At 58.4% G+C, this 57,085-nt stretch carries 51 protein-coding genes (2 of these 51 only partly in view); 30 read left to right on the plus strand and 21 right to left on the minus strand.

What is annotated here, in order from left to right; genetic code table 11:
* From M9Q49_RS08425 to M9Q49_RS08440, 4 genes are all read right to left on the minus strand, one after another.
* Positions 1 to 244, minus strand: the 5' portion of a protein-coding gene (locus M9Q49_RS08425; RefSeq protein ID WP_254508276.1) for a PAAR domain-containing protein. 47 nt of this gene lie to the left of the window's left edge; the window shows 244 of its 291 coding nt (coding positions 1–244); its start codon is at positions 242 to 244; the stop codon falls past the left edge of the window.
* 81 nt (positions 245 to 325) lie between these two features.
* On the minus strand, positions 326 to 1,447 hold the full coding sequence (locus M9Q49_RS08430) for an FHA domain-containing protein (RefSeq protein WP_254508277.1): 1,122 nt from the start codon (positions 1,445 to 1,447) through the stop codon (positions 326 to 328).
* 256 nt (positions 1,448 to 1,703) lie between these two features.
* A complete protein-coding gene (locus tag M9Q49_RS08435) occupies positions 1,704 to 2,213 on the minus strand; it encodes a hypothetical protein (protein ID WP_254508278.1) in 510 nt (169 codons plus the stop codon).
* Between the two features lie 390 nt (positions 2,214 to 2,603).
* Positions 2,604 to 2,768 (minus strand): hypothetical protein, encoded by a 165-nt coding sequence (locus M9Q49_RS08440; RefSeq protein WP_254508279.1) that lies wholly within the window; start codon positions 2,766 to 2,768, stop codon positions 2,604 to 2,606.
* Positions 2,769 to 2,906: 138 nt separating this feature from the next.
* Between M9Q49_RS08440 and M9Q49_RS08445 the strand changes: the two genes are divergently transcribed.
* From M9Q49_RS08445 to M9Q49_RS08465, 5 genes are all read left to right on the plus strand, one after another.
* On the plus strand, positions 2,907 to 3,650 hold the full coding sequence (locus M9Q49_RS08445; protein ID WP_254508280.1) for a glucosamine-6-phosphate deaminase: 744 nt from the start codon (positions 2,907 to 2,909) through the stop codon (positions 3,648 to 3,650).
* A gap of 63 nt (positions 3,651 to 3,713) precedes the next feature.
* Complete coding sequence (locus tag M9Q49_RS08450) at positions 3,714 to 4,739, plus strand: sugar phosphate isomerase/epimerase family protein (RefSeq protein WP_254508281.1); 1,026 nt, start codon at positions 3,714 to 3,716, stop codon at positions 4,737 to 4,739.
* Positions 4,740 to 5,335: 596 nt separating this feature from the next.
* Entirely contained in the window at positions 5,336 to 6,091 is a 756-nt protein-coding gene (locus M9Q49_RS08455; RefSeq protein ID WP_254508282.1) for a hypothetical protein, read from the plus strand.
* A 191-nt stretch (positions 6,092 to 6,282) separates the two neighbouring features.
* Complete coding sequence (locus M9Q49_RS08460) at positions 6,283 to 7,620, plus strand: SBBP repeat-containing protein (protein WP_254508283.1); 1,338 nt, start codon at positions 6,283 to 6,285, stop codon at positions 7,618 to 7,620.
* Positions 7,621 to 7,663: 43 nt separating this feature from the next.
* Entirely contained in the window at positions 7,664 to 11,653 is a 3,990-nt protein-coding gene (locus M9Q49_RS08465; protein ID WP_254511828.1) for an SdrD B-like domain-containing protein, read from the plus strand.
* A 23-nt stretch (positions 11,654 to 11,676) separates the two neighbouring features.
* Here the strand turns inward: M9Q49_RS08465 and M9Q49_RS08470 are convergent, their stop codons facing one another.
* The 3 genes from M9Q49_RS08470 to M9Q49_RS08480 all read right to left on the minus strand — a co-directional run bounded on the left by M9Q49_RS08470 (position 11,677) and on the right by M9Q49_RS08480 (position 14,650).
* Complete coding sequence (locus M9Q49_RS08470; RefSeq protein WP_254508284.1) at positions 11,677 to 12,183, minus strand: hypothetical protein; 507 nt, start codon at positions 12,181 to 12,183, stop codon at positions 11,677 to 11,679.
* 31 nt (positions 12,184 to 12,214) lie between these two features.
* Entirely contained in the window at positions 12,215 to 13,780 is a 1,566-nt protein-coding gene (locus M9Q49_RS08475; RefSeq protein ID WP_254508285.1) for an FAD-dependent oxidoreductase, read from the minus strand.
* An 87-nt stretch (positions 13,781 to 13,867) separates the two neighbouring features.
* Positions 13,868 to 14,650 carry an SDR family oxidoreductase gene (locus tag M9Q49_RS08480; RefSeq protein ID WP_254508286.1) on the minus strand — a complete coding sequence of 261 codons (783 nt, stop codon included), beginning with the start codon at positions 14,648 to 14,650 and terminating at the stop codon, positions 13,868 to 13,870.
* A 147-nt stretch (positions 14,651 to 14,797) separates the two neighbouring features.
* On the opposite strand from M9Q49_RS08480, the gene M9Q49_RS08485 reads away from it, so the two are divergent.
* Positions 14,798 to 15,856 (plus strand): M42 family metallopeptidase, encoded by a 1,059-nt coding sequence (locus tag M9Q49_RS08485; protein ID WP_254508287.1) that lies wholly within the window; start codon positions 14,798 to 14,800, stop codon positions 15,854 to 15,856.
* Here the strand turns inward: M9Q49_RS08485 and M9Q49_RS08490 are convergent.
* Both M9Q49_RS08490 and M9Q49_RS08495 read right to left on the minus strand, forming a co-directional pair.
* A complete protein-coding gene (locus M9Q49_RS08490; protein WP_254508288.1) occupies positions 15,846 to 17,063 on the minus strand; it encodes an MFS transporter in 1,218 nt (405 codons plus the stop codon). The genes M9Q49_RS08485 and M9Q49_RS08490 overlap by 11 nt on opposite strands.
* Positions 17,064 to 17,070: 7 nt before the next feature.
* Positions 17,071 to 18,048, minus strand: a complete 978-nt coding sequence (locus tag M9Q49_RS08495) for a hypothetical protein (protein ID WP_254508289.1) — start codon at positions 18,046 to 18,048, stop codon at positions 17,071 to 17,073.
* Positions 18,049 to 18,323: 275 nt separating this feature from the next.
* On the opposite strand from M9Q49_RS08495, the gene M9Q49_RS08500 reads away from it, so the two are divergent.
* The 6 genes from M9Q49_RS08500 (at position 18,324) to M9Q49_RS08525 (ending at position 23,531) form a co-directional block, all read left to right on the plus strand.
* Positions 18,324 to 19,028 (plus strand): TylF/MycF/NovP-related O-methyltransferase, encoded by a 705-nt coding sequence (locus M9Q49_RS08500; protein ID WP_254508290.1) that lies wholly within the window; start codon positions 18,324 to 18,326, stop codon positions 19,026 to 19,028.
* A 116-nt stretch (positions 19,029 to 19,144) separates the two neighbouring features.
* Positions 19,145 to 19,729, plus strand: a complete 585-nt coding sequence (locus M9Q49_RS08505; RefSeq protein ID WP_254507121.1) for a helix-turn-helix domain-containing protein — start codon at positions 19,145 to 19,147, stop codon at positions 19,727 to 19,729.
* 19 nt (positions 19,730 to 19,748) lie between these two features.
* A complete protein-coding gene (locus tag M9Q49_RS08510) occupies positions 19,749 to 20,357 on the plus strand; it encodes a hypothetical protein (RefSeq protein ID WP_254507120.1) in 609 nt (202 codons plus the stop codon).
* Between the two features lie 354 nt (positions 20,358 to 20,711).
* Entirely contained in the window at positions 20,712 to 21,752 is a 1,041-nt protein-coding gene (locus M9Q49_RS08515; protein ID WP_254508291.1) for a DUF1559 domain-containing protein, read from the plus strand.
* Positions 21,745 to 22,176, plus strand: a complete 432-nt coding sequence (locus M9Q49_RS08520) for a hypothetical protein (protein WP_254508292.1) — start codon at positions 21,745 to 21,747, stop codon at positions 22,174 to 22,176. The genes M9Q49_RS08515 and M9Q49_RS08520 overlap by 8 nt, the downstream gene beginning before the upstream one ends.
* 203 nt (positions 22,177 to 22,379) lie before the next feature.
* Complete coding sequence (locus M9Q49_RS08525) at positions 22,380 to 23,531, plus strand: tRNA-uridine aminocarboxypropyltransferase (protein ID WP_254508293.1); 1,152 nt, start codon at positions 22,380 to 22,382, stop codon at positions 23,529 to 23,531.
* On the opposite strand, the gene M9Q49_RS08530 is transcribed toward M9Q49_RS08525, so the two are convergent.
* Positions 23,523 to 24,173 carry a DUF4886 domain-containing protein gene (locus tag M9Q49_RS08530; RefSeq protein ID WP_254508294.1) on the minus strand — a complete coding sequence of 217 codons (651 nt, stop codon included), beginning with the start codon at positions 24,171 to 24,173 and terminating at the stop codon, positions 23,523 to 23,525. The two genes, M9Q49_RS08525 and M9Q49_RS08530, sit on opposite strands and share 9 nt — an antisense overlap.
* A gap of 332 nt (positions 24,174 to 24,505) precedes the next feature.
* Between M9Q49_RS08530 and M9Q49_RS08535 the strand changes: the two genes are divergently transcribed.
* From M9Q49_RS08535 to M9Q49_RS08560, 6 genes are all read left to right on the plus strand, one after another.
* Positions 24,506 to 25,102: an HNH endonuclease gene (locus M9Q49_RS08535; RefSeq protein ID WP_254508295.1), complete on the plus strand. Its 597-nt coding sequence runs from the start codon at positions 24,506 to 24,508 to the stop codon at positions 25,100 to 25,102.
* A gap of 145 nt (positions 25,103 to 25,247) precedes the next feature.
* Positions 25,248 to 26,561 carry a cytochrome ubiquinol oxidase subunit I gene (locus M9Q49_RS08540; protein ID WP_254508296.1) on the plus strand — a complete coding sequence of 438 codons (1,314 nt, stop codon included), beginning with the start codon at positions 25,248 to 25,250 and terminating at the stop codon, positions 26,559 to 26,561.
* Complete coding sequence (locus M9Q49_RS08545; protein ID WP_254508297.1) at positions 26,558 to 27,559, plus strand: cytochrome d ubiquinol oxidase subunit II; 1,002 nt, start codon at positions 26,558 to 26,560, stop codon at positions 27,557 to 27,559. Before M9Q49_RS08540 ends, M9Q49_RS08545 begins: the two co-directional genes overlap by 4 nt.
* 227 nt (positions 27,560 to 27,786) lie before the next feature.
* A complete protein-coding gene (locus tag M9Q49_RS08550; RefSeq protein ID WP_254508298.1) occupies positions 27,787 to 28,422 on the plus strand; it encodes a hypothetical protein in 636 nt (211 codons plus the stop codon).
* A gap of 189 nt (positions 28,423 to 28,611) precedes the next feature.
* The gene (locus tag M9Q49_RS08555; RefSeq protein ID WP_254508299.1) at positions 28,612 to 29,346 is read left to right on the plus strand and encodes a 3-keto-disaccharide hydrolase; all 735 of its coding nucleotides are present in this window, start codon (positions 28,612 to 28,614) and stop codon (positions 29,344 to 29,346) included.
* Positions 29,347 to 29,499: 153 nt separating this feature from the next.
* Entirely contained in the window at positions 29,500 to 30,504 is a 1,005-nt protein-coding gene (locus M9Q49_RS08560; protein WP_254508300.1) for a BPSS1187 family protein, read from the plus strand.
* Positions 30,505 to 30,516: 12 nt separating this feature from the next.
* Here the strand turns inward: M9Q49_RS08560 and M9Q49_RS08565 are convergent, their stop codons facing one another.
* From M9Q49_RS08565 to M9Q49_RS08575, 3 genes are all read right to left on the minus strand, one after another.
* Positions 30,517 to 31,872: a pentapeptide repeat-containing protein gene (locus tag M9Q49_RS08565; protein ID WP_254508301.1), complete on the minus strand. Its 1,356-nt coding sequence runs from the start codon at positions 31,870 to 31,872 to the stop codon at positions 30,517 to 30,519.
* 68 nt (positions 31,873 to 31,940) lie between these two features.
* Positions 31,941 to 32,738 (minus strand): endonuclease/exonuclease/phosphatase family protein, encoded by a 798-nt coding sequence (locus M9Q49_RS08570; RefSeq protein WP_254508302.1) that lies wholly within the window; start codon positions 32,736 to 32,738, stop codon positions 31,941 to 31,943.
* Positions 32,739 to 32,740: 2 nt separating this feature from the next.
* Positions 32,741 to 36,112 (minus strand): S41 family peptidase, encoded by a 3,372-nt coding sequence (locus M9Q49_RS08575; protein ID WP_254508303.1) that lies wholly within the window; start codon positions 36,110 to 36,112, stop codon positions 32,741 to 32,743.
* Between the two features lie 283 nt (positions 36,113 to 36,395).
* Here M9Q49_RS08575 and M9Q49_RS08580 point away from each other — a divergent pair, with 283 nt between their 5' ends.
* The 3 genes from M9Q49_RS08580 (at position 36,396) to M9Q49_RS08590 (ending at position 39,877) form a co-directional block, all read left to right on the plus strand.
* On the plus strand, positions 36,396 to 37,508 hold the full coding sequence (locus M9Q49_RS08580; protein ID WP_254508304.1) for a 3-oxoacyl-[acyl-carrier-protein] synthase III C-terminal domain-containing protein: 1,113 nt from the start codon (positions 36,396 to 36,398) through the stop codon (positions 37,506 to 37,508).
* A 199-nt stretch (positions 37,509 to 37,707) separates the two neighbouring features.
* Positions 37,708 to 39,390, plus strand: a complete 1,683-nt coding sequence (ilvD, locus tag M9Q49_RS08585; RefSeq protein WP_254508305.1) for a dihydroxy-acid dehydratase — start codon at positions 37,708 to 37,710, stop codon at positions 39,388 to 39,390.
* 37 nt (positions 39,391 to 39,427) lie between these two features.
* Complete coding sequence (locus M9Q49_RS08590; RefSeq protein ID WP_254508306.1) at positions 39,428 to 39,877, plus strand: hypothetical protein; 450 nt, start codon at positions 39,428 to 39,430, stop codon at positions 39,875 to 39,877.
* Between the two features lie 7 nt (positions 39,878 to 39,884).
* On the opposite strand, the gene M9Q49_RS08595 is transcribed toward M9Q49_RS08590, so the two are convergent.
* The gene (locus M9Q49_RS08595) at positions 39,885 to 40,832 is read right to left on the minus strand and encodes an HTTM domain-containing protein (RefSeq protein WP_254508307.1); all 948 of its coding nucleotides are present in this window, start codon (positions 40,830 to 40,832) and stop codon (positions 39,885 to 39,887) included.
* A 2-nt stretch (positions 40,833 to 40,834) separates the two neighbouring features.
* A complete protein-coding gene (locus tag M9Q49_RS08600; protein WP_254508308.1) occupies positions 40,835 to 41,530 on the minus strand; it encodes a hypothetical protein in 696 nt (231 codons plus the stop codon).
* Positions 41,531 to 41,751: 221 nt separating this feature from the next.
* On the opposite strand from M9Q49_RS08600, the gene M9Q49_RS08605 reads away from it, so the two are divergent.
* A complete protein-coding gene (locus tag M9Q49_RS08605) occupies positions 41,752 to 42,018 on the plus strand; it encodes a hypothetical protein (RefSeq protein ID WP_254508309.1) in 267 nt (88 codons plus the stop codon).
* A gap of 529 nt (positions 42,019 to 42,547) precedes the next feature.
* On the opposite strand, the gene M9Q49_RS08610 is transcribed toward M9Q49_RS08605, so the two are convergent.
* The gene (locus M9Q49_RS08610) at positions 42,548 to 43,195 is read right to left on the minus strand and encodes a hypothetical protein (protein WP_254508310.1); all 648 of its coding nucleotides are present in this window, start codon (positions 43,193 to 43,195) and stop codon (positions 42,548 to 42,550) included.
* A gap of 245 nt (positions 43,196 to 43,440) precedes the next feature.
* On the opposite strand from M9Q49_RS08610, the gene M9Q49_RS08615 reads away from it, so the two are divergent.
* The 4 genes from M9Q49_RS08615 to M9Q49_RS08630 are packed head-to-tail and all read left to right on the plus strand — an operon-like array spanning position 43,441 to position 49,687.
* Positions 43,441 to 45,630: a DUF1549 domain-containing protein gene (locus M9Q49_RS08615; protein ID WP_254508311.1), complete on the plus strand. Its 2,190-nt coding sequence runs from the start codon at positions 43,441 to 43,443 to the stop codon at positions 45,628 to 45,630.
* Positions 45,631 to 45,682: 52 nt separating this feature from the next.
* Positions 45,683 to 47,011 carry a DUF1501 domain-containing protein gene (locus tag M9Q49_RS08620; protein WP_254508312.1) on the plus strand — a complete coding sequence of 443 codons (1,329 nt, stop codon included), beginning with the start codon at positions 45,683 to 45,685 and terminating at the stop codon, positions 47,009 to 47,011.
* A gap of 6 nt (positions 47,012 to 47,017) precedes the next feature.
* Complete coding sequence (locus M9Q49_RS08625) at positions 47,018 to 47,587, plus strand: Rpn family recombination-promoting nuclease/putative transposase (protein WP_254508313.1); 570 nt, start codon at positions 47,018 to 47,020, stop codon at positions 47,585 to 47,587.
* A 3-nt stretch (positions 47,588 to 47,590) separates the two neighbouring features.
* Positions 47,591 to 49,687, plus strand: a complete 2,097-nt coding sequence (locus M9Q49_RS08630) for a PPC domain-containing protein (protein WP_254508314.1) — start codon at positions 47,591 to 47,593, stop codon at positions 49,685 to 49,687.
* 9 nt (positions 49,688 to 49,696) lie between these two features.
* On the opposite strand, the gene M9Q49_RS08635 is transcribed toward M9Q49_RS08630, so the two are convergent.
* The 3 genes from M9Q49_RS08635 to M9Q49_RS08645 form a co-directional block, all read right to left on the minus strand.
* Positions 49,697 to 49,984, minus strand: a complete 288-nt coding sequence (locus M9Q49_RS08635) for a type II toxin-antitoxin system RelE/ParE family toxin (protein WP_254508315.1) — start codon at positions 49,982 to 49,984, stop codon at positions 49,697 to 49,699.
* 2 nt (positions 49,985 to 49,986) lie between these two features.
* On the minus strand, positions 49,987 to 50,226 hold the full coding sequence (locus M9Q49_RS08640; protein ID WP_254508316.1) for a ribbon-helix-helix domain-containing protein: 240 nt from the start codon (positions 50,224 to 50,226) through the stop codon (positions 49,987 to 49,989).
* Positions 50,227 to 50,445: 219 nt separating this feature from the next.
* Positions 50,446 to 51,069, minus strand: coding sequence for a 3-keto-disaccharide hydrolase (locus M9Q49_RS08645; RefSeq protein ID WP_254508317.1), 624 nt, complete (start codon positions 51,067 to 51,069; stop codon positions 50,446 to 50,448).
* A 1,014-nt stretch (positions 51,070 to 52,083) separates the two neighbouring features.
* Between M9Q49_RS08645 and M9Q49_RS08650 the strand changes: the two genes are divergently transcribed.
* The 4 genes from M9Q49_RS08650 (at position 52,084) to M9Q49_RS08665 (ending at position 55,988) form a co-directional block, all read left to right on the plus strand.
* Positions 52,084 to 53,490, plus strand: coding sequence for a DUF1501 domain-containing protein (locus tag M9Q49_RS08650; RefSeq protein WP_254508318.1), 1,407 nt, complete (start codon positions 52,084 to 52,086; stop codon positions 53,488 to 53,490).
* 294 nt (positions 53,491 to 53,784) lie between these two features.
* Positions 53,785 to 54,729 carry a hypothetical protein gene (locus M9Q49_RS08655; RefSeq protein WP_254508319.1) on the plus strand — a complete coding sequence of 315 codons (945 nt, stop codon included), beginning with the start codon at positions 53,785 to 53,787 and terminating at the stop codon, positions 54,727 to 54,729.
* Positions 54,730 to 55,024: 295 nt separating this feature from the next.
* Positions 55,025 to 55,522 (plus strand): IS1595 family transposase, encoded by a 498-nt coding sequence (locus M9Q49_RS08660; RefSeq protein ID WP_254508320.1) that lies wholly within the window; start codon positions 55,025 to 55,027, stop codon positions 55,520 to 55,522.
* 28 nt (positions 55,523 to 55,550) lie between these two features.
* Entirely contained in the window at positions 55,551 to 55,988 is a 438-nt protein-coding gene (locus M9Q49_RS08665; protein WP_254508321.1) for a transposase, read from the plus strand.
* Here the strand turns inward: M9Q49_RS08665 and M9Q49_RS08670 are convergent.
* Positions 55,947 to 56,813, minus strand: a complete 867-nt coding sequence (locus tag M9Q49_RS08670) for a hypothetical protein (RefSeq protein WP_254508322.1) — start codon at positions 56,811 to 56,813, stop codon at positions 55,947 to 55,949. The genes M9Q49_RS08665 and M9Q49_RS08670 overlap by 42 nt on opposite strands.
* Positions 56,814 to 56,821: 8 nt before the next feature.
* On the minus strand, positions 56,822 to 57,085 hold the final stretch of the coding sequence (locus M9Q49_RS08675) for a HipA family kinase (protein WP_254508323.1). 456 nt of this gene lie beyond the right edge of the window; 264 of the gene's 720 nt are visible here — the last part of the coding sequence; its start codon lies beyond the right edge, outside the window; the stop codon is at positions 56,822 to 56,824.

A 57,085-nucleotide genomic window follows, 5' to 3' on the forward strand; every position in this document is an offset into this window, starting at 1 on the left:
GGGCCGTCAGGTCGCCCATGCGCGCGGCGGGCATGCCGCTGAAAAAAGTGATGAAGCTGCCGAGCGCGATGACATCGGGCGGGCCGACGCAGACGCACATGTCACCGACTCGGGCTGGCGGCATGCCGCCCACCAGCGTGGGAATGCCACCCGGCGGCAAGATCGGTCCGCCGACGTGCGGCACGAGAACCGTGATCATCGGACAAACGTGCATATCAGTGACGCGAGCGCAAGGCATGCCCATGGCGTGGCTCCTGTTGATTTCTGGCTGTAGTGAATTATCGCCCTGAAATTGGCACGGTTGCGGAAATTATTCCGAAACAGCTCAACCTTTGACCATTTCGAGGCCGACTCGCAGAAATTCGCGATACTTATCGGGGGCTTTTTCGGGTTGCTTGGCCACGGCAGCAAGCAAAATGGCTCCGGTTGCCGCGTGAGCACATTGGGTCGGTCCCGGCGCAAGTGGCGGCGCTGGCGGTGGCGGGCCCATGCTCCCTTCACTCCAAAAAGCGGCCATCGCGACCCAGCTGGCCGCGGTACCGTGATCGGCTGCTTGCGAGGCGGCATAAATCTCACGCCGCAATCCTTCGCTGCGGTCGCCCAACCAGCGCTGCACTAGGTCGAGTGCATTTGCGTCGATTTTCGACAAGCCTTCGCCGCAACCAATGTTCACGCAGCGGTGAGCCCACTCGATGACAGTCAACTTGCCCATTGCGAACGCGAGAACGCGAATCGCATCGAGAAATTTTTCCTGGCCGGCGAGTGATTCAACAAATTGCGGTGTGTTCCAATCGGGCTTGGCGAGTTTTTTCGTGTCGTCGTCGACGGGCGCGATCTGCACCACATCGGTAGCCGTGGCGATGAGCAAACCGACGCTCCCCTCGGCCGACGGCATGCCGGCATTCACGGCAATCGGCGCCGACGGATGAGCATGCGCGTGCGGAGCTGGCGCGGGAGGTGGAGTTTGGGCCGGCGGCGGAGATGACGGCTGAAAAGTCGATTGCGGAGTATTCTGCTGTGGCGGTTGCTGCGCCGGAATTCGTCCGCTCGTGCCACCGCTGGGAGGCGGGGCTTCGTGTTTTGTGGTTGACCAGGTCGGCTGCACGGCCGGCTTGGCATATTCCGGCATGGCGGGATTTGAAAGTTCGCCTTCCTCGCCCATCACCACGCGAAAAATGGCCTGGCCGGCGCGGATTTCATCACCGTTGTAGACGAGCGAATCAGTCACTCGTTCGCCATTGCGAAAGCTGCCGTTGGCGGAGTTCAGATCTTTGAACTGGCATTCATTTCCCAACCATTGGATGGAAAAATGGACGCTCGACATTTCCGGATTTTCGGGAAAGTTGATGTCGGCCGTCGTTCGCCCGACGTACATCAACTGCCCTTCGCGAAGAGTGATCTTGCGACCCAGGCCGGGGCCTTTGATGACCTGCAAAAACGCGCGCATGGAGTCCCGTTTCTGGAAATGGACCGGTCGGCATTCGGCGACATGAGAGGCCGCCGTGCGACTCGCACTAACTTACCTGCTGCGGAGCGACGTTGCCAAGGGTTGTTCCCCCAGCGCAGGCGGAGCAGTTTTGCAACAGCAGCGTGCCAGAAGATGCATTTGAGAGTGCGCAAAGAAACGCCCCGCATCCTTGCAGGGCTTTTTCGGGAAACAGCTTTGATTACTGCAATTGATTGCAGCATTTAGTTACTGCAGCTTAGCGGTACCGACGGCAGCAATACCACATGCCGTTCGAACCTTGAGCATAACCGACGTCGACCGTCGCCATGCCGCTGTTGGCGTAGCAGCAAATGGCGTAGGCGCCTTCTTTCGTTCCAGCCATGCCGCAGCCTTCGTAGCCGGGGTTGCCGCCGAAGTGGCCGACGTAGCCATTGGCAGCCATGATGTTGGCCACACCTTGAGCCGACGAAGTGTCGAACTTGCTCTTGACGACGGTGGTGGCAGTTGCGGCCTTCGCTGTCGTGGCAGTGGCCGTGGTTGTTGTGGTGAGCGACACGGGAGTCGCCTTCACCGGTTGCGCCTTGGCAGCTTCCGTGGCGGGCGCGGTTGTGGGGGCGGGTGCAGTGGTAACGGGCTTCTGCACGGTCACCGGTTGCGAATAGGCGGGTTGGTAATAGTTTCCATTGCTGCGACCGCGGCGAGCTTCAGCCGTGTTAGCGACAACAACGAGTACCAGTCCGCAAACCAACAAAGCAATCCGTTTCATTTCAACAAACTCCATCAAAGAAAATCAAACAAACAACAACAACTTCATGCGGCCTCACATGACTGTGCTCCTTCCAAGACATGCTCCTGTAGTCAGTCACTTCCGTGTCTGACAGGCTTTGACGCGCGCAGTCCAGGCAGTCGCCGCCACTGCCCGGTGGCAGCTTCAGCAAATTCCATGAACCTGGCGCGAAATCACCGCGCAACAACACCGCATGAACAGGCCGTCGCCTGATCGAGCGTGCCATCGCCATCGCGGCACAACATTAACGGCAGGAAATCGAGGCTCGCTTCGCGAGCCGATAGGTGGGGTTAAAATCGGCGTGGTCTGGTCGGTTGTCGACCAAGGAAACAGCCACGCAAGTAGGAATGAATAACGGGCACTTTGCCCCTAAAACCCGGCTTGCAGATGTTCGTCATCAACACCCCACAAGCCAACCGTGGCCAGCAATCTAGCAAACGGCCGTAGACCGCCAAGGCCCGCTTGACACGGCCCACGATTGCGGGTTTGGCGCGGGGCGAGCAAGAGCGTGTTGATCGCGGCGTGCCAAAGCATCACTGCTGCCTCTGAATTCTGGCGAATTCAGCTACTTTGCAGGCGACGTCAGCCCCTTGCTTCTCGCTTCAATTCGCACGATGCTGGTTGGCTCGAAAACAATACGGGCTCGCAGCATCAAACACGCGAGGGTGTGCGATGAAAGTGGAAATCTGTGCCGATAAACAGGACTTGGGCAAGCGGGCCGCAGCCGCGGGCGCCGCGCAAATCCATGCCGCCATTGCCGATCGGGGCGTGGCACATGTGATTGTGGCCACCGGGGCTTCGCAGTTCGAAATGCTCGGCGAACTGGTGAAGACGCCGAACATCGACTGGTCGAAGGTCATCTTCTTTCACCTCGACGAATATGTCGCGATGCCGATGACCCATCCGGCTTCATTTCGGAAGTATCTGAAGGAGCGTCTCGTCGATCAGCTGCCGCAACCGCCCAAGGCCTTTCATTATTTGAACGCCGAGGGTGACGCCGCCGCCGAATGTCGCCGCCTGGGCGAACTCATCGAGAAGCATCCTATCGATGTCGCCTTCATCGGCATCGGCGAGAACGGCCACCTGGCCTTCAACGATCCGCCGGCCGATTTCGACACCGAACAGCCCTACATCGTCGTCAATCTCGACGACGCCTGCCGCCGGCAGCAGTTCGGCGAGGGCTGGTTTCCCACCTTCGAAGCGGTTCCGACACGAGCCATTTCGATGTCGGTCCGGCAAATCCTGAAATCGAACATGATTGTCTGCAGCGTTCCGGACGAGCGTAAAGCGGCTGCCGTGAAAAACTCCCTCGAAGGAGCCGTCACGCCGCAAGTCCCGGCCTCGATCCTGCAAGAGCACCCTCGGGCCACGATCTATCTCGATCCACCCGCCGCTTCGACCTTATCCAAACGATAAACTCTTCGTTTTGCATTCTGCCTTCTCACTTCTGCATTTCTTCTGCCTTTCCTTGAGGTCTCCATGTCCGACGAAACCACCGAACGCCCCACCGTGATTCTCTCTGGGTTCGGCGATGAAGCAGCCAATCAAAAGACGGCCGAGCAACAGTTCGCCGCGTTTGCCGCGCTGGGCCTGCAGTACTATTCCATTCGCTTCATCGACGCCGGCAACGGTATTAAGAATGTGATGCAGCTGACGACGGCGGAGATCCAAAAGGTTCGTCACCTCGAAGATGAATACGGTCTGAATGTCGCCACGCTCGGTTCACCAATCGGCAAGGTCAAGCTTCTCGACCAAGAGGATGGGACGAAAAACCGCTACGTGCCATTCGAAAAATACCTCAACGAAGACGTGAAAAAGGCCTGCGAACTGGCTCACGCCTTCGAAACCAAGCTCATCCGCGGCTTCTCCTTTTATCATCCCAAAGGTTCCAACCCCGCCGATCACCTGCCGCAAGCCATCGATCAACTCGGTCAGATCGCTGAGCTCTGTCACCGCAGCGATTTGACGTTCGGCCTGGAAGTGGAAGCCAATCTCGTCGGCCAGACCGGCGATTTGCTCGCCGAGATTCATCGCCAGGTCGATCATCCCGCCATGGTGCTGATCTTTGACGGGGCGAACATCGCCACTCAGGGCTTCAGCCCGACCGAGACCTTCGACCAGTACGAAAAGATGAAGAAGGGGCTCGGCTGGATGCACATCAAGGACTACCGTCATCCGCAGCGGATGGCGCGAACGACGCACGTCGACGAAGAGGCCCTCAAGCACTTCGTGCCGGCCAACCTAGGCGACAGCGCTCACGAAGCCATTCTGCGGGACTTCAAGGAACTGATTCCCGCGATCGAAAAGAAGCTGACCATGCGGGGCATTCCCGGCGTGATTCTCGATCTGGAACCGCACCTCAAGGGCGGCGGTCAGTTCGGCGGCTTCAGCGGGCCCGATGGCCTGGGCGTGGCCCTTCGTGGTTTGTGCAAAGTGCTCGATTACGTGGGCATCGACTATCACCTGCGCGATTTTGACGACGTGCGCAGTGCCCGCGGGTTCTAGTTGGCCCCTACAACCGGCATCGGCAGCAAAGCCTCAAATCGCCACCGCCCCTGCGGCGGTGGTTCACCGGATTCTGCACTACTCGGTAGCGCATGTAAGAAGATCCGAGGAGTGGTGCAGAAGCCGGTGAACCACCGGGGCGAGCCCGGTGGCGGAATCTACTCGTGAACTGAGTCGACGCGGGCACACTCGTAAACGTTTTGTAATCTCATTGTCATATCAACCGCCATCTACTCTTCGCGGCGAGCAACTCAGCATCGCACGCACGGCGGTTGCCCGCTGAAGAACGTCGCAACGCTCATCGGAACGTATGATCGTGAGTTAAAAAACGCCTTGATTTGCCGAGCGAAATCGCTGTTCATGGTTTGGCATCGATCGCTCCGTTTGCTTAGCCGCGCATCGTCAGCGCACAACCGACGAGCTCATTCACGCGCGGAACGTCGCGTCCAATTTGCACAGCGTAGCGACAGCAACAGGCGACCATTTCATCGGTCGATTTCTTCACACGCCGCGCCGATGGAAATATTAGGGTCGGCTTTCTGTTCCGTTGTGAAAGACGCCAAGCCGCTCTGCATGCGGCAGGGGTACTCCGAACGATGTCTGACTTGAATCTGTCTTCTCTGACGATCTCGATCGACCTGGAATTGGAAATCGGCCAGGCCACCGCCAGCCAACTCGACTGGCTCGACGACCTGACTCCGGAACTGGTGGCTTTGCTCGACAGCCACAAGATCGCCGCCACCTGGGCTGTGGCCGATCCGGCTCGCTCGGCGGCAACCGACTCGATCCTGAGTTCCGACCTGCCGCACGAAATGGCAGTTCTCGGCGATCGCACCTGGCTGGGCTGGGGAGCCGGTGGCTCGCGAGCCAATCGGGAACTGGCCCGGCGGATCTCCGGTGCCGCGGCCCGGCAGATCTCGATCCGCACGCTAGTGCTCCACAACGAATCGAGCTTCGCCAATGGGTTGCAGCTCAGCGAACTCGGTATCCGCACGGTCCGCCAGCCGATCGGCCACGAAGTGCTTCGCCCGGTCTCGCTCATGGGCCTGGCAAAAGGTTTGGCCGTGGCGGAGCAAGTGCAACGGCTGACTTTGCCGAAGTGGTGGAGTTGGTGGGAAGGTGAATCGCAGCTGACGGCCCGCTGCCGGCAGCGAACCCTGCTCCCCGAGCGGGCCACACGTCATCTGGGGCTCGATGCTCAGCAACTTTGCTCCGCTGGCCCGCGCGGCCTGCAACGCCTGGCCAACCTGCTGGAAGAACTGTGCGAACTCCGCAGCCGCCGGCAGGTGCAGTTGCTTACTTTGCAGCAGTGGCAAGAACGGCGCGTCGTGGCCGAGAAGCGGGCTGCTTAGCTCCGCGATTCTATCTTCGCTCATCCTTCATCAACCCAAAAGTTCTTAGCGCTATGGCGCTAAGAACTTTTTTGCCGTTTTATTTGGAGTTGAGATATCGATTGACTTTGAAGCACCGGTGTTAAAGACTACGAGGTCTACTACCTCGATTTACTTGCATCCTTTGCACCTCTTCCTGCACCGGTGCTGTTATGTCTATCCGGAGCGTTCGGCGGGCGCGGCCATCATCCTCAGCGAAGAAGGATCGTCAGCGTGCGTCGCCGCGCTTTCGTCGGCCGCAGTTGTGGGCCGAGAAACTCGAGCCGCGGTTGTGTCTGTATGCGGAGTTCGTCGAAGCCTATTCGTCGGCCGATTCGCTGATCGACGATACCTATGATGATATCGTTTTCGACAACGCAGGTAATTATTACACCAGCGGCACAAAGTATGTGACGAAGTTTGCAGCCGATGGTTCTATCGTCTGGAAGTCGACGGTTGTGGATGGAGCGGAAATGGCCGTTGATGCGATGGGCAGTGTCTATGTGACCGGTCGCACCTCCGGTACCAGAACGTTTGCTGGCCCGACCAATAGCATTAGCGTTACGACGGTCGGTCAGAGTGATGTCTTCGTGGTGAAGTTGGACTCATTCGGCGATCCCGCGTGGGTCAAAACGATGGGAGGCTTGCAGCCCGAATTCTTCGGCGGAATCGCGGCAACTCCCGAGGGTGATGTGGTGGTCGCGGCCACCTTTCAAACCACAGCCTATTTCGGGCCGACCACGCTGGTGAGCCAAGGCAACCGCGACATTTTTGTGAGCCGGCTGTCGACGAACGGCGATTTTCAGTGGACCAGGCAGATCGGTGGACCTGACTCGCAAGAAGCCTTTAGCGTGGCGCTCGACGCCAACGGCAATGCTTACGTCACTGGTGAAACGCACGGCGTGATGAACCTGGTCGGAAGCAGGATCAGCCTGAGCACTTACCACCAAGCGCTGGTTGCCAAGCTGACACCAACGGGCGACTGGGCCTGGGGAAAGGCGATGGGCGCCGCGCCAAATTGGGCCGATGGCCGCTCGATTGCCATCGATCCTGCGGGTTATGTGGTGACGGTCGGTGGCTACGGTGGCCCAGCCGATTTCGATCCGGGGCCAGATGACTACTCGCTCCCCACCAATGCTGCCGGCACTCCGTCGGACATGTTCCTACAAAAGATGGACCTGGACGGTAACTTTGTCTGGGCTCGCGGCATTGGCGGTGGAGTCGCCAATCAGGTCGTCGTCGGCCCCGACCGGAAGATTTATTTCGTTGGCAACTACGGAACCCAAAGACTTCAATCCCTCGAGCGACGCCTACTACTTGAGTGGCGGCAGTTCCTATCTTGCCACCTACACCCCCGAGGGCAACTTCGTTGCCGCCCGCAGCCTGGAAGCCGCCGAGACAAACAGCGTTGCGGTTGCGCCCGATGGCTCGGTTTACGTTTGCGGAAAGTTTCGGACCACCCGCGATTTCGACCCGGGGCCTGGAGTGTTCAACCTGACGGCGACGCGTGATAGCGACGCGTACATTCTCCGCTTGAAGGCGCCGGGGAGTTCGGTGGATGGCTACGTCTGGCAAGATGCGAACTACGACGGCTTGCAACAGTCGACGGAAAACGGTCTGGCAGGTGTCGTCGTCGAGTTGTACGCCACGATCAATATCGTCCCCAACGACATATACGACGACAGCCGAATTGCTGTGACCACAACCGATGCCGACGGCCGCTATTCGTTCGGCGACCTGGTCAGCGGCAAGTATTTCGTCGTGGTTCACCCTCCGGTCAACTATTCATTCACAGTGGCGAACGTTGGGACGGATGACACGATCGACAGTGACTTTACCAACGTTAGCGTGAGCACCGTGCTCACGGTCCAGGCATTTGAACACGTCTCGCATGTCGATCTGGGCCTGCTGGGCACGTCTCCAAAATGGGGATTTGCGTTGCGGGCAGGTACAACCACCGACGATACCGGCATCGCCGTGGCGAGCGATACCGACGGCAACATCTTTGTCGCAGGTCAGTTCACAGGAACCATCGACCTCGATACTGGCCCGCTGCAATACAACCTAACCACGTTTGGCACCGATACCGACGTCTTTCTCGCGAAGTACACTCCCGCTGGCGCACTGATTTGGGCCCGGAAATGGGGAGACAGCGACGACGAGTCGCTCGCCGATATCAAAGTCGACAGCCAAGGGAACGTCGTTGTGGCTGGCAGATTTGGATACTCGCTCGATTTGGACCCCGGTCTCAATTCTACTTTGAGAGTTAAGTCTTCTTCTTGGGACGATGTATTCATCGTGAAGCTCGACCCGCTGGGAAATTACCTGTGGGGCGGCAACATGGGTGGCACGTCGGACGAGACTGCCGCCGCTCTCACCATCGACAGCAACGACAACGTCTATCTGGCCGGCAATTTTTCCGGGACCGCTGACGTGAATCCGGGCTTGTCGACCGAGAACACTCCCATCCCAGCCAATTACACGCCGCTGACTAGCGCCGGCAGCTACGATGCCTTTGTCATCAAGTTGACGGAAATCGGTGACTTGGTTTGGGCCCGCAGCTTTGGTGGAACCGGCGACGATGGCATGCGTGACCTCGACGTTGACGCTGCGGGAAACGTCATATTGACTGGCTATTTCAGCGGAGTTGCCGATTTCAATCCCGCAGCAGGTACGGGAAGTGTGTTTAACCTCACCAGCGCCGGCAGCTTTGATTCATACGTGTTGAAACTGAACGACGCCGGCAATTTTGTCTTGGCGCTGCGTCAGGGAAACACCGGCGCCGATCAGGACAGCAATTCGATCAGCGTTGACTCGGCTGGCAATATCTACACGGTCGGCGGATTTCAGGGGACGGTGAATTTCGATCCGATGGTGGCTGGCGCGCAACTTTCCAGCGCTGGCGGCTTGGACATCTTCGTCGCCAAGCGTGATGCCCTCGGCAAGATTCTGTGGGTGAAACGATACGGTAGTGGTGCGACCGATGTTGCTTATGGTGTCGATACCGACGCCGACGGCAATGTGTATTTGACGGGGCGGTTTGGCAACACGGTGGAGTTTGGCGATGTCGACACGCGGGCCACTCTCACAAGCAGCAATGGTTCGAGCGACTCATTCATCACCACCCTCACTCCCAGCGGCGAGACATTTTCGGCCTTCCGCATTGGCAGCGGCTTAACGGATCAGGGCAACGGTATCGCCTTTGATCAAGTGAGCCGCTCGATTGTCTCGACCGGTAAGTTCAGCGTGACCCCCGATTTCGATGTCGCGCCGACGACGGATTATCCGCTGACGAGCGCCGGTGGCACGGACATGTATCTGTCCGTCTTCCGCAAGAATTTTGCCCCGCGCTTCGTCAATCTTTCGTCCTCCACCATTTACGAATCGCAACTGACGCAGATCGTCGGCACCATTTCGGTCGTCGACGACAATCAGGGAGATCAGTTCACGTACGAATTGCTCGACAATCTAGGCGGAAAATTTTCGCTCGTTGGCAATCAACTGATTGCCAATTCGGCGTTGATCGACTTTCAGGCCGAGTCGTCATTTCGCGTCAACGTCCGCGCCACGGATTTGGGTGGGTTGTCGGCGCCCGGGTCGTTCACGGTTGAGGTTGTTCCCAAGGATTCCGAACCGATTTTGCCGCCGGTAATCGGTTTCGAGCAAACGACCACCGGCTTCACGCTCGACTTCAGTCGCGACCTCGATCCAACAACACTCAATTTGTATTTGACGCAGGGAAGTAACCTGGGCCCAGTCGATCTGGTGTTGCGCGGCTCGGCGAGCAACGCCGAGCCGATTCGCGGTTCGGCGGTAATCAGCCCCGATCGGCGAAGGCTTACCTTTATTGCAACCGCGAGCATTCTGCCGGCCGATATCTATACCGTGACGCTTGGCACGAGCGAGGGTGGCAAATTCGTCCGTTCTTTCGGTGTGGCAACGCCGCTCGCGAACGCAGTGAAGTTAAGCCTGCCGAACTTTTCCCGCGGTCCGGCGCAGATGGTGAACGTGCCTGCAAAAGATGACACAGCGGGAATTCCCATCAGCGTGAGCAATGCCGCGGGAATTACATCGGCGGTCTTTCAGCTGCGCTACGATCCGGCGCTCCTCAATATTCAAGGCATCGCGGTCGCGCCCGGTATGCCCACTGGCGCAACGGCTTCGCTCGTCATCACGACACCGGGCCTGGCGACAATTACTTTTGCGAGCACGACGCCGCTGACCATAGGTGCTAAGCAATTCGTCACGCTGCAGGCCAGCGTTCCCAGCACCGCGACTTATCGGGCGAAACACATCCTCGATCTGACCAACATCAGTTTGAACTCGGGAGCGATCCCGGCGATCGACGACGATGCGCTGCATGTGGTCGCCTACTTTGCCGACGTGACGGGCAACGGCGCCTATAGTGCACAGGATGCCTCGCTGGTGGCCCGTAATGCCGTCGGCATCGATACGGGGCTGCAGGATTTTCCGCTGCTCGATCCTGTCGTCATCGGCGACATCACCGGCAACGGTTCTTTCTCGGGCGACGATACTTCGCTCATTCTACAAGCCGCCGTCGGCATTTTTGTCGATAAGATTCCCGGCGGAGTATTCTCCGGTTCATTCCTGCAAGGTGGCCCTGATCCGAAGTTGAGCATTCCGCGCAATCTTAGCGCCTCGCCTGGGCAAACTCTAAACATTCCGGTCGACATCGACAGCATCGTCGATCTCACCGGCAGCGGACTAAGCTCGGGCGACCTGGTGATCTATTACGATCCGCAGGTGCTCGACGTCACTGATGTGGCTCTTGGCAGTCTCCTGAGTAATCGCAGCGACTGGATGATCTCTTCGCGAATCAATCCGCTCGCCGGACGAATCGATATCACGCTCGCCGGAACCAGGCCCATCGAAGGACGCTTCCGTGGCGAGTTTGTGAAATTGCAAGCGACGGTGCGCGCAGGCGCGACGACCGGCGCTTCGGCCATCAATATCGCGGCCAATTCGCGCAGCCGGCAAACGCAACTGAACGAAGGGGGCCTGACGCTCATTCCAGCGCCTACCGATGCCAGCAACGATGCGATCGACGGTTTGCTGACCGTGATCAGTGCTGCGGCGCCTCCCGAAGTGACGGCGCGCGTAATCGACGGCCGTCTGCTTATCACCGGCACGAACGCTGCCGAACAGATTTTCGTCGGCTACGTTGATGCGGAGCGCGTGCTGGTGCGGTCGGGGCGTCGTTTGCTCGGAACATTTGTAGCGCCCCAAGGCATCGCCATCGACGGGGTGGCTGGCAATGATCTTGTCTATGTTGACCCGCGCCTGCCGGCGACGGTCATTCAGCAGTCGTCCATCGGCGCGGATCACGATCTAATTTTTGCTGCCGACAACAGCCAGCTTATCGAGACAGAGCTTCCACCGTCCAACATCGCGACAGCGGCCGGCCAACAACTCTCTAACCAGGAGTTAGCCATTCTGCAGATACTCGCCAACTGGCGCGCAGAGTATGAAATCGTCAGTGCGCCCGCGCCGGGCGCTCGGTCCATGGCAATCCGTCGCCGGTAATCCCCGAGGAGTTGATTGCGTCTTCAACGGCTCATCAGTCGTTCGATCTTGCCGAAGTACCAGCTGCTGAGCGGGAAGTGGCTGGCCATAACGACTAGCAAGGCGAGCACCATCGCCAGATTGCCGCGGCTGAAATCGAGTTGCACGAAGATGGCGTTGAAGAACGCGGCGCCTTCTAGCAACGCACAAGCGACGATCGTGCGGACTTGAATCGTCTGCGCTGCCGATTGGATCTCGATGAGTCGTTGATATTCAGAGTCGGGCTTGAGCTGCGGCACGATCAAGAACGGCGGGACCAGCAGCGCCAAGACTCCTGCTACGACAGCGCTCGCCATGGCAATCGCTTGCGGGATGGTGAGTTGTCCGGGTATCACGACCAGTTGCTGCGGCAGCTTGCCCGCGCGCAGGTGCAAAAACAAGCAGAAGCCTGTGTAGCTTGTGACGCCCAGCAGCAGCGCGCAGACAATAATCCGCAACACCATGAGCGAGCCGCGCAGCTGTTGTCGTTCGTCTTCAGTGAGTTCGGGCATGGAAATTTTTTGCAGCGAGTACGCTTTGTTCTCAGGCGGGATTAGTGGCAATCTTCAAGTCGGCAGCGAGGCGGGCGGGGTCGATCGCGGCCACGTTGGTTTTTTGCTCATCTGCACGAACAGCGGCGATCCCAGCGATTTGTCCGGTCGTCATCCAAACCGGCTCCATGCGTAGCACCGACATCGCGACGTGCGTGCAAGACATCGCCACGGGAACCAGCAAGTTGTCGATAGTCTTCGGCAGCAGAGCGCCATAAGGAATCTGTCCGGGTTGCGCAGGTCCCTGCGCTTTCTTGGGATACCAGAGGACTCCTTCCATGAAACCATCGACGGCGAAACGGCGGTCGTGGCACGGATGCACATCGAAGGAATGTTCGCCGAGCGCGATCGGATTTTCGACGCGCGGCGTCTGCCCTTTGTCATCCGGCATGAAGTTTCGCTGTGTAATCAGCGCCCGGCCGGTGATTCGCCGACCTTGTCGCACATAAATCTGCCAAGGCCAATGATCGTTGCTGGTGAATTCCTGTTTGTGCAGGCCGAGCGGCGCGACCTGGCTGCGGATGGCCTCGGGAACATGTGGATCGTTTTGTAAAAACCAGAGCATGCCAGCCCCATGTTCGATGTGAAACCGCGCCAGTCGTGCGCGATGTGCTTTGCTCGCTTCGGGCCAGGCCCAACTGATACCGGGGCAGTTCAAACTGGTGAGCCATTCGATGTGACCGTTGGCTTCGACTTTTCGCCCCGGCAACGTCACGCCGCTGCTCCAGCGCGTGACTCGGCCACTTTTGAAATCGTCGAGCAGCGGCAAATAGTCGGGCAAGTGCTGTTCGTACGAATTGGGCTTCTCAATCGGAACTCGTTGTTCTTTGTCGTCGGTGAAAATACATCGCGCACAAAAGGCCTGAATGGCTGGCGAGGCTTCACCCGTGTCTGCCGTGATGATTTGCTTGCCGGTGCGGAAGTTCATGTAATGAATGCCGGCGAGCGGCTCGTCGAATTCATCGCGCGCTTCGCGTCCGACGCGATACGGCACTTTCGCCGCCGCGGCGAGGTCGCCTTCGTAGGTGCCGTCGATGAACGTCTTCGCCGCGATCATCTGCTGAGCGTTTTTCGCGTCGCTGAGTTCAACCTGTTTGATTTGGCCGCCGTCGATGGTGGCTCGCAGCAGGTGATGCGCCGGGAGGAATGTCAGATTAGGTTCGTTCGCGATGATCTGCTCAAAGACGAGTTGAGCGACCGACGGTTCGTAGTACCAGCCGTCATGAATGAGTTTGAATTCGGGCGAGGTCTCGCCGAGGCGTTTGACGTATTCCGCTCGCACGCGCTGCGTGAACTCCAGAACGAAGCCGCCGAACAAATGTCGACGCACTGCATCAGTCGTGCAGAGTCCGCTGGCTGCCATGCCGCCAGGATGAGGCTGTGGGCAGGCAAGCGTGACCTTCAAACCACGGCGGGCTGCTTCGACGGCGGCGGCGATTCCGCCGGGAGTGCTGCCGTAGACGAAGACGTCAGTAGTTTTTTTCTCGGGCTGATGCGCGAGTGCGTTTGACGCGAGAGCGGTGATTGAGGAAGCAACGAGGAAGTCTCTGCGTTTCATTAGTTTTGGTATCCGCTTCGGCCCCTCACCCCAACCCTCTCCCCGGAGTACCGAGGAGAGGGAGTAACTATTTATCTATCTCGATAACTAAATGAAGGCCCGATCGAGATGCGTGTAACCTCCATCTACGTGAATCAGCTGCCCCGTCGTGTGACTTGATCGTTGCGAGAGGAGGAAAACCACCATGTTGGCGATTTCTTCGGACTTCGTCATCCGTCGCTCGTAAGGAATGCGCTGTTCGATCTTGCGGCGTTCACCGGCAGGATCGCCGAGCGTTTGAATCCATTTTTCGTAGAGCGGCGTCCAGCACTCGGCGACGATCACGGCGTTGACGCGGATGTGATACTTCGCGAGTTCGATGGCCCATTCGCGTGTCAGGGCATTGCGACCGCCATTCGCCGCGGCGTAGGCCGAAGTATGTCCTTGGCCTGTTTCGGCGACCTTCGAGCCGATGTTGACGATCGCGCCTTGGGACTTTTTCAGTTCGGGCAAGGCATGCCGGACGACTTCATAGTAGTGGATCAGATTCCGCTGCAGCGAACGGATAAAGTCGTCGACGTTTCCTTCCTCAAGGCCGATGTTGTCGTTCACGCCGGCGTTGTTCACCACGCCATTGATGCGGCCGAATTTGGCGACTGCTTGTTTGACGGCGGATTCGCATGCGGCGGGATCGGTCAGTTCAGTGGCGATGCCATGCGCACGGCCACCAGCAGTGACGATTTCGGCGACGGCGGTTTCATTGTCGGCCTGGTTGCGGCCAATGATCACAGCGATCGCTTTTTCAGCGGCGAGCACATCGGCGATCGAGCGGCCGATTCCTTTCGCGCCGCCGGTGACGAGGACGACGTGATCTTGCAGTTGTAGGTCCATGGGGCTCTCGGATTGCTTCGGCGGTGCGTCGGAAGAGGGACATGATAACCAGCCGCCGAGTCCTATTGTCAGCCAGCGGGGAACATCGCGACAATGTGACCACTTCAATTGATCCTGCGCACACGCAGCAAACACCCCGGAGCTTTCATGGAAGCCTCATCGTACGAATTTCTCAAGCAACTGCTCCACACGCCCAGTCCCAGCGGTTACGAACGGCCGATTCAGGACGTCGTTCGCAAATACGTTGCTTCGTTCGCCGATACGGTTCGCACCGATGCTCACGGCAACGTCATCGCCTGCAAAAATCCCGAGGCGAAGGTACGCGTGATGTTCGCCGGTCACTGCGATCAGATCGGCATGCTCGTGACGCACTTTCACGACAGCGGTTTCATTTACGCACAGACGATCGGCGGTTGGGACCCGCAGCAACTGATCGGTCAGCGAATGGTGATCTGGGCCAGCGGTGGGCCGATTCCGGCGGTCATTTCGCGCAAGCCGATTCACTTGCTGACGGACGAAGAACGTAAGCAGGTTGTGAAGCTCGACGATCTGTGGCTCGATATTGGCGCCAAGACCAAGCAGGAAGCTCAGGAGTTGGTCCGCATTGGCGATCCAGTGACGCTGCAACTCGGCTTGGTCGAAATGCGGAACGGCCTGGCCAATTCGCCGGCGATGGATAACAAGACTGGCTTGTGGACGGTGATTGAAGCCCTCCGCCGTGCCTCGCTGCAATCGCTGCAGGTCGGCGTGTATGCAGTGTCGACGGTGGCCGAGGAAATCGGTCTGCGCGGCGCACAGACGAGCGCCTTCGGTGTCGATCCGCACATTGGCATTGCAGTCGATGTAACGCACGCGACCGATTGCCCCACGATCGACAAGCGGCAGCAAGGCGATATCGCTCTCGGCAACGGCCCGGTGATCTTCCGCGGTCCGAACATGAATCCAGTCGTCACGGAGCGACTGATCGCAACGGCGAAGGAGAAATTGATTCCCTTTCAAATGTCGGCCAGCGGCCGAGCCGTTCCCAATGATGCGAACGCGCTGCAGTTGAATCGCGCTGGTGTCGCGACGGGCCTGGTGAGTTTGCCGAATCGGTACATGCACTCGGCCGTGGAGATGGTGGCGCTCGAAGATCTCGACCGCGCTGCCGATCTGCTGGCGGCATTTGTGGTTGGTTTGAACGGCGACGAAGACTTCACGCCGTAAGTTTTCGGCGATCCGTTCGCAACAGCGTTTCGTGCAGCAGCAGGATTGCGACTGCCAGGAAGACGCCGAACTGCGCGATGGCTTCCAGGCTGACGTACTGCGCGAGAAAACCGGCGATCGCTGGCATCGCAGCGCCGCCAATCGTGGCGGCGCTCACTTGAAAGCCGATCGCATGGGCTGCGTGATTGGCGCCCAATCGCGCCGGTGTGCGCGACATCAAACCGGGAAAGATCGGCGCCAGGCCGATGCCGAGCAATACGAGGCCGGCGATGGAAACGGGCAGCGGTGCAAACGCAAACAGCAAGGTACCAATGACGGCGGTCACCGTACAGGCGCGCAGCATTCGATCGACACCAATCCAATTCGTCAGACCGCCGAGGAAGACGCGCCCCGCGCCGATCGAGCCGTAGTACACGCCGACGAGCACGCCGGCGGTCCCTTCAGCGACATGCCTCGATTCGATCAGCAGCGTGCAGGTCCAACCGCCGACCATGAACTCTAAACCGGTGTAGAGCGCGAAGGTCGCAATTTGCAGCCAGACGAGCGACTGACTGAGTGTCTCACGCATCGAAACGGGCAATTCCTGCGCAACTTCTTTGGTCGTATTTCCCGCATCCCACCATTTCAGCGTCATTGCAAAGACGAGCACCAGCGCCAAGACCAGCGATCCCACGATCGCATATCCGAGTCGCCAAGAATTCGCATAGGTCAGCGCTGCCGTCATCAGGAATGGCCCGAGTGTCGCGCCCAAGCTATAGCAGGCGTGCAGCCAATTCATGTGCACCGGCGAAAAATGGCTGGCCGCGTAATGGTTCAGCCCGGCGTCGATCGCGCCGGAACCTAAGCCCCAGCAAAAGATGCATGCCAGAAAAACCGCAAACAGCGGCGCGCTCGCATTGCCGAACATCGCGAGGGCCACGAGCAAACTGCTGAGCGTCAGCAACAAACCGATGCCCAACCGCTGCGCCAGCTGCCCGGCGAAAAAGCTGGAGAGAAAATAGCCAGTGCCCAGCGCAACCGAGATCGAACTGAAGGCGACCTGCGGCAGCTTGAACCACTCGCGCACGTGTAGCCAGGCGACACCGGTCACCGCATCGGGCAAACCGAGGCTGATGAAAGCGATGTAAGAAATGACCAGGAGCAGCACGCCGCTGCTCGCGCCGGTTAGGGCGCTCTTCTTGGTGACATCCGTTTCTGCTGCACTCATCCTGTCATTAGAACAGATCGTCGCCCGGCTCGCGGCCTAGTAGTTCCGCCGCTCTCTTCCAATCGCGGTCTGCATCTTCCTCGCGGCCGAGTTCTTTCAGATTCAAACTGCGGTGATAGTAGATGACCGCGTCGTTGTGGTCGCGCTCTTGCTGTTTCTTCGCGAACTGTTTGTATTCGCGCACTTGAGTGGAGTCGGCCTTCTCGTGAGCCTTGTGAAACTCGCGCACGAGCAGCAAGTTTTCCACCGCTTCGTCAAAATCGCGTTGGGCCGCGGCAAAATCTGACTTTTTGAAATTGACCAAGCCGCGGGTGTCGACGCAGGCCATCACGCTAGCGCGGCATTCGGCCAGCATTTCAGAGGCTTCGGCAGTTTTTTTCTTTGCCGCCACAGCAGCCGACATCAGATTCTCGGCGTCCTTCAAGTTTGCTCTTGCGCCGGCAACGGCCGTGTCGGCATCGGCGAGCGCTGCGTCCAAGTCTTTTCCCCCGAGCGCTCGCGCATAGGCCAAACCGTTCAGCGCCTCTTGCCGAGTGGGAGTGCCGATTTTTTCGCTTAGATGAACGAGCTCCTGACTATCGGCGATGGCATCCTGGTAGCGATGCAGATGCTGATACAGGCGACTCCGTTCGGAGATCCAAGTCATGTACCAATGCGATCCTTCCTTCGCGCCGGTCAGCTGATCTTGCACATATTCGAGTGCCAACTCGTATTTACCGTCTTCCTTGTTCCAAAGGTATTGGGCCCGCAAGTACTGCTCGTCCTTGGGCTGCTGCTTGAGCAGTTCGTTCAGCATTTCCGTGGCGCGAGCTTTTTCACCCGCGTCGCGCGCTTCGAGCGCGGAGGCAAATTTCCAAGCTCGTCGCTGATTGGGAATCTCGGTGATCAACACGACGCCGCCCAAGAGCAACGCCAGCAGCCAGAAAAAGCCAGGACCGCGCCGCTGGGGCTTGGATTGGTTCGTGGTGGATTGAGATTCGTTCATGCAGTCTTCGCTGTCGCCGCTAGCGAGTGGAATCGCGGAATGGATGTCTGCACGCAGCATAACACCTGAGCTTGGGTAAGCTGTATGCCGGGTACGAGCTTTGCTGAATCAATCGACGGCGGCGGGCCGATGCTGTCGCAATTGGGGAACGGACCGATTGATGGCCCAGTTCACCTCAACTGGTAAATAATTCTGAACAGGTTAGGATGTTCGGTTGACCTACGCTGGAGGCGGGCGGTCACGAACCTCACACATTTTTTCTGGGAGACCCGCCCATGTTGCTTCGTAATCCTCGCCTGCAGAAATTGATTGGCGGAACATTCATCGAATGGCTGGGCATCGATATGGCCGCCCGGGCCGAAATGCTCGCCCTGATGATGCACAAGGATTGGAGCAAGCTCAAGATTCTTCGCCGAGCCCGCCGCGAACGCTGGTCGATGGTGACGAACTTCGAGTCGTTCATCGTCCACTCGCTGGCCACCGGTTTTGCCAAGACGCCCGGCGATTTTGCCGAAGTGGGCATCTATCAAGGAAGCACGGCCAAGGTCATTTGCGAAGCCAAGGGTGACAAGACCTTCCATCTGTGCGATACGTTCGAAGGGTTGCCGGAACCCTCGGAATCGGAAAAGCACATCGAAAAGAAGGGCCGCTTTGCCTGCAGCATCGAATCGATTCAGAAGTACCTGAAGGATTTCAAGCAGCTGGAATATCACAAGGGCTTTTGCCCCGACAGCGTGAAGGGCGTGCTCGACAACCACAAGTTCAGCTTCGTGCATCTCGACGTCGATTTGTATCAAAGCACGAAGGAGTGCATCGAGTACTTCTTCCCGCGCCTCATTCCCGGCGGCGTGATTCTGTCGCACGATTACTCGATTCTGCCCGGCGTCCGCCAGGCCTTTGCGGAGTTCTGCGAAGGACGGCAGGAACAAGTAATCGAACTGCCGACGACCCAGTGCATGTTGATCAAGACGACGATGTAGAGCACGAGGGAGGGCGAGGCTCTGTCACGCGACATAAAGTTTTGCCGGGTTGTGGGATTCGGTAGCATGAGTTCGTCTCGGGCGTCTGGTGAATTCGTTGCTGCGGAGATTCGATCATGCCTCGTGCTTTGGCTTTGGCGGTTCGGCGGGCGATTTGGCGACGATCTAAGAATGGGCAGTCGGTGGCGCTCATCGCCCAGGAGTTGGAGTTGTGCGAGCGGACGGTGAGGAGCTTTTTGCAGCGGTTGCGGGCGCGGGGCGAGGCTGCGTTGGCGGCCAATTATCAGGCGTGCGGCAGAGAGCGTTCGCAGGATGCGGAAGTGGTGCGGCGGCGAACATTGCGATTGCGTGAGCAGCATCGGCGCTGGGGCGCTGAGCGTTTGCGAATTGAATTAACGCGGTGGTTTGTTGCGGCTCAACTTCCCAGCACGCGCACATTGCAGCGCTGGTTGCGGACCACGCGGCCTGCGCCGAGTGGTCGTCGCCAGGGCACGCGCGTGACGCGAGCAGAGCAGCCGCACCACGTTTGGCAGATTGATGCTGCGGAGCAGAAGCGACTGGCCAGCGGCGCGCCGGTGTCGTGGTTGCGCGTGGCCGATGAGTGCAGCGGCGCGGTGCTAATGTCGTTTGTTTTTTCCCCTCGGTCACTTCACGCAGGTTCCCGTGGTTCGCGTGCAGGCCTGTTTGCGGCAGGTTTTTAGCGAATATGGAAGGCCGCACGTGATGCGTGTCGACAACGGCGCACCGTGGGGTTCGTGGAGCGATCTCCCCACCGCGCTCGCGCTATGGCTCATCGGCTTGGGTATTGAGATGCACTGGAACACGCCGCGCCGACCGCAGGAGAACGGCGTGATCGAACGAAGTCAGAGCCTGGTGAATACTTGGGCGGAACCGCGGCAGTGCCGAACTGTGCGTCAGTTTCAATCGCGACTGCGGCATGAAGATCGCTTGCAACGCGAAGTTTATCCCGCAATTCACAAGCAGCCGCGAGTCGTGGCGTTCCCCGAGCTGAAGCATTCGGGGCGCACCTACACGGCAGGTTGGGAACGACGTCACTGGAACTGGGACCGCGTGCTTGAGCATCTCAGCACCTATTGCGTGCCCCGTCGTGTCGATCAGTCGGGCAAGATCGGGCCGTATCACCGCAAGCTGTTTATCGGCGCCCGACACGCCGGCCGCGACGTGTACCTGAGCTTCGACCCCGATCGCTTGGAATGGCTGGTGACCGATGAACCAGGCAACCAACTGCGAGCGATATACGCCTCCGACTGGACTCCACACGCCGTGCGCACTCTCCAAGTGCCAGGGCCGGCGCAGCGTCGCAAATGAAAACACTGGCGTAGACAAGTGAACATGAAAGCTAGCTAGATCGGCAAAACTTTATGTCGCTATTAACGCGGCAAAACTTTGTGTCGCGTGACAGGCTCCCGCCGAGCCGTGGTCGCGGTGGTAGATATCGCGACGCTGCACTCCTCTGTTCAAAATCAATCGATCGTCCTAGAGGGACATGAAATCGCGGGCGCGGCTCGATAGGAGTCTCGCACGCTCGGGTGGCACCCAAAATCTCTACCGAGAAATTTCGCAGTCGTAGTTGTTTTTACAATTACGACAGGTTTATGCTGTTGAACAGACCGCAAGGGCATTCGATTCCTGCGGCGCCCTTTTTCTCAGGGGTAACAGCGAATGCGTCTCTCTCAACGCACGGTTCGTGAGCGCACTCCGGGCTTTACGCTCGTCGAGTTGTTGGTGGTAATCGCCATCATTGGGGTCTTGGTCGCCCTGCTATTGCCCGCCGTGCAAGCGGCCCGCGAAGCGGCGCGGCGATCTTCGTGTCAGAATAATTTGCGTCAGCATGGCCTGGCGACGCAGAATTTTCACGACACTTATTTGTTTCTGCCGCCGCTGCGCATCCATGGGGCCGAAGGGTGGGCCAGCTATTGGGTGCTGATCATGCCCTTCATGGAACAGCGGTCGTTGCAGGAGAAATGGGATCTCAAGCTGAAGTATGCGGAGCAGTCGCAGATCGCTCGCGAATCGCAGATCAAGAACAACTACTGCCCTTCGCGCCGTCCGGGCGGATTGAGCAAGTCGGAACAATTTTGGGTAGCCGATACCACAGCGCCGCCAGAACCGACGAGCGCGGGAACAACCGAAGATCGCTTCGGCCCCACGAACAATTTGCCCGGCGCGGTCGGCGACTATGCTGCCTGCGTGGGCGACATGCGGGGCATTCCGAACGATCCCAACGCGCAGAACTGGTTCAACACCAACAGCAACGGCGCGATCATCATCGGCAGTCCCATGCCGGTTCCAGCCGCCGCTTCGGCGGGCGCACAAGTTGTGATGTTCAGCAGCAATACTCGCCTCGCCGCGATCGAAGATGGCACGAGTAACACGTTTCTCGTTGGCGAAAAACATGTACCGCTGAAAATGTTCGGCCGGCTGAAGGTCGGCGACGGACCAATCTACAGCGGCGCGTGGTCGGCCTTTCCAGGACGAATCGCCGGGCTCGAAGATCCGCTGGCGCGCAGCCCAACCGACATCACGCCAAGTGCTGGGGTTGTCGACGGCATCTATGCCCGCAAGTTCGGCAGCTACCATCCGAGCGTTTGCCAATTCGTCTTCTGCGACGGCAGCACGCGGGCCATCAAGACTTCGATTGATGGCGTGAGCTTGCGAGCCCTCGCTGTGCGCAACGATGGCGAGGTGATCAAGTATGACTAACGTCGTGCGGAGCCTAGCTCTGCTTTCGATTTTTGCGTTGCTGTTGCTCGCGGGTTGCAATACGAACGGCATTCACCCCGTTCGCGGACAAGTTGTTTGGAAAGACACGAAGCAACCGGCCAGCGAACTCGCCAATTCGCTCATCTCGTTCGAACAAGCCGAGACTCAAACGAGTGCCCGCGGCCAGATTAAACCGGACGGCACCTTTCAACTGACGACGAACGACGAAAACGATGGCGCCAAGGTCGGCGAGCACTTGGTGCTGCTTGTGGAGATTGGCCGCCTGCCGCTGGCCTCGGATCCGACCAAGCTGTCGCCGGGAAAAATCCCCGCCCGCTACGCGACTCCGGGTACCGACTTGCGCGCGACGATCAAACCTGGATTCAATCAGCCGACGATCGAGGTGGAACGGTTGGGGAAATGAAGCTGCGGATTCTGAGGCAGGGGCTGGGAACTGGGGGCTTGGGACTAGGGAAACACAGGACAATTTTGTCCTGGCATTCCCTAACCCCCAGCCCCTAACCCCCAGCCCCTAACCCTCAGCCCCCACTAGAATGTCTCCGAAACCGGTGACCGGTTTTCGCCGCTCGCGTCCGGCCCTTAGTACGCAATCGCTGGATTCAATTCATGGCTGCTGGAGGCCGGTGTTACGGCTGTTTCCGACCTGCGGAAGTTTGCTTCTGCGATTCGATTCCGACGATCGACAATCGGACGGAAGTGCTGATATTGCAGCATCGCCGGGAATATTTTCATCGATTCAATACGGCGCGGATTGTCGAACAATCGCTCCGCAATTCACAGCTGCTAGCCGATCACACACACAATCTGGCCGAGCGATTGCAACTGAAACCGGGGGCCGGGCTGCTTTATCCAGGACCGAGTTCGATCCCGATTGCGGAGTTGCCGGCCGAACAACGGCCGCAACAGCTGGTCATTCTCGACGGTACGTGGCATCAAACGAAAACGCTGCTGCGCGATATTCCCGCGCTGCAGAGTCTGCCGCGTTATCAATTGTCGCCGACCTCTCCCAGCCGTTACCGCATTCGCCGCGAACCCGACGAAGCTTTTGTCTCCACCATCGAAGCTACCGTCGCGGCGTTGCGTTTGCTCGAGCCGGAGACAGTCGGCCTTGAAGGTTTGCTGCAAGCCTTTGAAAAAATGGTTGATGTGCAATTGGCGCATCCCGGTTCGATCACTGGCGCGCGGTGGCAGGCCCGCCGCAATCGCAGCGTGCGAAATGTTCCGCTCGCACTGCAGGGAAACTTGCAGAACATCGTCGTGGCTTACGGCGAGGCGCCGCCCGGTGAACGAGGCGCTGGCAAGCGAGCGCCGAGTCCGCCGCTGGTGTGGGTTGCACGGCGACTCAGCGACGGTGCGGACTTTGCCTGCACCTTGACCCCGAGTCAGCCGCTGAGCGATGTATTTCTCGGCCATCTGGAATTGGCGCGCGGTGATTTCGACACAGCCGTCTCGATTGAAGAAGCCCGCCGCCGCTGGGCTGCGTTCGAACGGCCCGGCGATGTAGTCACGGTGATTCAGCCGGGTACTGCTGAACTTTTTTCGCACCTCGCCGGTCGGCACAATCGCTGCCTGGTCCTCAAAGCGGTCGATTTGAAGTCGCTGCCGGACTTAGAGACGGAAAGTCCAGCCGAGATCAACTTCGCGCCGGCGCAAACGCTGGGTCGCGCCACCAAGCGACTTGCTGCCGCGATTACGCTGGTCCAGCAACTGAGCGCACTGCTCGCACGGCGGCAGGCACTGCGAGCATCGTCAGACTGAGGGCGATTTACTGGCGACTTGCTGCAGTAACAGTTTTTCTGAGGCGTCGAGCCCATCGGGCCCCGCTTCGATCCCGACTGGATCGGCATGGAGAAGCACTTTCAAAAACACGCAGGCAGCCAGATAGCTGCCAGCGAGCGAAGGATGACTCTCGTCGCGATCGTGCAGAACTGGGGGCTCGTGTTTGGCGAGGAACTGCTGCCAAACGAGTCCCACGGGTACGACGATGGACTTGAGTTCGTTGCCGACCGAAGTGTAGGCATCGGCGATTACTTGTTGTGCCTCGGGAGCATGCTGCCGAGCCCAGGTCATGTAGAGGACGGTCTTCGCGCCGGACTTTTTGATAACCTCGTCAAACAGCCGCACATTTTCTGCCATCCGCTGCGCGTTCTTCACCGGCAGCGTACTTTGCTCCTGCAGCACGACATAGTCGTACTTGCCCTCAGCGATTTTCTCGGTGGCTTGTTCGCGATTCCAGTGATTGCGAAGCGAAGCTCCGCCGACCGAGACCAGTTCATGGCTGACCTGCACCCCGCGCGCGGCGGCCAACTGGGCGATTAACTCCGGCAAGTCATTCCGCTGCGTAAAGCTGTTGCCAATAAAGAGAATCTTGACGCTCGTGGATGATTTTTTCTTAGCCATGGCCGCAGTCAAAAGTAGAACGGAGAAGCCTCCGCTCATTGTAAGTACGCGCACCCAATCTCCCTATCTCCCAACTCCGCATCCCAACACGCGCCCGTCCCTTTTTCCCCGTGCCCGCGAACCTAGGAGCTATTCCTGGCGTCCTGTGGTATAACTAAGGAGATCGGTAAGGCTTCCGCATCGGGTATTCCCGGCAATGGTCCGGGTTAGGAGGGGTTCACGCCCAGCCTGGTTTACCAACCGCGTGCTGCCGAGGATAGGCACGCATGCGGCGACAGCTTTCGAGCTGTGAGCCGACTGGTCGTGTTACTTTCCTACGCGGAGGTGCATGTATGACGACGGCAGTTCTCCAGCGACCGACGCTGGTGCTCAATCGCAACTGGCAGCCGGTTCGAGTTTCGACGGTGGCCCGCTCGCTGGTCTTACTTTGGAACGGCACGGCGAAGGTTGTCGACCCGACCGACTTTCAGCAGTACGACTGGCAAGACTGGTCGCAACTCAAGCCGCTCGACGGCGAGCCTTTCATCCAGGCTATACATTCGCGGATGCGAGTGCCCGAAGTCGTTTCGCTCACGGTCTACGACCGCATGCCGCAGATGGACGTGGCGTTCAGTCGCCGCAACCTGTTCAAGCGCGACCACTACCAGTGCCAATACTGCGGCGTGCAGCCGGGGGGCGACGATCTGACGATCGACCACGTCACCCCGCGTTCGCGCGGCGGTCTTAGCACGTGGGAAAATTGCGTGCTCGCGTGCGTCGAGTGCAATAAGAAGAAGGCCAATCACGGCCTCGCCGAAGTCGGCATGCGGCTGAAGAAGACGCCCATCCGACCGAAGTGGAAGCCGCTGTACGCCATCAGCAGCATGCCCATCGCGAGCTGGACGAAGTTCATCAGCGAAGCGTACTGGAATGTAGAACTCGAGCCGTAGGCGTGAACGCCGGGGCTGGGGGCTGGGAACTAGGGGCTGGGGAAATGCGTTACAATTGAACGCATTCCCTAGCCCATTTTTGTTTCTGCTGCCTAGGCTTCCCCCGCCCTAGATCCCAGTTCCCAGCCCCTAGCCCCCACCACCCATGGATTCCCTGACTGCCGCGCGCTGGCAAATGACCATCTCACTGGCGTTTCACATGGTCTATGCTGCCGTGGGAATCGGCTTGCCATTGTTGCTGGTGATGGTCGAAGGGATGTATCTGCGAACGGGCCAGGAGCAGTACAAGAAGCTCGCCAAGAAATGGTCGAAGGTGATGGGGCTGCTGTTCGCCGTCGGCGCGGTGAGCGGCACGGCTCTGTCGCTTGAGTTGGGTCTGCTGTGGCCCGCGTACATGGAAATCATGGGCGCGGTTGTCGGCCATATCTTCGGCCTCGAGGGTTATGCGTTTTTTCTCGAAGCCATTTTCATTGGCATCTACCTCTACGCATGGGACAAGATCAGCCCGCTCGCGCATTGGTTGAGTGGTGTGGTGATTGCGACGACCGGCATGCTGTCAGGCATCTTTGTGCTTGGCGTGAACGCTTGGATGCAGCAGCCGGTGGGTTTCGAGATGGCCGATAAGGTCGTGACAGTCACCGATCCGATCGCGATCTTCAAGCAGCCGTTGTGGTTCTACATGGCGTGGCACAGCACGCTCGCTTGTTACTTGTCGGTCGCATTTGCGGTCGCTGGTTGGTATTCCTATCTCGCGCTGAAGGGGCGCAACGACGCTTACGTTCGCTCCGGGCTCATCGCGGCGATGTTGCTCGGCGGAGTGTGCGCTTTTCTGCAACCAATGAGTGGCGACTTACTCGCCAAGTTCGTTTTCAAAACGCAGCCGACGAAATTCGCTGCCATGGAAGGACAATTCAAAACCGAAAAGCACGCGCCGCTGCGAATCGGCGGTTGGCCCGATGAAAAGACTCGCGAAACGAAATACGCGATCGAGATTCCCGGCGGTTTGAGCTTCATTGCAACCGGCGACTCAACGGCGGAAGTACCGGGCCTCGATCGTGTGCCGGAGCGCGATTGGCCGAATATCGAACTGACGCATCTGGCGTTTCAAATCATGGTTGGCTCGGGCACGGCGCTGATGTTTGTTTCGGTTTGGTTTTGGATTGCCTGGTTTCGGTACCGAGAGAACGTGCTGAGCAGCCGCTGGCTGATGCGGGCCCTGATTGTTTGCACGCCGCTCGGGTTCATCGGTCTGGAATCGGGCTGGATGGTCACCGAACTCGGCCGGCAACCGTGGGTCATTCAGGGGCTGATGCGAACCAAGGATGCCGTCACTCCAGTGGCTGGCGTGCAAGGAATGTTTGTCGCTTTCACGCTGCTGTATGGATTGCTGACGGTGATGGTCATTGCACTACTCTGGAAGCTGGCTCAATCGAGCAAGGACGGCGAGGTGGCGAAATGATTTCCACCGAGCTCCTGGTGAACATTTCTGCCGCGGCTGCGCTCTTCGGCATGATGGCTTACGGCATGTTCGGCGGCGCCGACTTCGGCGGCGGCGTGTGGGATCTGTTCGCGACTGGTCCACGCAAAAGAGAACAGCGGCTCGCCATCCAAAAAGCGATGGGCCCGGTCTGGGAAGCGAACCACGTCTGGCTGATCTTTGTCGTCGTGGTCCTCTTCACTTGTTTTCCGCGAGCCTATTCCAAACTTGCTATCGCGCTGTTTGTGCCGTTCCATCTGGCGCTGGTGGGGATCATTCTTCGCGGCGCGTCGTTTGTGTTTCGTTCTTATCAAGCCCAAGAACCCAGCGATGCAGCCGATACCAGCATCTGGGGCGTAGTCTTCGGCGTGGCTTCGATTATTTCCCCCGTGCTGCTCGGCGCGGCGTTCGGTGTTGTGACCGAAGGCTTGATCCAAGTGAAGGACGGTCAAGTCGAGGCACATCCTGCGTTCTGGCTCACGCCTTATGCACTTGCGAACGGTCTGCTGGCTCTGGTTACGTGCGCGTATCTCGCCGCCGTTTATTTGACGAACGAGACCCAAGGCGAACTCCGCGAGGATTTTAGATATCGCGCGATTCTCGCCGGAACCGGCACCGCCGCGCTCGCGGGTATTGTGCTGGCGCTCGCCTGGTTCGAAGCTCGCTGGTTCGTCGATCGCATGCTCTCGCCGCGAGCACTTCCAGTGGTGATCGCCGGTCTGTTCTGTTTCGCCGCTTCGGCTTGGGCAGTCTTCACACGGCGGTATGTTCTTAGCCGCGTCTTTGCCGCTGGCGAAATCTGCATGCTGATTCTTGGCTGGGGTTTGGCTCAACACCCGTTTCTGGTTTATCCCGATCTCACCTTTGAGACCACCGCAGCGCCGCACGCAACGCTGCTTTTTCTGGTTCTCTCCCTGCCAGTTGGCGGGCTGCTCCTCGTGCCATCCCTGTTCTACTTGTTCCGCGTGTTCAAGTCGTAAACCAGTTCGCCCTCGGCTGCGTAGTAATGTCGTGGCCGAAAGGCAAACTCTTCCACCTCGCTAGTGCTGGTATCGCCAGCAAAGCTTGCGCAGGCGGAATAAGTGGACTGGCAATGTGCTTTTTGGATCAATTAGCGCGGTTATTGCTTGCTGCCACGGTCGCGAGTCCTATGATTCACTCGACTTGAAACGAATTCGAAAAATTCCGGATATAGGGACAGCCGTCCATGACACGCACTCATCGCAACTCGCTCTTCCTCGTCGCCACGCTCGCGGTGCTCGGCCTCGCTTCGACCAGCCAAGCCGCCTGGCCGCGATATCGGGTTTCGTCTTCGTACTCGCTGCCGAGCGCGCCGGCGATGCGGCCGGTGTTTGTGCCGGTGTATCCAACTGACAAATACCTGCAAGCCAATCCGGGCGTGGTGCCGGCGACCTACGCACCGCCCGCTGTGAACGTGCCAGGCATGGGAGCACCAGCTGCGAATTATCCGCCATCGCTCGTCGCGCCGCCCGCCATTTCGGTGCCGAACAGCTCGTTCTACCCGCAGACTTATAACGCGCCCGCCTACAACACGCCGGCGTATACCGCGCCATACAGCGCGCAGTACCAACCGCAGTACACGCCCTACAACTACAACGCCGCGCCGCTCACGCCAGCGCCGACTGCGTCGTACTACAACCCGCAACCTTACACGCCCTACCAGCAGCCACGGCCGATCCAGCCTTACACTGGTTCGACCTACGCACCGCAGCCGACGCAGGCCTACGGCAGCTACTATCAACCGACGCGGCCCAGCTCGTTCTACTCGCCCACGCCGAACTACTATCCGCAGCAACAGCCGATCAACTACGGCCAGTACTAGTTCGTCACGCGATCGCTGATCACACTGCACCGAGTGCCACTCAACTGGCGCTCGGTGTTTTTGTTTCTTGCGTAATTCTCATCCCGCTCACGACCGCCACTTCCCCGCGAGTTGCTGCCAACTCGCCGACAATCTGCTACAAACTGTTGGAAGAGTTCATCCCTCTCCCACCACACTTTGGAGATTGTCATGCTTCGCAGCTTTGGCTCGTCCCTGTTACTTTTATCGCTCTGCGCGTTGCCGGTTTGGGCGCAGGTTTCCGCGCCGCCGGAAGGCGAGGGCATGAAATCGATCTTCAACGGCAAGGACCTGACCGGCTGGGATGGCGACCCGCGGCTGTGGAGCGTGAAGGATGGCGTGCTCCATGGCGAAACGACAGCCGAAAACGTCGCCAAGGGAAACACCTTCATCATCTGGAAGGATGGCACGACCAAGGATTTTGAACTGCGGTTGTCGTTCAAGATGAATGCCTCGAACAACTCGGGCATTCAATACCGCTCGAAGCACATCACCGAAAAGCCGAGCAACAACTGGGTCGTGCGCGGCTATCAGCACGAACTGCGCAACGAAACCAAGTTCCCCAACACCTCGTCGTTCATCTACGACGAAGGTGGCAAGCGCGGCCGCATCTGCCTCGTCGGCGAAGAAGCCACCTGGGAAACCGACGGCAAGAAGGTGAAGAAGTCGGACCTGATCGACCAGGCCGGTTTCGACAAACTGATGAAGCTCGACGATTGGAACGACGTCGTGATCATCGGCAAGGGGAAGAACATTCAGCACTTCCTCAACGGCCGCCTAATTCTCGACTTCACCGATAACAATCCCGACCTCGCCCTGAGCGAAGGCATTCTCGCACTGCAACTGCACGCCGGCAAACCGATGTGGGTGGAGTTTAAGAACATCCGGATTCGGGAAATCAAGTAAGTAGTTTTCAGGCCGTAGGCGTTCCCACAAGCCTGAAGCGCCAGCGAAGGAATCTCGCTAGTTCCTTCGCCCTCAGGCTTGTGAATTCGCCGGATTCCTTTCCCAGGCAATAAGATGTCTCGAAACGCTTGGCTGATTGTTTTACTGATCTCAATGTCGATCTCCGCTAGCGCTGCGGATCCCAGTCCGAAGCGCTACGACCTGACCGCCCGCGCGAGTCAGATCGACTCGCGCGTGAAGGCGCATCCCGAGATTAACTTTTTCCTTGAGAAGGATGGCAAGCCGCAGGATGTACAGCATGCGTGCGTCGACACACGCGTGAAGTCGCAAGGCAAACTCGTCATTTGGTTGATGGGGCACAGTCAGCCACTCTTCGAGCGAGTTTCGGGTTATGGATTGCATGCCATTCAAGTCCACTACGCGAATGGCTGGTTCGGCCAATTCGGCAAAGAGCCGCCGCCGGCCGATGACAAGTTTTTAGGGAAGATTCGCCTGGAAGCTGCTACTGGCGAGGACTTCAGCGATGTCGTGAACATTCCCAAGCCGGACGGCATGCAGGAGCGGGCCCTGCAGTTTGTGAAATGGCTGGCGAAGGAAAATCCTGTCGGCGAATGGCAACAGTTTCTGACCGCCGATGGCAAAGATCTGAAGTGGGATCGTGTGATCATGGCCGGCAGTTCGCACGGCTCGACGACTGCCGCGCGGTTTGCCAAGCATCAGAAGGTTGATCGCGTGGTGATGTTCTGCGGCCCACGCGATCAATACGAAACCTGGCAAGGACTCCCCTCGGCGACGCCAGCCAATCGCTACTTCGGCTTCAGCCACGTGCTCGACGGCGGTTGGACGGGAGATCACTATTGCCGGTCATGGGAACTGCTCGGCCTCGGCGAATTCGGCCCGATCGTCGATGTCGACGAAACGAAGGCGCCTTACGGCAACACGCGACGACTGATCACGGCGGCCGATGTAAAGAAGGATGCCAACCGTGCGCACAGTTCGGTGGTTCCCGGCGGCTCTGCGGTGAAGAACGCCGAAGGAAAATTCATTCACGAAGAAGTGTGGAAGTATCTCTTCACCCATCCGGTCGAAGAAACCGGCGCGGCGACCCCACATGATCCAGGTTGCAAGTTGAACTTGCGGAAGACGGAAACGAAGTAGCTTCGCGAACTTTTAAACGGAAGCGAATATTTCTGCAAAAAACCATAAATTGGCAAACGCAATTCCGCCGAGCCAAATTGCCAAGCCGAGCAACTCCCAAGTTAGTAGCGGCCAGCCACGGAACTTGAAGGTGGCAATCACAGCAATCAATGCAGTCGGCGGAAAAATGAGAATCGCTAAAGCCGCCAGCAACATGATCGACTCCGCTCGCAAGAGCAGGACACACACCGCGTTCAATGCGGCGTAACTCAGACCCACGACGAGTGGCGCAATCGCGTGAGGACGTGGCGGCCGGTTGAAGACAATCTTTTCGATCATAAGACAGAACGCAGTGACCATCGTCAGCGAAAAGAGACCTGTTGCTGACCAGAGCCCGGTGCCGAGGAAAAGTGCGATGAAGAAGGTGGCGAATAGCAAACTGGAGATACTGTATTGCCGAACAGGCTGTGGATGATCCTGTGCCAAATCTGGTCGGCGATTGCGAGTCCATCCCGTCGCCCAAGCTGCCGATGGGATCACCACTAGTAACGCCAATGGAAAAAGCGGGCTGCCGAGGAAGCATTGGATGCCCGCCTGCAAGTCAAACTCCCAGCGTCGTGCTTGCCGCTGTAATTCGCGGAGTTCCTTCTCACTGATCCCACGAACCGAATAAAAAATGGCAGCATGCAATTTCGCATTCGTTAGGTCTGCCTCCTGAAGATCTGCGCCAGTGAAATCGGTTTCCTCAAGGTCTGCATCTTGCAGATTTGCAGAACATAGTATTGCACCCCGGAAATTGGCGCGGACCAACGATAGTCCGTGCAGGTCGGCGCCAGTCAGGTCAGCGCGTTCGAAGTAGCCAGTGCCATATTCGCGATTTACACTTGCCAGCGCGCAGCCCGCGAGATTGGCTTGCTTAAAGTCAGAACTGGTGAGGAGCGTCGTCGAGAGATCATTGCCGCCCAAATTCGCGCGCGTCAAATCGCACCACTGAAGTTGCGTACGCGTCAAAGTGGATTCTTGAAGATTAGCACCTCGCAGGCTGGCCGTGACGAATTCGGCATCGGTTAAATCCGCACCGCTGAAATCAGCGCCATCGAGAATGGCCGCGCCGAACTGTGCCTTCGCAAGCTTCGCTCCCGAGAAGTTGGCCTTGCGCAGATTCGTTTCCAGGCCCGCCGTGTGGACGCCACGGAAATCGACGCCGCTGAGATCGAGCCCCGCGAAATCGTTGCCGAACCTGGCGATCAAGTCCATCGCCTTGCGGTCTGATTTGCACTCGGCAGCCAGGGCTGCAATGGCCGCGGGCGTAATCGGCTCGCTGCCTAGCACCGAAAGTGTGCTGAGCAGCGAGGAAAGTAGAACCGCACAGATTGCCTGACGAAGCAATCGATGGTCCCGTGCCAACCGCGAGTGAGAGAAATTAAACGGCTCACGAGAAAAAGGTTAGGCAGAGACTATTGCGCGGGTAACATTTCCAGCTCCGCGAAGATGGCGCGGTGGTCGGAAGCAATGGCTTCGTTGAGCACGCGTACTTCGATCACTTTCCAACGCTCGCTCGGCCGGTAGAGAATGAAGTCGATTTGCTTGGATGGCTTTTCGACAGGAATCGTCGGCAGCGGTTTGTCATTGGCCTGCGTCCAGGCTGCGGCCAGATCTAACAGCGTTTTGCTCTCTGGTGTGGCGTTGAGATCTCCGGCCAGCAGCGCAGGTTGATCGGCGTGCGCGGCGGCCAACTCGTTGATCATCTTCACCGACGCCAACCGTTCTCGCTCATCGCTGCGAAAGTCGAAGTGCGTGGCGTAGAACAGCAGAGGCGGCTTGCCCTCCGCGATTTGCAGTTCGGCGGCGATCACACCCCGCTGTTCGCTTTTATCAATGTTCGGCAGCAGATGATTCTTGTGGCGAATAATGGGAAAACGCGAGAGCAGCAAGTTGCCGTAGTGGCCTCCTTGCAGTTCGATGTTTTCGCCGAAGGCGGCGTGCATTTTCGTGAGGCGGGCCAGTTCGGCGGGCTGATCTTCGCCGCGCGAGCGTTTGACCTTGCGATCGACTTCTTGTACGGCGATGACGTCCGGCTTGACGGAGAGCATCACCTCGGCGATCCGCGGCACGTCGAGCTTCCGATCGACACCCTCGGCGTGATGAATGTTGTAACTGAGCACGCGCAGCCGTAGCGGCTCCTCGGCTCGCGCGGTGCAAAGTCCGGCGAAGATGCAGATGAGCCACAAAACCGAGTTTAGTGATGTCTTCATTTTCACTTTGCAAATTCTGGCCGTTCGCTGGCCTTCTTCAGCGTGGGTTGCGGCTTGGCTTTCGCGGCAGCCACATCGGCTTGCAACAGTTCAACGGCTTTGCCGAGTTGCATGTCTTCGCCGCGCGGCATTTGGCCAGGTTCGGGCCAGAGGATGACATCGGGCACGGCGCCGTTGAGTTCGAAGTCTTCACCGGTGTTCGACAGGTACCAACCGCGCCCCGGCGTGCGAATCTGACCGATGTCCATAATCCGCGCCGAACCGGTGCTGATCACTCCGCCCGCCGTCGGCACGCCGACGAGCTTGCCGCGGCCCAGAGTTTTGATGGCGTGAGCAAAGATCTCGGCATTGCTGAAGCTGTTTTGATTGCAAAGCACGATGATCGGTTTGCTCCAGGTGGCGTAGACCTTGCGATCCTGCGGATAGCCCACGCCCCCTTGCCGGCCGAGCGTGATGGCGTGCACTGGCTGCGAGAGCGCGGTCAGAAGATGATCGGCGATCGAGCCGCCGCCGTTTTCGCGCACGTCGATCACCAGGCCCTCTTTCCCCGCGCCGGCGACGTAGAGGTCTTCGTCGAACTTCGTGAAGTTCGAGTTGCTCATGGCTTGGATGTGCAGATAGCCGAGCTTCCGTTGCGACAGCTCGTCGACCTTTTTGCGGTTCTGCCTTATCCATTCTTCGTAGAGTCGATTGCTCAGCAAACTGCTCGATGGCACCGGCCGCACAGTAACTTGTCGTTCCTCGCCCTTCGCGTTTTTCACCGTGAGCCGAACATCGCGATCCGGCTTGCCGTTCAAGACTTGCGTCAGGTCGTAGGACGGATCGACCGTCACACTGTCGATGGCGAGCACGATCTCACCGGCTTCGACCAGCGAACTCTTTTTCGCCGTTGGTCCGCCGGGGATGACATCTTTCACTTTCAGGCCGGGGCCCTTGTACTCCGGATCAAACCGCAAGCCGAGATGAACGGTGACTGGCCTCCATTCCGTGGGCGGCTTGGGTGCGGCCGGCGTGGGCGGTTCGGGATCGGGTTCGCCTTCGGCCCAGAGCGACAGCGGATCAAACGTGGCGTCACTCAACCGCGCGTTATCATTCGGATTGCCTGCCGAGAGAGGCGTGAAGCCGAGATGTGAACCGTTGAGTTCGCCGAGCATCAAGCTGATGACCGTGGCCAGCTGACGTTCATCGGTCGCGCTAGCAGCGACGTCGGAGTACTTGCGGCGAATCTCGTCCCAATTGCGATTGCCTAACCGCTGGTCGTAATAACGATCGCGCATTACTCGCCAACATTGATCAAAGGCCGCGCGATTCCGTTCGGACCGGCTCGTTTGATGCTGAGTCGTGAAGTTATACGTGCTGTTCTTGCCTCCCGGCACGTTGCTCGTCGGCACGCCGGTTTGCAGCCAGACAATTTGATTTCCCTCGGCCAACCAGCGTGCGCTGCTGCCGGTGCCCGTGATGAGTGAAGTCGGTTTCAGATTCTCTGGGAACTCGATCGAGTACAGGCCGCGTTTGCCTTCGACCGTGCCGGTGAAAGCGAGTTTCTTCGAATCGGGGGACCAGAAAAGATTGGTCTCGGTCGAATCAGGAATCGACACGCGGCGAATACGGTCGTGCAGACCATCCCAATCGATCACCACGGGCTCGGCCGGTTTCACGCTTGGCGTCATGGGATTGTTTCCCGAGCTACCACCAGCCGAGTTGCCAGATCGCGAACCACCCTTGCGACCCTTCGTCATCTTTTCCACGGCTGATTCGAGCTTGCGATCGCGCGAAGCCTGTTCAAAGTCAGCAGCCCGCAGGTACGCGACGTGAATGTCGGTTTCTTCTTCTTGATGCCGGCCGCTGAACGCGATCAGCTTGCCGTCGGGCGACCAGACGGGCGAATGATCGACGTCGGGATGCCGCGAAAGATTCACGGCCGGCAGCGACGCATCGAGCGGCGCGATCCAGACATCGGAGTTGTAGTCGTCGTCGATGGCTGAGTAGCACAGCCATTTGCTATCGGGCGACCAATCGTATCCGAATGACTCGCGGAGCTTGAAGCGCTCCTTCGCTTCGCCGGCGGGCGTGATCGTCCACAAGTCGGTATCGCGCAGATAAGCGAGCTGGTCGCCGCTGGGGCTCCACTGCAGCTGGCTCTCGACGTGCGCATCGTCGGTCATGCGTTGCAGGTTGAATTTGTTGTTCTGCCACCAATACTTCGCTTTGTCGGTGCGCTCCGCTTTCCACAGATCGGTCTTGCCGCCAGCGTCGCTGACGAACCACAGCGCATCGCCACTGGGAGCGAATGTCAAGTCGCGCTCTTCCTCCGGTGTATTGGTGATCTGCTGCGGCTCGCGCAGTTCGGTGTCCATCACCCACACATCGCCACCGGCAATGAATGCGACTTCGAGGCCATCCTTCGTCGTCGCAAAATCGGTTGCAGCCGTGAACGCGCGGCGCAACTCGGGCGGCGTGGCGAGATCGGCTGAGCAGCGAATGTCGATTTTCGTCGGCGCCGCGCCACCGGGTTCGTAGCGATAGAAATCAAACAGCCGGCGAAAGACAATCTGCTGGCCGTTGCGCGATAGCGTTGGAAAGACCACGCCGTCGTCTTTGAAGGTCGTCAGCTGTTTCGTGGCTTTGGTTTCGAACGTGTATTCGCACAGATTGTTTGTGCCATCCTCAGCGCCGACGAAATAAAAGCCCGAGCTATCGGGTTTCCACAGCGGCCAACGCGAGCTGTGCGCGTTGTGGATCAGCTTCGTGAATTTCTTCGCTTCAAGTTCGTACAGCCAGATCTGCGCCGCCTGCGAACCGTAGTAACCTTTCCGCCACCAAGCTTCGCCTTCGCGGGTGAAGAGGAGCTTCTTGCCATCAGGAGAAAGTTGCGGATCGGCGCCATAATCGTCGAACAGCAATCGCTCTTGCACTCGCCCTTCGCGGGGCACGACGAAAAACCGATCAGGCCGGCGCCAGTAATGATCGCGCTGCGCGGAGGTGAGCAGCCCCGTGCCATCTGGCAACCAACCTTGTAGCTGGTAGCCGCCCGTGTGGTGAGTCACTTGCCGCGGCGTGCCTCCGGCGGCGGGCATTAAATAGACTTGCTGACTGCCAGGCCGACTGCTGATGAAGGCTAGCTCTTCGCCATTGGGCGAGAATTCAGGCGCAGTGTCGAGGCCGGCGTCGGTCGTCAAACGCGTCGCCAGTCCGCCCGCGACCGGCACTTTCCAGATATCGCCCCGCCAGCTGAAAGCCAACGTCTGACCATCGGGCGAAAGGGCGGGCTCGGTGGCCAGGCGGATTTCTTCATCCGCTATCGCTGCCATCGCCCAGCCTGAAAAAATCAAGGTAACAGCAGCCAGCGACCGCAAACCCTGCAGCCTGCCCATAGTCATATTCCAGATGAATTCGGTGGATAAATTGCTGCGCCTGATGGTAGTCGGCGGCATACGGAAAGCAATCGGCGCAGTTGGGGCGAAGTTTGCCGCTTGTGCGTGCTCTTCTACATCTGCAGCATTGCTAGCCGCAGCTCGCAAGCAATCCGGCAACGTTTGCCAAATCCGCATCGTGAGCGGTACGTGCCCAATCCGATAAGTAGAAAGTGAGAATCGCCTGTCAGCGCGATTTCACGGCAGTGCGATTTCACGGCCCCGGTGTGAAGCGGACCGAACGATGCAAACAAAGGCTCAACCCCGGATTGGAATCTCGGCACTCGCCGTGCACGAGCCGTCCTGGGCGCTGAGTAACTCGTGGTTCAACGGCATGCCGCGCAAGTTTGCGCAGCATACGGGCATCGAGTCGCGGTTCGTTGCCAGTGAAGACGAAGTTGGCCTCGCCTGGCAAGCTGTTCGCAAACTGCAAGGCGAATTTGGTTGCAACCTGCGCGACTGCGCGGCCTTGGTGTTTGTCTCTCCGTCGTTTGTGCCGATGACTCAGGCTCACCAGCACCTGAGCGATGAACTGGCCCGCCGCGAACGAACGCGCCGCGCTGCCCGCCAGGTGGCTCGTCGGTTGGGGCTATCGAACTGCAGCGTGACCGCCGTCAATTGGTTCTGCAGCGGTTATCCTCGCGCACTATCGCAAGTGACACAGCGGATTCTGCCCAAGATCAAACTTCAGTCGCATCAGTTCGTGCTCGTCGTGACGGCGAGCAAGATCAGCCGCATCACTGACTACGGTTGTCCTCAAACGGCTGGTCTGTTTGGCGATCTCTCGACCGCCACGCTCATCGCCCGCACCGACAGCCGCGAGTATCCCGTCCACTTCGAACTGTTGCACGCGGCTGCCGAGCGCCGGCCGACGAGCGCGCCGTATTTCAATTTTGAACTGCGCAAAGATGTCATCACGCCGACGAGCGACGGCGGCCAAAGCAGCGAAGCCGAACGCTTGGTCTTCTCGCTCGATGGCATGGGAATCGCCGATGCCGCGCCGCGAGCGATGGCTGGCGCTCTCGAAGGCGCGCTCGCTGCTACGGGCATCGCCAAAGAAGACGTCCGCTACGTCCTGCCGCATCAAGCCGGCGCTGCGATCGTTCGTCTGGCCGCGATGAAGATGGAACAACTCGGCATCGCCGGCGAAGTGATCAACGGCCTCACGCGCCAGGTCGGCAACGTCAGCTCGAGTTCCGTGCCGTTCGGTTTGAAGAAACATTGGTCGCAGCTTCGCGGCCTTGTCGCTTGCCCCACCGCAGCCGTCGGTTCGCCCGGCCGGTCCGAAGTTCTGCAGGGCTGCATTCTGTTGCGAGCCACCGCGCTCCACGAACGGAACGTCGTAGCGGTTGCGTAGAACCGCAACATCGCCCGCGGCAGCTCATTCACTCGCTCGATCAGGGGTAGTTGAGCAGCGATTGCCCATTTAGGATGGAACGCTTTCCATTTTCCTGACTCGGCCGAACCAGACCGCGCGAACCTGAATGGTTGTCTCGCGGTCTACCGTCCTATCCCTTCCTCGCCACGATCCTTCGCAGCCACTTTTTGCAGCAACGATGAACGCACTCAACAAAATCAGCAGCCGCATTACTCAGCCCAAAAGCCAAGGCGCCTCGCAGGCGATGCTCTATGGCACGGGCATGACTCCCGAAGACATGAACAAGGGGCAGGTCGGCATTTGCAGCGTGTGGTACGAAGGGAACACCTGCAACATGCACCTCAACAAGCTCTCGGACGAGGTGAAGAAGGGCGTCGTCGGCGCGGACTTGATCGGCATGCGGTTCAACACCATCGGCGTGAGCGATGGCATCTCGATGGGCACCGATGGCATGAGCTTTTCGCTGCAATCGCGCGACCTGATCGCCGACAGCATCGAAACCGTGATGGGCGCCCAGTGGTACGACTCACTGATCACCATTCCGGGTTGCGACAAAAACATGCCGGGCTGCATCATGGCCATGGCTCGGCTCAATCGGCCGTCGCTCATGATCTACGGCGGGACGATTCGTGCGGGTTGCTTGCCGCCGTTGCATCCGAAATTGGATATCGTTTCGGCGTTTCAAGCTTATGGCGAATTCATCGCGGGGCGGCTTCCCGAAGAGGAACGGGCGGGTATTATTCGCCGCAGCATTCCTGGCGCCGGCGCATGCGGCGGTATGTACACCGCGAACACGATGGCCTCAGCGATCGAAGCCATGGGCATGTCGCTGCCGTACAGCTCGTCGATCCCTGCCGAAGATCCGCTGAAGATCGGCGAATGCATCGCGGCTGGCAAGGCGATTCGCAACTTGATGGAAAAAGACATCAAGCCGAGCGACATCATGACTCGCGCCGCGTTTGAAAATGCGATGGTCGTGATCATGGCCACCGGCGGTTCGACGAACGCGGTGCTGCACTTGATCGCCATGGCCCGCGCGATCAACGTGAATCTGACGATCGATGATTTCCAGAAGGTGAGCGACCGCGTGCCGTTCATCGCCGATCTCAAGCCGAGCGGCAAGTATGTGTTCGAAGACTTGCATAACGTCGGCGGTATTCCGGCGCTGATGAAATATCTGCTCGAGAAAGGCTACCTCGACGGCAGCTGTATGACCGTGACCGGCAAGACGATTGCCGAGAATCTGAAAAGCGTGAACGGTCTCGCCGAAGGGCAACGCGTGATCGTGCCGCTCGAAACGCCGATCAAACCGAGCGGTCACATTCAAATCCTTCGCGGCAATCTTTCGCCGGAAGGTTCCGTCGCGAAAATCACCGGCAAGGAAGGGATGAAGTTCTCCGGCCCGGCGCTCGTTTACGACAGCGAAGAAGACATGCTCAAGGGCCTCGAGCAGAAGAAGATCAAAGGTGGCGAAGTGATCGTCATTCGCTACGAAGGCCCGCAAGGCGGCCCTGGCATGCCCGAGATGCTCACTCCCACCAGCGCCATCATGGGCGCCGGCCTCGGCGACAAAGTGGCCCTGATGACCGATGGTCGCTTCAGCGGCGGCTCGCACGGCTTCATCATCGGCCACGTCACGCCGGAAGCGCAACTCGGCGGCCCGATCGCACTGGTCCAGGACGGCGACATCATCACCATCGATGCCGACTCGAAGCGCATCGACGTGGCTGTGTCCGACACCGAAATGGCCGCTCGCAAAAAGGCCTGGAAGATGCCCGCCTTCAAAGCGACCCGTGGCACGCTCTATAAGTACATCAAGAACGTGAAAACGGCGAGCGAAGGTTGCGTGACGGACGAATAGGATTGCAGATTGAAAAACAGAGATTGCAGATTGAAAAATGAAGCAGTCGTCGGAACATACGCTGACCGATCCTGCCATCAATCCCTACGAATCGCCGCAGGGGATCGAGCTCTCGGTTGAAACGGCTGAGGATCAAATGATCCCAGCCCTGCGTGGGCCGTCGATGGGGCTGCTGTTGTTGGCGGGAATGCAGTCACTTAATGTGCTGACGATTCCGATCTGGCTCTACCAATTTTTCGCAGGCGCGAATGTTATGGAGCCGGCACTGATCACTTTGATGTCGTTGCCATCGATCTTCATTTGTTTCGCTGCACTCCGTATGCGGCAAATGAGATCGCTGCGACTCTGCCGAGTGGCCGCCATCATGGCCTGCATCCCGTTTGTCACGCCAACGATTGTTGTTGGTATTCCGTTCGGCATTTGGGCCACGGTGGTCCTTTTCAGGTCGAGCACCGCGGCAGCCTTTGAACGGCAATCGCAAGAGTAATCGCGAATTACGCCAAACCCTGGCGGGCGACTTTCTCGTCGCCTGCAAGTTGCCAGAAGGCGATCGAAGCCGTGATCATCGTCAGGGCGAACATAACGTGACCTGTGGCGAGCGCGATCGACAACCAAATCGGAATGGCAATGATCAACAGGATCGGTCGGGCAAAGCGATTCCAGATTAGGACTGGGAACAGGATCTCGAAGTAAACGATCGCGTGCGTCCAGGCGTTGACCAGCATCGGCGTGCCGCGGAGCGACGTGAGATTGACCGGGCGCGAGCGAGTTTGCGCGAGCAGGTACCAGATGGCGTCGCCGATCCACCAGTTCTCTTGAGCCAGCTTCGACATGCCCATCATGAAGATGAGGGCTGCGAGATGGACTTGCAGCATGCGGAGCGTGAGGTTTGCGAGTTGGCTGGGCTGTGGTTCCGCCGTGGATTTCTTCCGCGCGAGCCAGGCATCGACGCTGAAATATTCGCTGCAGGGGCCGATGACGAGATAAAACAGCAGCGGCGCGAGGACGGGTTCTGCAAGTCCGCTGATCATGGGCACGCGATGAACGAAGCTCAGTAGGATCGCTAACGTGACAGCAGCGGAAACACGGGCGAATAAACCAACGGCCAGGCAGGCCGCAGCGGCGATGCCGATGTATTCGAAGATGCGAACTTCGCTCGGAGTGCGAGCGAAGGCCAGCAACGTGTAGTGATAACTCACGAAATCGGGAGAGGTGGTGAGGTTCGTCACCGTGGCCTGTGGCAGCAGGCTGTTCGGCCCAAACCAGCGGAGCAGATCGGCGTGTTGCGAGAGGAACCACACAATCAAGACCAAGCCCGTCATGATGCGGATGAGGCTGAGGGGTTTTGACGAGGCCGTGCCGAACCAGAATTGGTTCCAGCCTTCGCCCATCGCATTGAACCACTCTTCGGAAAAAGTCGCGGCGTTTTGTTTCAGCAACATGATTAGGAACCTCCCTGACGCGGAGCGACTTCGTTGACGGCCGAACGCTTGATGGCTTGCACCTGGTTGTCTTCATCGAGCCAGACGTCGGCTTCATAAATCATCACGTCATAGCTGCGATCGGTGGCATCATCGCGCTTAAAACCGGTCCCCATTTCTTCGAGGTTCATGGGTTGGCTGCGGCGGCGAATGCAGTGAATCACGCAACGCCGGGCGTCGTTTTCTTCCATGATCCGTTTGCCGAAGGCGCGGGCAATTTCGCCCGTCGTATCGTCCTGCGGGTTTTGCGGATCGGAGCCCAAAGCCATGATGCGGCCGATTTTGAAGTACCGCTTTTGTTCGTCGAGCAGCTTCGAGCCGCGGTCAGGCAGCGTGACCGACTTCAGAAGCTTCTGGGCCGATACCGGCTTGTCGCCGTCGGCATACAGGTCGACGACAAAGACCACGTCGTCGGTCTGTTCGCCGTAGGTCAGGCTGTAGGGAGTGGAGTCGGGATCGAAGTTGAGCAGCTGGGTATAGAAGCCGAAGATCCGCACCAGGCGATTCTGCAGCGGCGACCGGCCGTTGTTGGAGGCAAGAACGACAAAGACGCAGGTGAAGTGCATCACCAACAGCACCGTGATGATGCTGCGCGTGGTCGGATTCCACGGCCCAGCGGGCTTGGGCTTGTCGGGTTTGTTTTGATAACTGCTAGCCATCGGGAGGGAATCCGGTGGTGAGGGGAAAGTTGCTAAGCAAGTCTAGGTTATGCGACGCCCAGTGCGGCGAAAAAGCAACGGGGCAATGGTGAGAGGCAGGCAGGCGGGAGGCGGGGCAAGAAATGAAGAAAGGCTGAATCCCGCCGTGAGATTCAGCCTTTCAACGAAATTCGTCGGATACCAGCTCGCGTCAACAGGGAAGACGCAGCTGGTCAGAGCCTGTGGATCCGAACGAGCAAAATTACTTAGCAGGAGCGGCTTCAGCGGCCGGGGCCGGAGCAGCTTCGACAGCGGCCGGGGCGGCAGCGCCACCGCAGCAAGCCGAACCACCGCAGCAGCTGCTGCTGCAGCACGAGCTGCAGCAACGACGACGGCTACGACGGCCACCACAGCAGCACGACGACGAGCAGCAGCTCGAACCGCCGCAGCAGCTCGAACCACCACAGCAGCTGCCACCGCAGCAAGCGCTGCTGCAGCACTTACGGTGACCGAAAGCCGAAGCTTCCGAACCACCGATGAGGGCCATGCCAACCAACGCGAAGAAAATCGCGACACCGAGAACAACGATACGATTCATGCTTAAAATCTCCACTTGCCTTAAAGGTACCTTCAGGCGAAACAACTCAAGTTGCCGTCAACATGGGAATACCTCGCAACGCGACGGCGTGAAATCGAGCGAGGTTCAACCTTCTGTACCCTGCGGGCCCGCAGACTTTTCTCGGGGTGGTTTTGCCCTGTTGCGAAACCTTATCACCTACGAAAACTGCAGTGGTCACACAGGCTAGGCTGCTAGGGTAACAGGGGGCTATCTAATGTCAAGCGGTCAACGTTAATTTGCGTAGTCTGCGTTGACTTTACGCCGTGCCCATTACCGTACCCTTACAGCATAGCTCTGGCGGTTGTGACAGGAGCCGAAAAACGAAAAAGGCCGCCAGGGAAGATGTTCCCCGCGGCCTGCGGCTCTCCGCACGTAAGCAGTGTGCGGATAAAGACTTATTAATATGTCGGTCGGTTCGACTACTTAAACTGCGTCGGACCACCCGGGGCCAATTGTGGCGGCTGTGAGGCTTGTTGGGCGGCGGATTCACCCGCTGCTTGAATGGCGGCGACCGCTTCTTGTTGTTTTTTGAGCATATCGGCGGGATCCTCAAAATTCAGGAATTGAGGCCCCTGACCGGGGACTAGTTCGATCGCAAAGCCGGCGATCCGCCATCCCTCGGCTTGGCGACGCAACACCCAAATAACCGTGTGGGTATAGGTCGTCATTCCGTCGCTCTCGGCCCACTGTGCTTGCACGTGTGCGCCGTTCGGATTCATGGGCAAGTACTGCGGGGCAGCCACTTGAAATTGAGCATGTGGGGCGGCGACCGGTTCGACCGGCATGTTGTGACGTTTGGTTTCCTCGCGAGCTTGCGTGGTGAGGAGCGTCTCGACCGAAACGCCATCGGCGGCTCGCATCGCTTCGAGGAACACCGAGACCACTTGGTCCGGCGTCGCATCAACGGCCACTTGTTTGGGCTCGTACGCCGCGACAGCAGCGCCGCCGGGCAGGGACGTGGATTGAGTGGGAGCCTCGAGCGTCGGTGGGGTGGCGTCAGACTTGCCGCATCCGGTGACACCGGCGACGAGAAGCATCAGAGGAAGCAGCCAGGCGAATCGGTTCATTGTCAGACATCCTTGTCTTTACTTACAGACATACTCTCAGGGCGCGGATTTTCCTCGGCCCTCGCGGAGTCTCGCAAAGGCCGCCAAATGGGTCAAGGCGAATGTGCATTCTGCGGCAGAGGGTGCTAGCTGAAACATTGTTGCGAGTTCGGCCATCTGTTAGCATGAACAGTCGCAACAGCCGCTGCTGATTCGAGTTCAGCCCGTTGCGCCCCGCATCCGCCCGCCCTCCTGGTTGACCATTTATGCTGCTCCGCGTTTCGCGCACGCCGCTTCTCGTTCTGTTGCTGATCTTGTCGGTCGGCGCTGCCCGCGCCGAGGAGGCAACTCAGCCCGCCGTCGACTTCCAGAACGAGATCCAGCCGATCCTGTCGCGCCATGGCTGCAACTCCGGTGGTTGCCACGGCAAGGCGAGCGGACAAAACGGTTTCAAACTGTCGCTGTTCGGTTTCGATCATCCGTTTGATTACGAAGCGATCGTCCGGAGTGCTCGCGGCCGCCGTATCAGCCAATCGGCGCCGGAAAATAGTCTGCTGCTGATGAAGGCGACCGGCGAAGTGCCACACGGCGGCGGTCAACGGCTTGATCCCGATAGCGAGAGCTATCGAACGCTGAAGAACTGGATCGCTGCCGGTGCGCCGGCGTCTTCGCCGAATGCGCCGAAGGTGGTGAAGGTTACCGTCGAGCCGCAACAACGGATTTTCGGCCAGGGCGAAACGCAGCAACTAAAAGTGACGGCGGCGTATTCGAATGGTGAGAAACGCGATGTCACCAAGCAGGCCGCCTTCAACAGTAACCTCGATGTCGTGGCCGCTGTCTCGGAAGACGGTTTGGTTCGCGTGAATGACGAGCGCGGCGAAGCCGCGATCATGGCCCGCTACATGGGTCAGGTCAGCGTCTTCTATGCCATTCATCCGCACGGCAAGCCCCTCGCGGAGATTCCTGGCTGGACGGCGAACAACTACGTCGACACCCATGTCGCAAATAAGTGGATGAAGCTCGGCTTGCTGCCGTCGGCAGTTTGCGACGATGCGACGTTTCTACGCCGGTTGTCGATCGATCTCTGCGGCCGCTTGCCGACGAGCGAAGAGGCCCGCAACTTTCTCGCCGATCAGGACACGAACAAACGCCAGAAGCTGATTGACAAGCTGCTCGACTCGCCCGACTACCCGGCGTACTTTGCTACGCGCTGGAGCACGATTCTTCGCAACAGCAACCTCGCCGGTGCTGACCGGGCAGCGTATGCATTTCATTCGTGGATCAAAGACAATCTCGCCGCGAATCGCCCTTACGATGAATTCGTTCGCGGCATCGTCGCCGCGGCCGGTGAATGGCAAGACTCACCCGCCATCAATTGGTACTGGCAAAGTCGCGACGATCAATTGCACACCGTAACTGCCGACACGGCGCAAGTTTTTCTCGGCCTGCGTTTGCAATGTGCCCGTTGCCATCACCATCCGTATGAACGCTGGAGCCAGGAAGACTACTACGGCCTCTCAGGCTTCTTCACCCGCCTCGGCCGCAAGAGCTTCGGCGAACCGCCGCCGTATTTTGCTTCGTCGCAAGTCAGCACCGGCGAAAAGAATCCGCTGACGGGCAAAACGCCGGAGCCAAAGTTCCTCGACGGCGAGTATGCGAAGTTCACGCCCGAAGAAGATCCTCGTCACGCGCTCGTCGATTGGATGTCGAAGCCGGAAAATCCGTTCTTCGCCAAGGTTTTCGTCAATCGCATGTGGGGTCACTTCCTCGGCCGCGGCATTGTGCATGAAGTTGACGATCTGCGCGAGTCAAATCCGCCGTCGAATCCGGAACTGCTGAATGCTCTCGCGAAGGACTTCGTCGAACACAAATTCGACATGAAGCATGTCGTGCGGACGATCGTCAGCAGCAAGGTGTATCAACTCTCCAGCGAACCAAACGAACACAATCAGCACGATCGCCAAAATTACGCCCGCTATTATGCTCGGCGGATTATTGCGGAAGTATTCGCGGATGCCGTCGATCAAGCGACCGGCACCAAGACGAAGTACAGCAACATGTCGGCCTCGAGCCGCGCCGTCGATTTGCCGCACGAAGGCTTTGGTTCGTACTTTCTCGATACGTTTGATCGTCCTCGCCGCGTGAGCAGTTGCGAATGCGAACGCCCGAGCGGTGCGACGCTCGCGCAAGTCTTGCTCCTCGCCAACAGCGACGACCTGGAAAATAAGATCGCCGACGGCAATGGCAAGATCGCCCGCCTGCTGAAAGAAAAACGGCTGGCGAAGGACATCATTGACGATATTTACCTGGGCGCCCTCGGTCGCTTTCCCGCGGCGGACGAACTGACGAAGACTCACACCTTCGTCGAAAGCCTGCCGCAGGACAAACAGCAGCAAGCCCTGGAAGATGTGTTGTGGACTGTGCTGAATACGCGCGAGTTCATGTTCAATCGGTAAGAGTGGTTTTCAGTTCTGAGTTTTGAGTTCTGAGACAAGAAGCAAAAGTTCCATGCTCACATTCAATGGCAATTCGATTCAGCACTGCGATCGACTTCCCCGCCGCAACTTCATGCAGATCGGCGGCCTGGCCCTCGGCGGTTTGACGCTCGCCGATCTGCTCCGTTACGAAGCGCAGGCCAAGGACATCGACAAGCCGTCGAAAAAGAAGGCGGTCATTCTGCTCTATCTCGCCGGCGGACCGAGTCATATCGATATGTATGACCTCAAGCCGGATGCCCCGGCTGAGATCCGCGGCGAGTTCAAGCCGATCAAGACCAACATCGCGGGCTTCGACGTCGGCGAGCATTTGCCGATGCACACCACGGCCATGCATCAGATGTCCGTCGTCCGCTCGGCCTATCACACCAACGCTGGCCACGGTATGGGGAGCCAGTGGATGCTCACCGGTTGGCAGCCGACGATCGAAGTGAACGACAACATCTTTCCGTCGACCGGTTCGATTGTCGCCAAGATGAAAGGACCGAACGAACCCGGCTTGCCGGCGTATGTCACGCTGCCGAACAAGACGCCGTTCAGCAAAGCGGCATACCTCGGCGCTGAATGCAATCCGTTCACGCCGGACTCCGATCCGAACCAGGACGGCTTTCAGGTTCGCAATTTGAAACTGCCGGGCCGCGTGCCGCAGGAACGGCTCGATCGCCGTCGCAATTTGCTCGGCCAACTCGATCAGGTCCGCCGCGACATCGATACCAAGGGGGACATCGTCGGCATCGACAAGTTCTACCGCGACGCGATGGAGATGGTCACCAGCGATACCGCGCAAAAGGCTTTCAATCTTAAGGCCGAAGATCCAAAACTCCGCGACAAATATGGCCGTCACGATCTGGGCCAGTCGTGCCTTCTCGCGCGGCGACTCGTCGAAGCGGGCGTCACCTTCGTCACCGTGCAAACCGGCGGCGGTTGGGACACGCATGGCGACAACTTCAATCAACTGAAGAACAGCCTGCTGCCAAAATACGATCGGGCCCTTACCACGCTCGTCGCTGACCTGCACGACCGCGGCCTCGACAAGGATGTGCTCGTTATCAGCTACGGCGAGTTCGGCCGCACGCCGCGGATCAATCCGCAGGCTGGCCGCGATCACTGGCCGGGCGCGATGAGCGTCGTCTTCTCCGGCGGCGGTTTGCAGATGGGGCAGGTTATCGGCGCGACGAACGACAAAGCCGAGTACCCGACCGAAAAGCCATACACGCCCGGCTGCGTGCTGGCCACGATGTATCACGCTCTCGGCATCGACTACAAACACGCGTTCTACGACCATGCTCGCCGGCCGATGCAGATTCTGAACGAAGGCAAGCCGATCGCGGAGCTCGTGTAAGCGGTCATGTCGGGCATCGATCCGAAGGTCGACTACGCGTTCAAGAAGTTGCTCGGTTCCGAAAGTTCGGCCGATCTGCTCATTTCATTTCTAAACGCCGTTCTTAGCCGGGAGTACCCGGGGCTAGATCCACGGCAACACCGCCGCATCGAGCAAGTCGAGATCCTCAATCCGTTTCAACCGCAAGAAACGGATCTCGATAAGTACTCGGTGCTTGACGTAAAGGCCCGCGATGACCAGGGGAAGCTCTACAACATCGAAATGCAGATGTTGAACTCGAGCTTTCTTACCAGTCGACTGCTGTATTACTGGGCCAGACTTTACGAAGATCAACTCGACGCTGGGCAAGAATACGATGAGCTCTGCCCGGCGATTTCAGTTTGCATTTGTGATTTCACTTTATTTCCGCAAACGTCGCGTCATGCTGGAAGAGCTAATGAATCTGCAGGCGACATCTGTCGAAGCGTTGCAACTGATGTCCATCGCGGAACTCCAAGCCCGTTGCAGCGAGTTGCAATCCATGTGGACTGCTCGTCAAGGTTCGCCTCCGCCAACGCCATAAATCTCTGGAAGTGAAGCATGCGAATCTCGTTTGTCTTGATCATTACTATTGCCCTCTCGCCCGCGTTGGCTCTCGCCGAACTTCCCTCTCCCCGCTTCGACCGCATCACGCCGCTTGGCGCGGTGGCGGGGAGTGAAGTTGAGGTGCAGGTTCAGGGGAGCGATATCGAGGACCTGCAGTCGCTCGTGTTCGACAACGCTGGCATCACCGCCAAACCACTCGATGGGAAGGACCTTAACAAAGATCGCAAGTTCACGGTCACGATTGCTGCCGATGTTCCCGAGGGAACATATGACGCGCGGCTGTTGAGCAAATGGGGCGTGAGCAGTCCGCGGTTGTTTGTGGTTTCGCATGGCATGGCCGATGTGGCCGAGAAAGAACCGAATAACGATCCAGCCACGGCGCAGCTGTTGTCGGTGAATTCCGCGCTGAATGGCCAAAGCGATGGCAATGATCGAGATGTCTTTCGCCTCGCGCTGAAGAGTGGCGAGCGTGTCACCATCGATTGCCAATCGGCACGGCTCGATACGCAACTCGATGCGGTGATGCAGGTCCTTTCCGCCGATGAAAAGCAACTGGCGAGCAGCGGCGATTACTTTGGCCGCGACCCGTTCATCGATTTCACCGCGCCAGCCGATGGCGACTATCTGATCGTCGTGCACGATCTGTCATACCGCGGCGGCTTGCCTTATCGACTCATCGTCAGCAATCGGCCGTTCGTGGAGAACGTCTTTCCCCGCGCGATTCAGCTCGGCAAAACCGTTGAAGTCACCGCTTGGGGTCGCAATCTGAACGGCCAAAGCGAAGCAAAATTTTCCTTGGCAGCGCCAGCCACGGCTGCGATCGGCAGGTACACATTTCTGGAACATCCGACGGCTCACTCCGTGGCGCCGACGGCGGCCACCTGCACACTGAGCGGTTTTCAGTTTCGGCCCGATATTGGCGGACCTTCGCTCACACCGCAAACGATGCTCGTCGTCGATTCGCCGGTCACGCTCGAGCAGGAGCCGAACGATACGCTCGAAAAGCCGCAAGCGATCACGCTCCCCGCCGTCATCAGCGGCAAGTTCGATCAGTTGCGCGATGCCGATTGGTATGAGTTCAGTGTCGAGGAGAACGGCGCTTACACGGTCGAGGTCTATTGCGAACGAATCGCCGGCCAGGCTGATCCTTATGTGGTGTTTGTCGACGAAAAAGGGAATCGCTTTCAGCAGTTCGACGACTTCGGCATTCGTACGAACGCCTTCGATGGCCATATTCGCGATTGCTCGGGCGTTGTGAATCTCACCGCCAAGCAAAAGTACAAGGTCCTCGTGCAGGATGTCTATCGCCGTGGCGGGCCGCGCTATCAATATGTCTTCGCCATTCGCAAGCCGCAGCCCGATTTCTTCGTGGCCGCCATTCATCAGCAGAATCCCGGTCCGGGCGGCACCACGGTCCGCGCCGGTTCGGCCATTCATCTCGATCTGATCATTCATCAGACCGAGGGCTTCAAAGGTCCGATCACCGTGACCGCCGAAAATTTGCCCGCCGGCGTACACAGCCAGCCGACGACGATCTACGGCAACCATGGTGCGGTAGTGCTCTATGCCGATGACAACGCGGCCAACTTCGATGGCGTGATCAAGCTCACCGCCACCGGCCAGCGCGGCGACGAAACGATCACCCGCGAGGTCCGCAGCTATGCCCGCGTCTGGCAAGACAATCCCGCCTCCAGTCGCCCGCTGCGTGACGTCTTTCTTTCCGTCCGCGAAACGGCTCCGTTCGGCCTGCAGTTTGATCAGGATAAATTGACTGTCGAAGCCGGAAAAAAGGTCGACGTAAAAATCCTGCTCAAACGCCACTGGCCCGATTTCACCGGCGCGGCGAGCCTGCAAACCTTCGCTTTCCCCGGCCAGATTAAAGCCAACCTGCCGCAGTTCACTGCCGGTGCCAACGAAGGTACCATCACGTTCGAAGTGCAAGCCAACACGCCGCCGGGCGACTACACGCTCACCTTGCTCGGCCAGGCTCAGGTGCCGTTTGAGAAAGATCCGAAGAAGGGAAAGGCCAACACGCTGGTAACACTGGCGTGTCGGCCGATCACGATCACGGTAACGGCGGCTGCGAAGTAATCAAGCTCGTTAGAGATTGTGCCAATCACGACTCGCATGCACGATTCTTGAGACCTCAATTCCGCCGTTCACCGCGCGAAAGAAGATGACGTAATTTCCCACGCTAAACATGCGCGCTGTTGGCGCGCCAAATCCGGAACGCGATTCGCCAAGATTGGGCTGTGTTGCCAACAACTCGCAAGTTTCCTGGATTCGTTGGACCCAGCGGCGCGCCGCCGCGGGTTTGTCCCGAGCTATGTATTCGGCAATGGCCAGTAAATCCTCGTTCGCCGCCGGAGAGTAAAATACTACCGGCATGCCTATTTTCCACTTTCGATTTGCTGGATCCGGCTTTCCAATTGAGCATAGACTTCGGCCGCAGGTATCCGCTGACCGGCGTCGAGTTGCTCGAAACCTTTCGCGACTTCGTCTCGCAACGCTTCGCGAGATTGCAACAGCCTCAGTCCCTCGGCGAGCACTTCGCCGGAGCTAAAAAACCTTCGCTCCGAAACAAGTCGCTCGACGAATGGCACCAAGTCAGCGGGAATCTCTGTGGTCATACGAGCTCTTTCGTCAGTTTAGATTCAGTCACTCGGTTTTATCTTACCAAGACTTCCAGCTCACTTCGCCGTTTTGTGCCAGCGAATTCAGCCGCGCAGCGATCGGTCGTAACCCGCGGCGTGAGCCAGGGAGAAGCGGGTACCGATTTCGCCTCGTAGTTGATTCGGCCTGCACTTGCCTAACCCCTGGCTCACGCCGCGGGTTATGACTGGGCGAGTCTACAACTTCTTGATCTTGATATTCCGCAGCGCCAGCGGCAAACCGTGGTCTTGAAAACCGATCGCGCCGGTGGCGGGGCGGGTTTTCAGTTTGTCGTTTTTCAGATCGACTTCGTTGACCGTTTCGCCGTTGAGTTGGATCGTGACTTTGTCCCCCTTCACGGTGATGACGAAGCGGTTCCATTCGTTGGCAGCCTTGGCCGTGTTCTTCGTCGGCGGCAGGCCGGGGATCACACCGCCGCTGTCGTGGTCGGTCAACTTGGCATCGGCGGCTTTGCCGTGCGAATCGTAGATCTGCACTTCAACGCCGGTCGACACCGGTTCCTTCACATTGCCGACGTGAAAATAAAACCCGCTGTTGCCACCCTTCTGCACTTTGTATTCAAAATCGATTTCAAAATCCTGATACTCGGCCCCCTTCAACCACAGATAAGAGTCGTAGCGTGTCCAGCCGCTCTCACCCTGCCGCGGCTTGAGTGTGACGACGCTGTCGGCGTCGAGAATCCAATTTCCCTTCGTCTCCCAATTCTTCGTCAGGTCGCCGCCGGCGAGCAGGTTGTCCTCGGCGCGAAGGGAGGCAGTGAGGGAAAGGGCGATGAGGGCGAACCAAGCGAGGCATTTCATGAGGGGACTCCAGAGGAATGATTGAGGAAGAGGCTAACGTACTGGAAAAGAGCCCCGCACGCAGTAAGGGGAGCGTGAGGTGGAAGGCCGAGTCCGTTCGGATTGGCCGAGTCCATTCCACCTACTAAGTGCGTGGCTCTTTTCTACCCCTCACCGCGCCATGTAAGAATTCCGGGCCGCACAGGAAAAACGATGATGGGGCTCTTCGGCTCAAAACCGCAACCGCCGCAACCGCCGAGTCCAGACAAAGGACTTCCGGTTCTTCCCATCGATCTCACAAAGCGCTACGACGTGTACTTGCGCGACGGCACGCACGAGCGGCTCTACGAAAATATTCGCTTCGTCAGTCTGCGATCCTTCGACCGCATCACCGACTTTTCACCCGGGACACTGAGCTGTTATCTCGAAATTGAGGCGTTGGACGGGACCCAATGCCTCATTCCGACAATCCAAATCACGGCCGTCTGCGCGCATGGAGTGAAAATGGCTAGTATGCTTCTGCGAAGGAAGAATTCTTAGCAGCGAACGCTGGTTGTGGGTCGGCAAGCGGTGAAGGAATATTAGGGGAAAGGGTGTCCATGTTGACACGCGCAGAGGCATTGGAGATCGCTAATGGCGCCATTCCCGAAATAAATTCGGGGAGGTTTCACGCGATGATCTGGGAGGAACATACAGTTGAGCGCGACCACGTATTCGCGTTCCTTTGTAACACGAAAGAATATAAGGAATCCCGTAATCCACGACACTCGTTATTCGGCGTCGGCCCGATTATTGTGAGCAGACGCACAGGGGCAGTCGAGATCTGCGGGAACCGTGAGTCCAAAGATGTGATTATCGATAAGTTCGAGCAAAAGGCGGCTGCGGGGGACTGGTAGACAGGCAGAAGGTCCTGCCAGATTTGACTTCCCCACCCCCGCATGTTCAGATAGAAATCTGCCGATGGAATATCGGCCCCGCCTCCTTGCCGAAGTTTGAGCTCGGCCCCGCCTGCCGTCAGATGGAGCTCTCCCGCCCATGTCGTTAAGCACACGTTGCTCTGGTCCTACGACTCGCCGTTCGTTCTTGCAGGCCGGCGCGGTCGGTTTGAGCGGTTTGGGCCTGACCGATTTGCTGCGTTTGAAAGCAGCGGCGGCGAAGGGGGGCAACGATCCCGATACCTCGGTCATTTTCCTGTGGTTGCCCGGTGGGCCGCCGCACATGGAAACGTTCGACATGAAGCCGGACGCGCCCGAGGACTATCGCGGCATCTTTCGGCCGATTCATACGAACGTGCCGGGCATCGACATTTGCGAACATCTGCCGCAGCTCGCCAAGATTGCCGACAAGTACACGCTGATCCGCTCGATCGCGCACAACTTTGCCGATCATGGCGGCGGTCACAAACGGTTTATGACCGCCCGCGATCCGAAGCAGCCTGATGGTTTTGTGAATGACTATCCCGCCGTCGGTTCGATGATCGCCCGGATGCGCGAGCACATCGATCGCGGCTTGCCGAACTACATTTGCGGCACCGATAACGGTCGGCAACAGATCGATACCTTCAGCCTGGGGACTGCCTATCTCGGTCAACAGTACGCGCCGTTTCCTATTCCTGGCGATCCGAGTGCAAAAGACTTCAAGATTCAAAACGTGTCGCTCGCCGCTGACATGGAAGATCGCCTGACCGATCGCTCGCGGCTGCTGCAAGGCCTCGACAAAATGCAGCGGCAGGTCGACACGGCAGGCAGCATGCACGCCATCGATGAGTTCAGCACCAAAGCGCTGAGCATGCTCACCAGCCCCAAGGCCCGCGAAGCCTTCGATATTTCCAAAGAGCCCGAGTCGATCAAAGATCGCTACGGCCGGCACGCCTGGGGACATCGCGCGTTGATGGCCCGGCGACTGGTCGAAGCCGGCTGCTCGTTTGTGACGATGGTCCTCGAGAACCCTTACGTTTCCGGCGTGTCGTTCCTCAAGCAAGGGACGTACAACTGGGACTCGCACGCGGTCAACTGTCACTTGTTCGACGACTCGCTGGTGCGGTTTCCGATCTTCGACAAAGTCATCGCCGCGCTCATTCAAGACCTGTATGAGAAAGGTCTCGACAAGAAAGTGCTGCTCGTCGTCACCGGCGAATTCGGTCGCACGCCGCGCATCAGCAACGTGGTCGGTTCGCAAACGGGCGTGATGCAGCCGGGCCGCGATCACTGGCCGGGCGCGATGAGCGTGCTGGTTTCCGGTGGTGGCCTGCGGATGGGCAAGATCGTCGGTGCGACGAACACCAAGGGCGAATATCCCGTCGACACGCCCCTTACGCCGAACGACTTGTGGGCCACGATGCTCAAGCATCTAGGCATCAATCAAAATCACAACTTCATCGACCACCAAGGCCGACCGATGCCGCTGCTGCCGTACGGCGCGCCGATCGCCGATTTGGGGTAGATTGATCGCATCGTCATCACCGCAACGCGGTGACACACCACAGCCCAGGGTCGACGCGCCAGCGGCGCACCCTGGGTAAGTCCCACGATAAATCAGGCACCCTGAAAGGGTGCAACAGGCGCCGGCTCCACATCTGTAGCACCCCTTCAGGGTGCGACTTCAATTTGTTAAGTAACCCAGGGTGCGCTGCTGATGCAGCGACCCTGGGCTGTGGCGTTTCACCGCGTTGCGGTGGAGCAAACCTTCCCGAACTCGTTTAGTGAGGCCTTTGATATGCGTTCATTGATCCGCACCATGGCACTGTTGGCAACGATCTGCTGCGCGACCTTGTCTGCTCAGGAACAAACGCCGAAACCACCGCTCAAAATCACGCCCGGCCAGGTGATCGTGCCGACCGATCGCATGCAGCGGCCGTGGGGCGAGCTCATTAGTGTCGACCTCGCCACGCGCACGGGCAAGTTCCGCCGCGAGAATACCGACGAGGTCGTCACGTTCACCGTCATGCCGTACGCCGAGCTTTTGCATCATGCCACGCTCGGCGACTTGCAGGATTTTCGCGTCGGCGAGCGAGCGATCTTTCGCCTGCACGAAAACGAAAAGGGCGAATGGGTCTGGCTGACGTACATTCAAGACGAAATGAACATGATGAACGGCCATAAGGAGTTCTATCATGTCGACAAGCTCGATCCGGCCAGCGGCCAGATCACCGTGACGCAAGGCAACACCGACAAGAGCTACATCCGCGAAGCGGGCATCGTCATCAACACTGACGGCGAAACGCGCTTCTGGAAAAACGGCGAGCCGGCGAAATTCAGCGATCTGAAAATCGGCGATCAAATCCGCACGAAGACCCACGGCGTGGGGAAAGGCAAAACGCGCATCGCCTGGGAAGTGTTCGCCGATGAAGCCAGCCTGCTGAAATTCCAAGCCGAGCAAAAAGCCGTCCACACCGAGCGAATTCAAAAGGAAGGTGCGCCGGGATACATCGACGCTGTCGAAAAAGACGCCCTCACGCTGACGCTCTTCAACGAAGGCGAAGTGCAAGCCAAACAGCTAAACACCGGCAAGCAAGTCCGCCTCGCCCCGGCGGGCGTCGATAAGAAGCCAACCGCCGAGCCGATCGCCGCGACCGTAAAGTCGGTGAAGCAAATGGGCCGGCTGTGGAAAGTGGAACTGACAACGACCGCAGCCACATCGACGTTCAAGCCGACGGAAGTAGCGCGGCTGTGGGTTGAGTAGGCAGCGCTCCAGGCACGCTCACGCGTCGGGCTCCCTATGCGTTGCTGCGCAACGAATCAGGTTACATAGCGGATTTACGCCTGACCCAAGTTGTCCGTGCCGGCGTGTCTTTGATGAGCCGGATGGTCGGTCGCCGAGTCCGCTGGTCGCAATGAGGAAGCGAACTGAACAGGAGTCTTTGGCACTGTTCAAGCGAACTTACGGCCACCCATTTTGGTGGCAATAAAGTGCGGAATTATATACTTGACGGACCAGGCCCGTTTGGCTAAAATTCAGGCACACAAAGGACACTGCCATGAATCTTAGCGAAGTCGCCGCACTGACCGAAAACGAAGCCCGCGAATACCTAGAGAAGATTCGTTGGGCTGAGGGTCCGGTTTGTCCGCACTGCACCAGCAAGGAAGTCACTCTCCTCGGCGGCAAGTCCACCACCCCAGGCACCTACAAGTGCAAGGCCAAGGAATGCCGCAAGAAGTTCACGGTGCGCGTCGGCACGATCTTCGAGAGCAGCCATATCACGCTTCGCCATTGGGTTATGGCGTTTCACCTGATGTGCAGCAGCAAGAAGGGAATCAGCGCTCACCAAATTCATCGCAGCATCGGTGTGACCTACAAGACGGCTTGGTTCATGTGCCACCGCATCCGTCATGCGATGGATCAAGGCAGCATCGCCATGACTGGCGAAGTCGAAGTTGACGAAACCTACGTCGGTGGAAAGCCCCGCAAGAACACTGGCAAGAAGAACTTTCGCGGCATGGGGACCGAGAAAACGCCGGTGGTCGTGCTGGGTTGAACGCAACGGCCGCGCTACTGCGAAACCGATGGAAAACGTTACGGCCAGAACGTTGCGTGCTGAGATCGTCAAGACGATCGATGTAAACGCCACGCTGATGACTGACGAATCCGTTCTGTATAAGCAGACCGGCAAGATGTTCAAGGGACACCACACCGTGAACCACAGCGCCGGTGAATACGGCCGCCGCGAGGGTGGCGTGTGGATTAACAATAACACGGCGGAATCGTTCTTCGCCTTGCTGAAGCGCGGCCACTACGGCGTGTTCCACAAGATGAGCAAGCACCACCTGTTTCGCTACTGCAACGAATTCGCTTTTCGCTGGTCGCACAAAAAGGCGACCGATAGCGAACGGCGCGACGCTGCAATTCGAGGGGCCAGCGGCAAGCGGCTTACTTACAGAAACTCCGCGAAACTAAGCGGTTCATCCGGCGTTTCGGTAAGCGGCGGCCTGCCTAGCGTCTAGAAACGCCTCGCGCTGGTCTTTGTTTTGCCAGTGGACGATATCCCTGGAGCGCCTCTTTAGGAGCTTCAGGGAATAGTCCACTTTCTCGTCCGCAAGATCTTCCTTCGTAGCGTTCACGATTGCGACAGTGGCGATTTTGCTGTTCTTGCGAACTATGTCATCGAACATCGTAGCAGCCCAGCCAGCGTGATCGCGTGCTGGCATCTTGCGCGTTGTGGTAAAGTTGAATATCTCCATTACATGCGGCACATCGCCGTCTTGGTAGTAAGCTGGCGTGTGCGTAGCAATGTCGCCAACAATCGGAGTGTCGCTCCACACTGGATTTTTAAGATCGTTCTGTTCGTCCGAATTTCGCGTGCCACCGAGAATGTGAAGCGACTTAAACTGCTCTGTTACATCCTTCTTGAACTCTCGCTGCGACACTTCGGAGGGCTCAGAAAGTTCTACTGCTGAGGCCGGCTCGCTTACTAGCAAGGGAAACAGGTTCGCAACAATCTGGGCTGCGGTATCGGCCCCTGCTTGCGCAACGTGCCCTCCATGAATCACGTCAAAGTTCCCGCCATTCGTCTCCATGACGCGAGCCAGAAAATCATCGCCACCTGTTTCCAGTTCTTCTCGCCAATATCGCACCCACTTGCGATAAATCTTGGGGTGTTCAGTCCATGCAATCGTGCGTAAGTCGGTATCACCATCCAGCTTTTCGCCACCAAGAAACCGCCCCGCCCATTCGCCATTGCGGCCAACAAACAAGCCAACGTTCTTTGGCTCTCGGCGAATAGGATCGCGGAGATACTGCGCCAGATAGAAGTTGATCTTTTCAGCCATGTCATCACCTAAATCTGATAGTCTTCGCTGTACATTCTCGACAGACTGAAAAGTCCGTCGTCTACTTTTGGAAAGTGATACTTGTGATCTTTGTAAAAGAAGTCGTAAAGACGAACCCGCCGCTCAAGCAAAAAGTCCGCAACAAACGACTCATCTTCTGATGGAAGCCCGACAGTTGTTGCCGTTTTCACTGTGTCTCGAATGAACTCGTCTGGGATACGCAATAGCTTGTTGTACCAGTGGTCAAACCACCGCAGTGACTTGATTTCTTT

The organism is Anatilimnocola floriformis (genome assembly GCF_024256385.1).
Classification (GTDB): Bacteria; Planctomycetota; Planctomycetia; order Pirellulales; family Pirellulaceae; genus Anatilimnocola; species Anatilimnocola floriformis.

What these genes read in the sequence shown, in the direction of transcription:
- M9Q49_RS08650 (WP_254508318.1), top strand. Translation starts at nt 52,084, where the DNA reads ATGTCGTTAAGCACACGTTGCTCTGGTCCTACGACTCGCCGTTCGTTC.
- M9Q49_RS08435 (WP_254508278.1), bottom strand. Translation starts at nt 2,213, where the DNA reads ATGAAACGGATTGCTTTGTTGGTTTGCGGACTGGTACTCGTTGTTGTC.
- M9Q49_RS08590 (WP_254508306.1), top strand. Translation starts at nt 39,428, where the DNA reads ATGAAGCAGTCGTCGGAACATACGCTGACCGATCCTGCCATCAATCCC.
- M9Q49_RS08450 (WP_254508281.1), top strand. Translation starts at nt 3,714, where the DNA reads ATGTCCGACGAAACCACCGAACGCCCCACCGTGATTCTCTCTGGGTTC.
- M9Q49_RS08475 (WP_254508285.1), bottom strand. Translation starts at nt 13,780, where the DNA reads ATGAAACGCAGAGACTTCCTCGTTGCTTCCTCAATCACCGCTCTCGCG.
- M9Q49_RS08665 (WP_254508321.1), top strand. Translation starts at nt 55,551, where the DNA reads ATGGAAAACGTTACGGCCAGAACGTTGCGTGCTGAGATCGTCAAGACG.
- ilvD (WP_254508305.1), top strand. Translation starts at nt 37,708, where the DNA reads ATGAACGCACTCAACAAAATCAGCAGCCGCATTACTCAGCCCAAAAGC.
- M9Q49_RS08630 (WP_254508314.1), top strand. Translation starts at nt 47,591, where the DNA reads ATGCGAATCTCGTTTGTCTTGATCATTACTATTGCCCTCTCGCCCGCG.
- M9Q49_RS08460 (WP_254508283.1), top strand. Translation starts at nt 6,283, where the DNA reads ATGTCTATCCGGAGCGTTCGGCGGGCGCGGCCATCATCCTCAGCGAAG.
- M9Q49_RS08555 (WP_254508299.1), top strand. Translation starts at nt 28,612, where the DNA reads ATGCTTCGCAGCTTTGGCTCGTCCCTGTTACTTTTATCGCTCTGCGCG.
- M9Q49_RS08485 (WP_254508287.1), top strand. Translation starts at nt 14,798, where the DNA reads ATGGAAGCCTCATCGTACGAATTTCTCAAGCAACTGCTCCACACGCCC.
- M9Q49_RS08455 (WP_254508282.1), top strand. Translation starts at nt 5,336, where the DNA reads ATGTCTGACTTGAATCTGTCTTCTCTGACGATCTCGATCGACCTGGAA.
- M9Q49_RS08500 (WP_254508290.1), top strand. Translation starts at nt 18,324, where the DNA reads ATGTTGCTTCGTAATCCTCGCCTGCAGAAATTGATTGGCGGAACATTC.
- M9Q49_RS08480 (WP_254508286.1), bottom strand. Translation starts at nt 14,650, where the DNA reads ATGGACCTACAACTGCAAGATCACGTCGTCCTCGTCACCGGCGGCGCG.
- M9Q49_RS08560 (WP_254508300.1), top strand. Translation starts at nt 29,500, where the DNA reads ATGTCGATCTCCGCTAGCGCTGCGGATCCCAGTCCGAAGCGCTACGAC.
- M9Q49_RS08440 (WP_254508279.1), bottom strand. Translation starts at nt 2,768, where the DNA reads ATGCTTTGGCACGCCGCGATCAACACGCTCTTGCTCGCCCCGCGCCAA.
- M9Q49_RS08625 (WP_254508313.1), top strand. Translation starts at nt 47,018, where the DNA reads ATGTCGGGCATCGATCCGAAGGTCGACTACGCGTTCAAGAAGTTGCTC.
- M9Q49_RS08540 (WP_254508296.1), top strand. Translation starts at nt 25,248, where the DNA reads ATGGATTCCCTGACTGCCGCGCGCTGGCAAATGACCATCTCACTGGCG.
- M9Q49_RS08610 (WP_254508310.1), bottom strand. Translation starts at nt 43,195, where the DNA reads ATGAACCGATTCGCCTGGCTGCTTCCTCTGATGCTTCTCGTCGCCGGT.
- M9Q49_RS08655 (WP_254508319.1), top strand. Translation starts at nt 53,785, where the DNA reads ATGGCACTGTTGGCAACGATCTGCTGCGCGACCTTGTCTGCTCAGGAA.
- M9Q49_RS08670 (WP_254508322.1), bottom strand. Translation starts at nt 56,813, where the DNA reads ATGGCTGAAAAGATCAACTTCTATCTGGCGCAGTATCTCCGCGATCCT.
- M9Q49_RS08635 (WP_254508315.1), bottom strand. Translation starts at nt 49,984, where the DNA reads ATGCCGGTAGTATTTTACTCTCCGGCGGCGAACGAGGATTTACTGGCC.
- M9Q49_RS08580 (WP_254508304.1), top strand. Translation starts at nt 36,396, where the DNA reads ATGCAAACAAAGGCTCAACCCCGGATTGGAATCTCGGCACTCGCCGTG.
- M9Q49_RS08640 (WP_254508316.1), bottom strand. Translation starts at nt 50,226, where the DNA reads ATGACCACAGAGATTCCCGCTGACTTGGTGCCATTCGTCGAGCGACTT.
- M9Q49_RS08495 (WP_254508289.1), bottom strand. Translation starts at nt 18,048, where the DNA reads ATGAACGAATCTCAATCCACCACGAACCAATCCAAGCCCCAGCGGCGC.
- M9Q49_RS08595 (WP_254508307.1), bottom strand. Translation starts at nt 40,832, where the DNA reads ATGTTGCTGAAACAAAACGCCGCGACTTTTTCCGAAGAGTGGTTCAAT.
- M9Q49_RS08550 (WP_254508298.1), top strand. Translation starts at nt 27,787, where the DNA reads ATGACACGCACTCATCGCAACTCGCTCTTCCTCGTCGCCACGCTCGCG.
- M9Q49_RS08645 (WP_254508317.1), bottom strand. Translation starts at nt 51,069, where the DNA reads ATGAAATGCCTCGCTTGGTTCGCCCTCATCGCCCTTTCCCTCACTGCC.
- M9Q49_RS08490 (WP_254508288.1), bottom strand. Translation starts at nt 17,063, where the DNA reads ATGAGTGCAGCAGAAACGGATGTCACCAAGAAGAGCGCCCTAACCGGC.
- M9Q49_RS08545 (WP_254508297.1), top strand. Translation starts at nt 26,558, where the DNA reads ATGATTTCCACCGAGCTCCTGGTGAACATTTCTGCCGCGGCTGCGCTC.
- M9Q49_RS08525 (WP_254508293.1), top strand. Translation starts at nt 22,380, where the DNA reads ATGGCTGCTGGAGGCCGGTGTTACGGCTGTTTCCGACCTGCGGAAGTT.
- M9Q49_RS08445 (WP_254508280.1), top strand. Translation starts at nt 2,907, where the DNA reads ATGAAAGTGGAAATCTGTGCCGATAAACAGGACTTGGGCAAGCGGGCC.
- M9Q49_RS08575 (WP_254508303.1), bottom strand. Translation starts at nt 36,112, where the DNA reads ATGGGCAGGCTGCAGGGTTTGCGGTCGCTGGCTGCTGTTACCTTGATT.
- M9Q49_RS08470 (WP_254508284.1), bottom strand. Translation starts at nt 12,183, where the DNA reads ATGCCCGAACTCACTGAAGACGAACGACAACAGCTGCGCGGCTCGCTC.
- M9Q49_RS08430 (WP_254508277.1), bottom strand. Translation starts at nt 1,447, where the DNA reads ATGCGCGCGTTTTTGCAGGTCATCAAAGGCCCCGGCCTGGGTCGCAAG.
- M9Q49_RS08570 (WP_254508302.1), bottom strand. Translation starts at nt 32,738, where the DNA reads ATGAAGACATCACTAAACTCGGTTTTGTGGCTCATCTGCATCTTCGCC.
- M9Q49_RS08600 (WP_254508308.1), bottom strand. Translation starts at nt 41,530, where the DNA reads ATGGCTAGCAGTTATCAAAACAAACCCGACAAGCCCAAGCCCGCTGGG.
- M9Q49_RS08515 (WP_254508291.1), top strand. Translation starts at nt 20,712, where the DNA reads ATGCGTCTCTCTCAACGCACGGTTCGTGAGCGCACTCCGGGCTTTACG.
- M9Q49_RS08530 (WP_254508294.1), bottom strand. Translation starts at nt 24,173, where the DNA reads ATGGCTAAGAAAAAATCATCCACGAGCGTCAAGATTCTCTTTATTGGC.
- M9Q49_RS08620 (WP_254508312.1), top strand. Translation starts at nt 45,683, where the DNA reads ATGCTCACATTCAATGGCAATTCGATTCAGCACTGCGATCGACTTCCC.
- M9Q49_RS08615 (WP_254508311.1), top strand. Translation starts at nt 43,441, where the DNA reads ATGCTGCTCCGCGTTTCGCGCACGCCGCTTCTCGTTCTGTTGCTGATC.
- M9Q49_RS08535 (WP_254508295.1), top strand. Translation starts at nt 24,506, where the DNA reads ATGACGACGGCAGTTCTCCAGCGACCGACGCTGGTGCTCAATCGCAAC.
- M9Q49_RS08505 (WP_254507121.1), top strand. Translation starts at nt 19,145, where the DNA reads ATGCCTCGTGCTTTGGCTTTGGCGGTTCGGCGGGCGATTTGGCGACGA.
- M9Q49_RS08660 (WP_254508320.1), top strand. Translation starts at nt 55,025, where the DNA reads ATGAATCTTAGCGAAGTCGCCGCACTGACCGAAAACGAAGCCCGCGAA.
- M9Q49_RS08520 (WP_254508292.1), top strand. Translation starts at nt 21,745, where the DNA reads ATGACTAACGTCGTGCGGAGCCTAGCTCTGCTTTCGATTTTTGCGTTG.